The following is a 56,537-nucleotide window of genomic DNA, read 5'->3' on the forward strand; positions in this document are numbered from 1 at the left end:
GGGTTTACCCGCGAAGGGGCCGATACAGGTTTGCACCTTCAGAACTGCACATCCAGAATCACATTGTCGAGGTAACTCGCCGCCGGCGGCGTGGCCTGGTCGGTGTAGACCTTGGCGTTGTAGTTGAATATCTGGCTACCCGTCCCCGTCCCGTTGCCTGGGTTCACGTCAGCATCGCTACTCGAGCGCCGGGCGGTAGTCAGCGACCCCCAGCGCACAGTCCCTGCGCTCTTGAAGATGTCATAGGCCAGGTAGTTGCCCGCCGTGGACTTCATCCGTCGCCGCCCGCCCGATACGTTCTCCCCATCATTCAAGCCCACCGTATAGGCACTGCCTTTGGTGCAAGACAGGCTCACGCTCTGGCTTACCGTACCGAACCCGGCCACCACCGGCGCGCTGCCGAAGCTGATGTTGGGTGTGGTGATCTGGCAGTCGTTGCTCACGGTCAGGGTGACAGTCAGGTTCTGGGTCCCTGAACCGATGTCACGCCCGAGGCAGATGGCACCAACGCCGATGCCGGAGCAGTAGTTCCAGCTCCAGGCAACCGTGAGGTTTTCCTGGTACAGACCTGCCGCGACGTTGCTGCCCACCTGGGTGCGCAAGTAAAGCGGCACGGACTTGGGCGTGGTGCCGCCAAGCAGGCCGAGCAAGTCGATGATGCCGTTGCGGGCGAAGTCGAACTGCACGCCGCGGCTGATCGGGTAGTTGGTGCTGTTATCGGCGTACAGGGTGTAGCCGATGACGTCGCCGGTGGGGCCGACCAGGCCGCTGGTGCCCGAGGCCGAGGTGATGGTGGCGTTGAAGTGGTCGGTGGAGGTCAGCAGGCTCAGCAGGGACCCCGTGCACTGCAGCCCCGAGTTGGTCGACGAAGCGGTCTGCACAGTGGTGCGTACCAAGGTCGAGTTGATCGTTCCGAACGCCGCCGGCAACGTGGGCACGGACGAACACAATGCCCAGGCGGAACCCGCAGGCAGCATCAGCAGCGCACACCATAGCCGCTTCATCGGCACACCAGCGGGCCGATCAGCGGGACTGTACCTTGCGTATCGGGCAAATCGAATTCGACCACGCACTGCCCTCCTCCTTCCAGCATTACCTGCAGGCGGTTGTGCGGCGACAGGTTCTCCAGGTATACCAGCCCATCCCAACCGACCACGGCCTGGCTGCCGCTTTCCTGGTGGTTGACCTTGCTACCGAGCTTCAAGGGTTGCTGGTTACCGTCGACCAGCTCGATGCTCGCCGCCAGCACCCGCTTGAGCGGGAATTCCAGCAGGTAGCCGCTGCCACGGCGCACTGCCACCCGTTGCTCGACTTCGGCGGCCAGCACGTCGGGCGGCAGGTTCATCGGGTCGATCTCGTACTTGCCGCGATAGTAGCCGCTGCTGTACGGCACCAGCAGGTGACCGCTGCGGTCGGTGCGGCCGATTTCCTGGTTCTCGTAGCGCACCGGCACGTCGGCGTAGCCGCTGGTACTGACCACCACAAAGGCATCGTCGATACGGTTGGCCGCGTATACACCGGCATCCATCCACACCAGCGAACCACTGGCATCGGCCCAGCGGGTCATCTCGCCACTGCTGCCGTACACACCGGCCTGCAACTGCACCGACTGCATGCGCCAGGTGACGTCTGCCTGGCGATAGGCATCGCGGTCGCTACCGCTGGCATAGCCGAGGTTGTAGCCCACGCCACCGCCCACTGGCACCGCACGGCTGTAGTTGACCCGTTGCAGGCTCTCGCCGTCCTTGCTGCGCTCGGTGCTCACCGCCAGGGTGCTGCCGAAATCGAACGGGATCACCACCTGCGCCTGCACCGCCCAGTTACTGTCGCCGACCTCGCGGTTGGCCGACAGGTACAGGCTGCTGTTACCCCACAGCGGCTTGCTCCAGCTCAGGTTGATCAGCCGGGTGCGCGTGCCATCGCCGGCGCGAACATCGAAATAGCCGGCGCCCAGGCTGCCGTATTGGTTGAGGTTGACGCTCAGGGTCACCTGCTCGCTACGCTGGCTCAGCTGCATGTCGGGAATGTCGACCCGGGTCAGGTCGGCATACTCGCCGTGGCGTTGCACACGCTGATAGTTGAAGCCGAAGCGCTGGCTGTTGTACTGGTAGCCGAGGGCGACCTGGTGGCCCTTCTCACCCTCGAACTGGCTCTGCGCCAAGGCCGCATTGAGCACGCCGAACGTGCCCACGCGCATGTTGCCGCCCAGGCCACCCAGCAGCAGCGAATCGGCGGTCTCGGCATGGGTTTCCACGGTGAAATTGTCGCTGATGCCATGGCGCAGGCTGGCCGAGGCAACACCGGTACCGTAACCGAAGTCTTCCACGGCATAGTCGCGACGCAGGCTACCGGCGGCCACCGAGAAGTCCGACAGGCCTTTTTGCAGCAGGCTGCTGGTGACGTAGAACGGCAAGGTGGTGGACACCTGCCGGCCAAGGGCGTCAGTGGTCACTACCACTGCCTCACCGGCACCATTGATGAACGGCACGTTGGTCAGGGTGTACGGGCCTGGCTGCAATTCGGTGGTGCTGGACTTGTAGCCATTGATGAACAGGTCCAGCGAGGTCGGCACCGCCGCTTCACCGGCAAACGCCGGCAAGGGGTAGGTGACCAGGTCTGGGCGCGCGCCAAAGTCACGCGACAGTTGAATGCCGCCGACCCGTACCGAGCTGGTCCAGGGCAAGGCCCCGGTAACGAAGTCGCCAGCCTCATAGGTCAGCAGGCGTTGTTCGTCGGTGAAACGCCAGGTGGTGTCGTAGCGCAGGAAGCCTTGGCGGCTGTCATCTTGCGCGCCATTGAACGACTGGCGCCACTGGCCGGTGCTCGAGAACGTGCCCCAGCTGTCGAACAGGCGCAGCTCGTTCCAGGCGGCCAGGTAGGAGCCGCCGTCATCGGTGTCGTTGAGGTACACGTCGTAGTTGAACAAGGCGCCAAAACTGCTGCGCGCCTCGCTGGCCGGGTACAGGCCGCGGTCGCCGACCTGCTGGTCCGGCAGCCAGGCCGCAGGCACCTGCAGCAACAGGCGCTGGTTCTGGCTATCGTAATCGGCATGCAGGCCCGCCACATCGTCCAGCGCCACCTCACCCTGCGGGTCGCCCGGCAGCTTGACGCCCAGGCTGCGCAGCACGTCGTTGTCCAGGTACAGGCGCCCGGCACGTTGCTGCACTGGCACCAGCTCAGCCCTGGGCATCTGGTTCACCAGCAGGTCCAGGTACAGCGTGGCGTCGGCGATGGCCATGGACTCGCCGGGCGGCGGTGGCAGGTCGTCGGCCAGCGCAAGGCAGGGGCCGAACAAGGTCAGCCCCAGGCACCAGCGGCGCGAAGCCCGCGACAGCCATCTCACACACGGATTCCGACCATTGCCAGGTCCTCCATGGCCCTTGCCCTTCATACGGCGGAGGGCTCATTGCCCTTGCCGGATCGCTTCGGCTGTTTCCTGGCCGTTCACCCTCCCCTTGATCACGCTGCCAGCGTTCGGCGCCACCGGCGCCGGCCAGCGCATGCTGGCACCTGGCAAAACATAGCCGAGCAGGCCTTCGGCCAAAGGCTTGGCCTGGCCGCCCTGCTGCACCACCACATCGGTCAGGCGCGCATGCACCGGGCCGGTGTTGCGCATTTCCACATAGGGTTTGCCCTGCACCGTCACTGGGCGCCAGCTCAGCTGCGGCGTGCCGACCCCGGCGGCATTGCGCTTGCCCTCCGGGTCGGCCTTGCCCCACAGCCCCTCGCCGTAGACGAACAGCGGCACGGAATAACGCATCTGCAGGCGGATTGCTGCCGTGGTGCCCGAGCTGCCAGCATCGGCCGGCAAGGGCGAAGGGATTTCATCGATGATGATCCGGTAGGCCTGCTCCTGACCGGCCGGCGAGCTGCCGGTGCGGGTCAGGCGTATCAGTTGCTTCTGACCTGGGGGGATGTTGGCCACCGGCGGGCTACCGATGATTTCGCGCTGGGCCTGGTACTGCTCCTGATAGTCGCCCTGGCGCCAGGCGAACACTCGAACCTGCAGGCTGGCCGGGGCCGAGCCGCGATTCTCCAGCCACAGCGCACCAGCCTTCTGGTCGGCCTCCAGCACCGGGTCGATCGGCCAGATCAGCACTGAAGTGGCTGCCTTCACCGGCAGGCTCGCCAGTAGCAACAAACCGATTACACCCTGCGCCCACTTCGCGCCTACCCCCATGCCACTCTCCTTGGTTTCTTTTTCTTGGGTGCTGGTGTGTTCACCAGGTCACCGATACTTGCACCACATCGGTGTAGGTCCCGGCCGGCAAGGTGCCGGGCAACTGGGTACGGCCATACACCGGCAATTTGATAGCTGTGGCATCCGTGTAACTCACCGTCACGCTCTGGCCGATGCCCAAGGCCTGGCTGAAGGCCGCGTCCCGGTACAACTGGTAGGCCAGCACTTGTGTGCCGCCGGTGCGCTTGAGGTTGCGCGTGCCACTGGCGCTGTTCTGGCCGCCGTCCAGGCTCATGCTCAGGGCCACCCCTGGCGTGCACTGGAAGGTCACCGTGGTCCCTCCCAGCGAGGTACTCAGGGTACTGGTGGCCAGCGCCGACTGGGTGCCGAAATTGAGCACGCCATAGCTGGTCACACCGCCCACCACCAGGCAGCCGGCAACGATCTGCGCGCTCACCTGGAAGGTGCTGCTGGTAGCCGCATCCAGAGGCGCGGCCAACAACACGCCACCCCCCACCAGGCACCCGCCGAGCCATGTGCGCATGCAGGCGCACATGGCTCAGAACGACAGCTCGACGGCAACGGTGTCGGTATACGTACCTGCCGGCAGGCCCGCCTTGCCGCGCGCCTGGCCGTACAGGTTGACGGTCTGCGCCACGCCGGTACTGGTTGGCAGGGTGATAGTGCCGTCGACCGCCAGCAATTGGGTTCGCCCTGCATCGGTATAGAAGTCGTACGGCACAAAGTTGCCTGCACCATCAGCCAGGGCCCGGGTGCCACCGCTCGACTGGCCATCATGGGTACCGGCGCGCACCTTGATCACCGGCACCGTGCCGGCCGAGCACAGGATGCTCATGGCACCGCCGCCACCGCCCAGCACTTGGGCGTTGGCGGTGGTGAACAGGGCATCGGCGGTCCCGAAATTCAGGTTACCGAAGTTCAACCCTGTGGTGCCGCCGGCGCCGTTGACCTGGCAAGCCGAGGTCAGGGTCAGGGTCGAGGTGATGTTCCCGGTCACCGTGGCGGCCTGGGCGTGAACTGCCATGGCCAGGCCGAAGCCGGCGAGCATGCAGCGAGGGAAAGTCGTTCGCATCGGAGTCTCCTTGCGTCGTTTACCAGTCCAGGGTCACTCTCAAGGTGTCGCGGTACAGCCCGGCCGGCAGCGAGCGCGGTTGCGCCACCACTACGCCGTAGATGGGAATCGGGATCTGCTCGGTACTGCTGATGGTGAAAGCACGGGCCTGGCCGATGCCGTAGCGGCTGTTGCCACCGGGGTCGACCGCCAGCTGATAGGGGATCATTTCGCGGCCATTGCTGAGCCGACGCACACCATCGTCGCCATTCAGGCCACCATTGATGCGCACATTGAAAGCCCGCACCTCGGGCGTGCAACTGATCTGCAAGCTGCCTTCTCCGCCCGCCTCGTCAACCCGGCTGCGCAACGGCGCATCCCAGTTCGGGCCGCGCTGGCCAAAATCCATCAGGCCAGGGTTGCCCAAGGTGGCGGGCGGCTGGTCGCCGCTGTTGATCTGACAAGCGGCGCTGATCACCAGGCGCGCCTGGATGAACCCGGTGGTGGTGCCATGCACAGCGCCGCCGGGCAACAGCAGCGGGCCGAGGCTGAGCAACAGGAGCGAAGTGCGGTTCATGGCATGACGTCCTTGTGCATGGTGGCCTCGCTACCAGGTGACGGTGATTTTCAGCAGATCGGCGTACTGCCCGGCCCGAGGCACCCAGGCCAGCTTGTCGATACGGGCGTACAGCGGCAGTACAACCGAACCGCTGTCTGATACGCGTGCAGCATGGGGCTCACCGACGACCACCGGCTCACGCCAGGCAGCATCGCGGTACAGGCGATAGGGAATTGGTCTGGCCTTGGCATCTTCACTGGCGAGGAAACGCAGTTCGCCGACACCGCCGTGCTGGCCGCCGTCGACGCGCACCTGATAAGGCGTGTCAGGGTTGCATTCCAGGCGTGGCGGGCGCTTGTTGAGCAATACGCCACTCAATGGCGCATCCGGGCCATCCAGACGAGCGGTACTGCCCAGGTCAATAAGACCCAGGGCCTGGGCGCCCGCGTCACGCGGCTGGGTGACCAGCATGCAGCCACGCTGCACCAGCACCCGCACCTCTACCAGGAAGTCCGCCGCTACGGCACTGCCGCTCAACAACAGGCCAAACAGCGCGGCCACAAAGCGTTCCGTCACTGGATGTTCCTTGTTCTTCTACTGTGAATTTGAGCGTAGCAGCAGGTGGCAGAAGCGTGATGGCGCCATGCCATTCTTTTGAGCTAATGACAAAGCGCTAGCCAACCGGCAAGAAATTTGCCAACCCAGGCGAACCCCTGGCCATCTCATGCCTCCAATGGCCATAGGCCGGTAAAACGGCCAACAATCTGGTACCGTGCCTGACAGCCAACCGCCGTGATCCGATACATACGGCATGCATGGAACAAATTGACAGGAGCGTTTCCATTGACGACTGCAGACAACGCGCTCGCCGCAGCCGTGGAGCGCTGCGCCCAGGAGCCGATCCAGATACCCGGCAGCATTCAGCCGCATGGCTTTCTGCTGGTGCTGGATGAATGCGACCTGCGCGTCCTCCAGGCCAGTGAGAACGTCGAACGCTGGTTGGGCGTGCCAGCGCGGGAGCTGATCGGCTGCAACTTCGCCGACGTGGTCAGCGAAAGTTTTGACTTGCGCACTCAGCTCGAACGCCTGCCTGAAGACGAGGCATTCCCGTTTCATATCGGCGACGTACGCTTGCGCCAAGGCGCCCCCTTCGCCGACACCTTGCGCCTGCTGACTCACCGCCACGATCAGGTGCTGATCGCCGAATTCGAACCCTTGCGCCCGCCCGTCGACCTGGCCGACCAGGGTGACTACTACCCGTTGGTGCGCGGTTTCGTCAGCAGCCTGCACAACGCCGACAGCCTGGAAGAGCTGCTGCAGCAGTGCGTGGTGCAGGTCAAGCGCCTCACCGGTTTCGGTCGGGTCAAGGCCTACCGCTTCGACGCTGAGGGCAATGGTCAGGTGCTGGCCGAACTCGCCGACGCTGGTTACCCGCGCTACCTTGGCCTGTGCTTCCCAGCCTCGGACATCCCGCGCCAGGCCCGCGACCTGTACCGGGTCAACCGCATCCGTGTGATCGAGGATGCCAACTACCAGGCCTCGCCGCTGCTGCCTGCGAACAACCCGCGCACCGGCAAGCCCCTGGACATGAGCTTCGCCGCCCTGCGCAGCGTGTCGCCAGTGCACCTGCAGTACATGCGCAACATGGGCACCCTGGCGTCGATGTCGTTATCGATCGTGGTAGATGGCGAGCTGTGGGGCCTGATCTCCTGTCACCACGCCCAGCCGCGCGCGGTCGAGCTGCGCACCCGCACCGCCTGCGAATTGCTGGCCAGCGTGCTGTCTCTGCAGATCGAAAGCCGCGAATCGCACGCCAAGACCCGCCAGCTGCTCGACCTGCGCCAGCATATCGTGCGCATGATCTCGTCGATGGCCGACCACGATAGCGTCAGCGACGGCCTGCGTGACCTGCCCGAGGTGCTGCTGGCGTTCGCCAACGCCAGCGGCGCAGCAGTGATTTCTGCCGAGCGCTGCGACCTGATCGGCCAGACGCCACCGGCCGCACAAGTCACGGCACTGGTGCACTGGCTGACCCGGCGCGGCGATGAGACGGTGTTCCACAGCGACAACCTGCGCCGTGACATAGATGAGCTGCCAGAGCTCGCGGCCCATGCCGGCGGCGTGCTGGCGGTGGCCATCTCGCAAATCCATTCGCACTACCTGCTGTGGTTTCGCCCCGAACAGGTGCGCACGGTCAACTGGGCCGGGCGCCCCGAGAAGGAAGTCAGCCCCCAGGGCGCGCTCAACCCGCGGCACAGCTTCGAACATTGGCAGGAGCAGGTCAGTGGCTACTGTGAGCCATGGGGCCCGCTGGTGATCGAGGGCGTGCTCGAACTGCGCACGGCGGTGCTCGGCATCGTCCTGCGCAAGGCCGAGGAACTGGCGCAGCTTGCCAATGAGCTACGCCGCTCGAACAAGGAACTCGAGGCCTTTTCCTACAGTGTGTCCCACGACCTGCGTGCGCCCCTGCGGCACATCGCCGGCTATTCCGAGCTGCTGGGCGAAATCGAGGGCCACGGCCTGAGCGAGCGCGGCCGACGCTTCCTGCATCACATCGAAGAGGCCGCGAGTTTCGCGGGCAGCCTGGTCGACAACCTGCTCAATTTTTCGCAGATGGGCCGCTCGGCACTGCGCCTGTCGGATGTCGACCTGAACGCACTGGTCGAAGCCATCCGCCAGGAGCTGGCACCCGACTACCAAGGCCGCGAAATCGTCTGGGACATCGCGCCACTGCCCAAGGTGATCGCCGACCCGGCGTTCATCAACATGGCCTTGCACAACCTGATCGCCAATGCCATCAAGTACACCCGTGGCCGTGAACCTGCCCACATCACGATCCGCGCCCGCCAACACCAGGACGAGACCGAGGTGTACATTAGCGACAATGGTGTAGGCTTCGACATGGCCTACGCCAACAAGCTGTTCGGGGTGTTCCAGCGCCTGCACCGCATGGAAGATTTCGAAGGCACCGGTATCGGCCTGGCCAGCGTGCGGCGAATCATCGAGCGCCATGACGGGCGGGTCTGGGCCGAAGGCCAGGTCGATCAGGGCGCCAGCTTCCACTTCACTCTGCCGCGCCACCCGGCAACTACCTGAGGTACCCGTATTACCATGCTCAAGCCCATCCTGCTGGTCGAAGACAACCCCCGGGACCTGGAGCTGACGCTCCTGGCCCTGGAGCGCAGCCAGTTGGCCAACGAAGTCATCGTCTTGCGTGACGGCGCCGACGCACTCGACTACCTGCTGCGGCGCAACGCTTACGTCGATCGCGACGATGGCAACCCGGCGGTCCTGCTGCTGGACCTGAAACTGCCCAAGGTCGATGGCCTGGAAGTGCTCAAGGAAGTACGCGCCACCGCAGAGCTGCGAAGCATCCCGACGGTGATGCTGACCTCTTCGCGTGAAGAGCCTGACCTGTTGCGCGCCTATGAGCTGGGCGTCAATGCCTACGTGGTCAAGCCCGTGGAGTTCAAGGAGTTCGTCGCAGCGATTTCTGACCTGGGCGTGTTCTGGGCGGTGCTCAACGAGCCGCCACCCGGTTCACTGCGCCTGAACCGGCGCGGTAGCAACTGAGGCCTGCACCAAGATGTTGCCGACACCGCTGAAAATGTTGATGGTCGAAGACAGCTCGATGGACGCCGAGCTGACCTTGATGTGCCTGGAGCGCAGTGGGTTGCAGGTGCAATCGCAGCTGGTGTTCGACCACGTCGGGTTCGAGCACGCCCTGCTTCAGGCCGACTTCGACCTGATCCTGTGCGACTGCGTACTGCCCGGCTCTTCCGGCACCGATGTACTGGCCATCGCCCAGCGCCTGGCGCCCGACACGCCGTTCATCTTCCTCTCGGGCATCTATGGCGAAGAGCATGCGGTGGAAATGATCCGCCTGGGCGCCACTGACTATGTGCTCAAGAAAAACCTGCCGCTGCTCCCCAAAGCCGTGCGCCGGGCCCTCACCGAAGTGCAGGAGCGCCAGCGCCGTCGCCGCGCGGAGGAAGCCCTGGCCGATGTCGAAGCACGCGCGCGCATTGCCATCGATGCCGCCGGCATGGGCACCTGGGACTTCCGCCCGCAACAGGGCCAGCTCATCTGGGACCACCGCTGCAAGACCTTGTTCGGCCTGCCGGTCGATACCGAGATGGACCTGCAGGTGTTCTACGCCGGCATCTACCCCGACGACCAACCCAAGGTGCGCGATGCCGTTGAACAAGCCATGCGCCCGGACAGCGACGGCCTGTACCGGGTCGAGTTCCGCATCGCCCAACCCAACGGCCTGGAACCGCGCTGGTTGCTCAGCAGCGGCCAGTGCCAGTTCGTCGACGGCCAGTGCACGCGGTTTTCCGGTGTACTGCAGGACATCCATACCCAGCGCCAGGCAACCCAGGCGCTCAAGCAGCTCAACGAAATGCTCGGCGAACGGGTCGAGCGCCGCACCCGTGAACGCGACCGTGCCTGGGAACTGTCCCAGGACTTGCTCGCGGTGCTCAACAAAGACCTGACCCCAGTGGCCCTCAACCCGGCCTGGGAGGCCAGCCTGGGCTTTTCCCGCGAGCGCCTGAGCCAGACTTCGCTGCTGCACCTGCTGCCGGAGGCAGATCAGGAAGCCCTGCTCACCGAGCTGGCCGCCCTTGCCCACGGCCGCAGCAGCGCACGCTTCGTCGGCCGCATCCAGCATGCCAGCGGCCAGTTGCGCTGGCTGTCCTGGGTGGTGGTGCCGGAAGACACCTTGCTCTACGTGGTAGCGCGCGACATCACCAGCGAACGGGAAAACGCCCTCGGCCTTGCCGAAGCCAACACCCGCCTGCGCGAACAGATCACCGAGCGCGAACGCATCGAGGCGGCGCTGCAGCAGATGCAGCGGCTGGAGGCTGTCGGCCAGCTCACTGCGGGGGTCGCCCACGACTTCAACAACCTGCTCACGGTCATCCTCACCGGCGCCAGCTTTCTTGAACGCGACCTGGCCAAGGGTGAACTGGAAAAGGCCCGCAGCCGCCTGACGCACATCCGCGAAGCCGGTGAGCGCGGCGCCAAGCTGACCTCGCAGCTGCTCGCCTTTTCCCGCCGCCAGCGCCTGGAGCCGGTGCCGCTGAACCTGAACCGCACCCTTACCGGCCTGGAGGAACTGCTGAGCCGCACCCTCGGCGGAAACATCCTGGTGCGTCTGGACCTGGACCACAGCCTGTGGCAAGCGCTGACCGACCCGACCCAGACCGAGATGATCATCCTCAACCTGGCGATCAACGCCCGCGACGCCATGCCAGAAGGCGGCCAGCTGACCCTGTCGACCCGCAACACGCGGATCAAGGCGCGCCCGCAGCGCCCGGAAGACCCGGAGCCGGGTGAGTACGTGATGCTGAGCATTCGCGACACCGGCTGCGGCATGAGCGAAGAAGTGCTGGCCAAGGTGTTCGAGCCGTTCTTCACCACCAAGGACATCGGCAAAGGCTCCGGCCTGGGTCTGGCCCAGGTGTTCGGCTTCGCGAAGCAATCCGGCGGCGGTGTGCGCATCGATACCGAGCCTGGGCATGGCACCCAGGTGGCGGTGTACTTGCCGGCGGTGAAGCAGGAAGTCGCCGTCGACCCTGTCCTGCCCACTGCCACCCTTTCGATCGATGACAGTGGCCGAGACCGCACGGTACTGCTGGTGGATGACGATCATCTGGTGCGCGACATGCTCGGTGACGTGCTGCGCCAGTATGGCTACCAGGTACGTCAGGCGCACAGTGGGGAGCAGGCGCTGGTACTGCTGGACGACGATATCGACCTGCTGCTGACCGACTTTGCCATGCCCGAATTCAACGGCGGGCAACTGGCCCTGGCGGCACGCCAGCGACATCCGCAGCTGCCGGTGGTGTTTCTGACCGGGTATGCAGAGCTGGAAGGGCTGGAACTGCCGGGGAGCCTGGTGGTGCAGAAGCCGGTGCAGGCGGATGAACTGGCCAGGGTGTTGAATGAACTGCTGCGGGTGCCAGGTTAGACCTGCTTCGCCTGCACTGGCCCTTTCGCGGGTAAATCGGTTCGGCGCACCGGTTTACCCGCGAAGAGGCCATTGCAAGAAACGGAAACGACAAAACCCAGCGCCGATAGTCATCTGCACTGAATCATGAATAGGGATTTGAAGAGAAAAATGGCAGGGGCGGCTGGATTCGAACCAACGCATGGCAGGATCAAAACCTGCTGCCTTACCGCTTGGCGACGCCCCTGTATCGGATGCAGCTGATGCTGCTCTGACAATTCCAATTGGGTGACAACTGGGTTGTTGTCTTGGAATGCGCGGCACTTTAACAACAAAGTTTCGGTCTGTGAACCCCCTACGTGAAAAAAAATGCCTTAAAACAGCAAGTTAGTGTTCCCGGGCGGTTTTCACGGGCCTAGAAGGCAACCATCCGTCGTTTTTCCAGCGCTTCGCTTCAACACAATCGCATTCCTCCCTTCCAATCAGATACACGAACTGTGTTGACCAAGGAGGCCTCCATGCCCGTTTCTCACGACCTCTACCAGGACCTGCACTACCCGCGCGAAATCGTCCAGCAGCGGCGGCAACAGGACAAGGCCCTCGACCGCCTGCTCGACGAGTACATGGATATCGACAACCAGGTGCTGGCCGCCGAATCGATCTCGGCAGGCAATTTTGTCGACGAAGACCTGCGCCAGCTCAAGGAACGCCGGTTGACCGTGAAGTACATGATTGAGCGCCAGCTGGAGCGCAAGGCCTGAATTATCGTGCCAGACGATCAATGCCTGGCACTTTTTGTATTGGTCAAAACCGCCTTCCTCGGGCAAGCTGCGCTGCCCAGCCATCGCCCGAGGAGGCTTTGCCTTGTCCGCCTGGATCCCCGCTCCGCTGCGCCAGCTTGGCCAGCGCCTGCGCGCCGCAGCGCCCGAGCAGAGTGAACTGCTCAACTGGTTCGAAGCCAAGGCCGCCAGCCGCGGCTATCAGCTCAGCGATGGCCAGCGCCGGGTCATCCACAGCATGGCGGTGCAGCTCGCCCAACTGGAAAGTGGCCAACCTCGCAGCCTTTATCTGTATGGCTCGGTAGGCCGCGGCAAGAGCTGGCTGCTCGATGGCTTTTTCCAGGCCGCGCCGGTAGCGGCAAAGCGGCGCCTGCACTTCCATGACTTTTTCGCCCGCCTGCACCAAGGCATGCACCAGCACCGCCTGCTGGACGATGCACTGGGCGCGACCCTCGACGAACTGCTCGGCGACTGCCAGGTGCTGTGCTTCGACGAGTTCCATGTGCATGACATCGGCGATGCCATGCTATTGACCCGGCTGTTCAACGCCCTGTTCGCCCGCGGCATCTTCCTTTTGGTGACCTCCAACTACGCACCTGAAGGGCTCTTGCCCAACCCGCTGTACCACGAGCGTTTCCTGCCCGTGATCCGCCTGATCAACAGTTCGATGGAAGTGCTCGAAGTCGGCGGCGACACCGATTTTCGCAGCCTGCCGGCCAACCGTGAGCACCAGCGTTTCACCCAGGGGCACTATGTGTGGCCGGGTAATGCAGCGCAGCGCCAGGCGCTGAACGTGCCGGATGAACAGCCCGTGATGCTGGAAGTGAACAAGCGCCCGCTACGCGCCCTGGCCATTGATGGCCGGCGCGTGGTGCTGGCCTTTGACGACCTTTGCGAGAAGGCCACGGCGGTGATCGACTACCTGGTGTTGGCCGGGCTATACGACGAGTGGGTGATCGATGGGCTGGATGACCTGGCGGAGTGCTCGCTGGCGGCGCAGCAGCGCTTCGTCAACTTGGTGGATGTGCTGTATGACCAGGACCGGCAGGTGACCGTCATCGGGCGACGGCCACTTGAAGAAAGCCTCGGTGGGCCACTGGCCGACCTGATGCGCACCCGCAGTCGCCTGGGGCAACTGCATCAGATCGGATCTTCATGATTCAGGGGCTGCTGCGCGGCCCCGCTCAACCCGCCCTGGGCAGGTCCGCCAGCACCGCCTCGATCTCCCCCAGCACCGCTGGATCATCCAAGGTTGAGGGCGGCACATAAGCCTGCCCGTCAGCAATCTTGCGCAGCACCGCCCGCAGGATTTTCCCCGAACGGGTCTTGGGCAAGCGCTTCACCAGTCGCACCCGGTTGAAGCACGCCAGCGCACCGATCTCCTCACGCACACTGCCCACCAGGTCCACCAGCAACTGCGCCTCGGCAATACCCTCGCCATCCTTGAGCACCACCAGCGCCAGCGGCACCTGGCCCTTGATCTCGTCATGCACACCAATCACCGCACACTCGGCCACCGCCGGGTGACGTGCGACCAGGTCTTCCATCTCGCCCGTGGACAGGCGGTGCCCAGAGACGTTTATCACGTCATCGGTACGGCCCATGATGTAGACAAAGCCTTCATCGTCCAGATAACCGCCGTCACCGGTGTGGTAATAGCCCGGGTAGGTCTGCAGGTACGCCTGCAGGTAGCGCTCATGGTCGCCCCACAAGGTCTGGCTGCACCCGGGCGGCAGCGGCAGGGCGATGACGATGGCGCCTTGCTGATCAGGGCCCAACAGGTGCCCGTCATCATCCAGCACGCGCACGTGGTAGCCCGGCACCGCGCGGTTGCTCGAACCTGGCCGCGCCGCACTGCCCTCCAGCCCCACGCAAGGCGCGGTCACCGGCCAGCCGGTTTCGGTCTGCCACCAATGGTCGTGTACCGGCTTGCCAGTCACCCGCTCCAGCCACTGATGGGTACTGGAATCGAGCTTTTCCCCGGCCAGGAACAGCTGGCGCAGCGAGCTCAGGTCGTGTTTGCGGATCAGCTCGCCGTCCGGGTCTTCCTTTCGGATCGCACGCATGGCGGTGGGCGCGCAGAACAAGGCATTGACCTTGTACTGCTCGACTACCCGCCAGTACGCCGAGGCGTCCGGCGTGCGGATCGGCTTGCCCTCATAGAACACCGTGGTGCAGCCGCTCATCAGCGGCCCGTAGACGATCAGCGAATGGCCGACCACCCAGCCGACATCAGAAATACCCCACCACACATCGCCAGCCTGCATCCCGTAGATATGACGCATCGCATAGCAAAGCGCGACCGCGTTGCCGCCATTTTCGCGAACGATGCCCTTGGGTTTACCGGTGGTACCGGAGGTATACATGATGTACAGCGGGTCGCCGGCATCCAGCGCCACGGGTTCCACCGGCTCGGCATCGACCAAGGCCTGCTGCCAGTCCAGATCACGGCCTGGTTGCAGCTGCGCGCGGGCTTGGGGCCTTTGCAGTACCAGCACCTGGCGAGGCTGATGGCGAGCGGCCTGCAGGGCGCGGTCGACCAGCGGCTTGTATTCGATCACCCGGTCGAATTCCAGGCCGCAGGATGCCGTCAGCAGCAGCGTTGGCCGCGCATCATCGATACGCAGGGCCAGCTCATTGGCGGCAAAGCCACCGAATACCACCGAATGCACGGCGCCGATCCGCGCGCAGGCAAGCATGGCCATGGCCGCCTGGGGCACCATCGGCATGTAGATGATCACGCCATCCCCTTTGCCCACACCCAACTGGCGCAACAGCCCGGCCAGGCGCGCTACTTCGTCACGCAGCTGGTTATAGCTGAATGCTTGCTGCACGCCGGTCACGGGTGAGTCGTAGAGCAACGCCGTCTGCTCGCCACGGCCCAGCTCGATTTGCCTATCAAGGGCCAGGTAGCAACTGTTCAGGCGGCCATCGGCAAACCACTGGTGGGTGCCGTCGGCATTTTCCTGCAGGGTCAGGGAAGGTTTGCGGTACCAGGCCAGGTGATCGGCCTGTTCGGCCCAGAAGGCAGCAGGGTCGGCAATGGAGTGGGCGTAGCTGTGCTGATAGGTCATGTTGGTGGCAACCCGATACTTGTTGTTATTGAAGGGCGAATATTGAGTATGGCCCGCCTCACCGGGCCCGCCATGGGACTAAAGTCACAACGCATATGCACATTTGCAGGGAACGCTTATGCGCCCCATAACAGTGCAAAGGCCTTAGAATAGGCGCCCCTTAACGCCACAGAGCAGCTCATGGACATCGATCAGGCCCGAACCTTTCTGGAAGTCGTGCGTTGCGGCAGCCTGGTCGCCGCTGCCGAACGCCTGTTCGTGTCACAGACCGCCATCACCGCCCGCGTACAACGCCTGGAGCAGCAACTGGGCTGCCAGCTGTTCGTGCGCAGCCGCAACGGTGCCAGCCTGACCAGTGATGGCGAAGCCTTCGTCAGCTATGCCAATCAGCTGGTGCAAACCTGGGAAGCGGCACGTCGCGACCTGCCACTGCCCGAAGGTTGCCAGCAGGTGCTGCATGTAGGCGCGGAAGTGAGCCTGGGCAACCCGATGTTGCTGGACTGGGTCAGTGCCCTGCACCGCGAGCTGCCCAGCCATGCCATCCGCAGCGAGGTGAGCGATGGCGAATCGTTGCTGCGCAAGGTGGAGATGGGCCTGCTCGACGCCGCACTGGTGTACCAGCCGACCTACGGTCCAGGGCTGCAGGTGGAGCAGTTGATGGAAGAAAAGCTGATTCGTGTGCGCCGGGTCGATCGGCCCGAGCCGTACATCTACATCGACTGGGGTGAAGCCTTCCGCCGCCAGCACGATGCCGCCCTGCCCGACTGCGCGCGCCCCGCGCTGAGTTTCAACCTCGGGCCGTTGGCCCTGCAGTTCATCCTCGACCAAGGGGGAAGCGGGTATTTCCGTACTCGTGTCGTACAGGCCTACCTGGAAAGCGGCGTGTTCGAGCGAGTGCCACAAGCGCCGGAATTCACCTACCCGACCTACCTGGTGTACCCGCGCAAACGCGACAGCGAGGCCCTGCAACAGGCCATCGCGGTGCTGCGCCGGCTGGTGGCAGCCGGCGCCAGTGATTGGTCACAACGCTGGGATCCGGTTATCTGACGCACTGCCGGCGGCACTGAGCAACTGGCGCTTGAGGCCGGCGACCAGGTCGGTCTGGGTGACCACACCCACCAGCTGATCACCGTCGAGCACTGGCAGGCAGTGCATGCCTTGCTCGCAGAGCAGCGGCAGCAGGCGCTCCAGCGGATGCTGGCTGCTGACACTGACCACCCGCCGGCTCATCACCTGCTCCATGCGCACCACTTTGCGGCCGAGCAGGCCACGCCAACTGAACTGGCCCCGCTGCATGGCCGGGCCGACCAGATCGCTGAGGCTGACGATACCCACCAGCTTGCCCTGCTGCAGCACCGGCAAGGTTTTCAGGTGATGGCTGTCGAGCATTTTCCAGGCCTGCTCCAGGGTGGTCTGCGGCGAAGCGAACTGCACATCGCGCGACATCACCGCCCCCGCCGTGATGCCGCCGAGGCTGCGCTGCAGGGCGTGGTGCTCGGTGGCGAGGATGATGCGTTCCAGTTCGTCGCGGGTGACGTCGACAAATTCGCCCAGCTCTTCCAGCGCCTGATCCAGGTCGGCGCCACGGATGCCGACGCGCTCGCTGGGCAGCGGGTCGTGGGTGTGGTGCGGGTCCTTGCGCGGCAATGCGCCTTTCGGGTAGCGCACACCGGTCAGGCGGTTGTAGATCACCGCCACGCTTACCAGTATCAGCGCATTGAGCAACACCGGCTCCAGCAGGTGATCACCCATGGCCGTCAGCTCAGAATCGGCCAGTACCGCGCTCACCGCCACGCCACCGCCTGGCGGGTGCAGGCAGCGCAGCAGGCACATCACCAGTATCGAGATGCCCAGGGCAATGGCGGCCACCCACAACTCGGGGCCCAAGCCCTGGCGCATGGCCAGGCCGACCGCACCGGCCAGGGCATAACTGCCAAGCACAGGCCACGGCTGGGCCAACGGCCCGGAATGCACGGCAAACACCAGTACCGCCGAAGCGGCCAACGGGCCGAGCAGGTGCAGGGCAATGCCCGGGCCATAGGCCAGGCTGGTCAACCAACCGGCGAGGAACAGGCCGAGCAACGCGCCGATACCGGCGCGCAACCATTCTTTGGGAGGGATATTCAGGGGCGCTGGCAACAGCCGCTGCAGACGACGTTCGGAACGCATGGCAGACATTTGAGTAATCGGGATCTGTAATTTTTTTGATTAAAAAGAAAGCCCAGCCGAAGTGGCCTGGGCCTCGTATCGCGGATGCAATACCACAAGGGGCTCCGTCCGTGGAGAGATGGAAACCGCAGGGTTTCGTGAGGGGGATTGTGCCGGGCGGGGGACGATTGGGCTAATTCAAAAAAATGCGGCTGTACTGCAATTTTTTTGCAGTGCTGATCTGGCCGCTGGGGGCGCTACGCGGCCCAGCATTACCTCGACTTGCGCGGTAGCTCGATGCTCACCCGCAACCCGCCCAAGGTGCTCTCAAGCAACGCCAACCGCCCACCCCAGGCCTCGACGATATCGCGCACGATCCCTAACCCCAGCCCATGCCCATCGACCTGCTCATCGAGCCGCGAGCCACGCTCCAGCACCTGCAGCCGCTGACTTTCGGGAATACCGGGGCCGTCATCATCGACCCACAACCGATACCCCTCGGCTGTGGGCGCAATCCCCAGACGCACTTCGCTGTCGGCCCACTTGCAAGCGTTGTCCAGCAGGTTACCGAGCAGTTCCAGAACGTCTTCGCGATCCCACGGCAACAGCAGCCCCGGCGGCACATCGCGCTCAAGCAGCAAGCCTTCGCCATGGATCATGCCCAAGGTCGCAAGCAAGCCCGGCAGCTCGGCATCACAATCGAACTGGGCGCCAGGCAAGGCATCGCCTGCCAGGCGCGCCCGATTCAGCTCGCGGGCCAGGCGCTGCTGGATCTGCTCCAGCTGTTCACGCAGCTGCGCCTGCACCTCTGGCAAGTCTTTCAAGCGCTCGCTGGAGGCCAGGCTGAGCAGCACCGCCAGCGGAGTCTTCAACGCATGGCCGAGGTTGCCCAAGGCATTGCGCGAACGGCGCAGGCTGTCTTCGGTGTGGCTGAGCAAGTGGTTGATCTGGCCCACCAGCGGCGCCAGCTCGCTGGGCACCTGGGCATCGAGTTGCGAACGCTGGCCTTGCTGCAGCTGGGCGATCTGCTGACGTGCGCGCTCCAGCGGGCGCAGCGAGCGGGTCACGGTCACGCGCTGCAGCACCAGTACGATCAGCAATGCCACCAGGCCCATGCCCAGGCCGATCTGCTGCAGCCGACGAAAACCCTCGCGTACTGGCGAATAGTCTTGCGCCACGCTGATCGAGATGTTCTGGCCCAGGCGCCGGTAATCGGCGCGCAATGCCAGCAATTGCTGGCCTTCCGGGCCCAGCTCATGGCTATCGGACAGCCCCGGCGCGGCCGGCTTGGGCATGTCCAGGTCCCACAGCGAACGCGAGCGCCAGGTACCCTGGTCGAAGTCGATACGGAAGTAGTAGCCCGAGAAAGGCCGCTGGTAAGCCGCGGAAATGCGCCGTTCATCCAGCTGCAGGCCAGACGGCCCGCGCACCAGCGCCACCAGCAGGTTCTCGCTTTCCTTGCGCAGGCCGTTTTCCAGGTAGCGCTGCAAACCAGCCTCGAACAGCCACAGGGTCAGCTGCGCGAGCACCACGCCGACCACCACCAGCACGGCGACCAGGCCCAGGCTCAGGCGCGCCTGGATGGACTTCACCCGGTGCTCCCGGCATAGATGTAACCCTGCCCGCGACGCGTTTCGATGACGCTGCGCCCAAGCTTGCGCCGCAGGTGGTTGACGTGCACCTCCAGCACATTGGAATCACGCTCGGTCTCGCCGTCGTAAAGGTGCTCGGCCAGGTGGCTCTTGGACAGGATCTGCTGCGGATGCAGCATGAAGTAGCGCAACAGGCGAAATTCCGCGGCAGTGAGCTGGATGTCGACGCCATCGCGACTCACGCATTGGCGGCTTTCATCCAGGTGCAGGCCTGCAGCTTCCAGGGTTGGCTGGTTGGCCAAGCCGCGGGCCCGGCGCAGCAGTGCCTGAATACGCAGCTGCAGCTCCTCAGGGTGAAAAGGCTTGCTCAGGTAATCGTCGGCCCCGGCTTTCAGGCCTTCGATACGCTCTGCCCACGACCCGCGCGCCGTAAGGATCAGCACCGGCGTGACCAGCCCCCCGGCACGCCACTGCGCCAGCACCTCCAGGCCCGGCAAGCCTGGCAGGCCAAGATCGAGGATTATCAGATCGTAGGGTTCGCTCTGGCCCTGGTAAACCGCATCGCGGCCATCGGCCAACCAGTCAATGGCATACCCCTGGCGCTGCAGGCTGGTGGTCAGTTCGTCGGCCAGGGGCACGTTGTCTTCGACAAGCAGCAGGCGCATGTCAGTCGTCTTCCTCATCTTTGAGCAGGACACCACTGCTGGCATCAAGCTTGATCTCGCGCACCACACCTTCCTTGGTCAGCAGTTCGACTTCATATTCGTAGCGGCCGTCGTCTTCTTCCAGCTCAGCCTCCAGCAAACGCGCCCCGGGGTAACGCCCCAGGGCGGTTGCCAGCAATTGCTCGAGTGGCAGGATGATGCCCTTCTGGCGCAGTTTCAGGGCCTGGTCCTGGTCCAGGTCGCGGGCAACGGCCAGCGAGCACACGGCCAGCAACGACAGCGCCAGATACCGCGCCAGCCGGGGTAAGTGGATCATCAGCTGTCCCGCTCGTCCTTCAACACTTCACCGGTCTTGGCATCCAGGTCGACATCCCACTCGACGTTTTGCGTATCGCGCAGGTCGACCTTGTAGATGTAGCGACCGTATTCGTTTTCCAGCTCCGAATCGGTGACGGTGGCGCCTGGATGCTTGGCCACGGCGGCGGCCTTGAGCTCGTCCAGGGACTTGATGGTCTTGGCGTTGACCAGTTTGACCACTTCGTCAGGCTGGACGTCCTTGGCGAAGGCAGCATTGGCGCCCAGGGCAAGGGCGGCGGCGGTGAACAGGGCAGTCAAGGTTTTCATGGTGGCTCTCCTGAGCGACGTTCAAGTTGTCTACGGGGTTAAGACTAAACAGCGGTCCTTAATTCAACCTGAAAACAGCTGGCGCCATGATAGCGCAGCTGTAGTGGTATCAAGCCCCTATAATGACCGCCTGGTTACCTGCGAGATCCGTCATGAGCGCCATTCACATCAAATTCCCTGCACTCACCTTCAAGGCTGGCCAGCGCGCGCTGCAGCAAATTCGCGAACGTGGCCTGCAGGCGGCCGATGTGGGTGTATTGCCAGGTGCTGCGGGCGGGCCAAAGCCGCTGGGCATCCAGGGCCTGGACCTGGCCCTGTTCGGTGAATGGCTGCCAGCGGCACCGCGGCAACGCGCACTGATCGGCGCCTCGATCGGCTCCTGGCGCTTCGCCAGCGCCTGCCTCGACGACCCGGTGGCCGGCATCCGCCGCCTGGGCGAGTTGTACACCGAGCAGGACTTCGCCAAGGGCGTCACCCCCGCCGAAATCAGCCGCAGCTGCCAGCGGATGCTCGACGACCTGCTGCAGGGCCGCGACGGCCAGATCCTCGCCAACCCGCACTACCGCCTGAACATCCTGGTGGTGAAAAGCCACGGCCAGCTCGCCCACGACCATCGTGGCCGCCTGGGCATGGGCCTGGGTTCGGTGATCGCCAGCAACCTGCTGGGGCGCGCGCGCCTGGCCCGGCACTTCGAGCGCGTCATCCTGCACGATGCGCGCAGTGCACCGCCGCTTGACGCCCTCACCGACTTTCCCTCGCGCTGCCTGCCGCTGGACCTGGCCAACCTGCGCCACGCCCTGCTCGCCTCGGGCTCGATCCCGATGGTGATGGAAGGTGTGCGCGACATTCCCGGCGCGGGCGCCGGCACGTACCGCGACGGCGGCCTGCTCGACTACCACCTCGACCTGCCCTACCGCGGTGACGACCTGGTGCTGTACCCACACTTCACCGACAAGGTGGTGCCCGGCTGGTTCGACAAGGCACTGCCCTGGCGCAAGGGTGACGCCACGCGCCTGCAGAACGTGCTGCTGATGACCCCGTCGCCGCAGTACCTGGCCGCCCTGCCCTACGGCAAACTGCCCGACCGCAACGATTTCAAGCGTTTCATGGGCGATGCGCCGAGCCGCAAGCGCTACTGGTACCAGGCGATCGCCGAAAGCCAGCGGCTGGGCGACGAACTACTGGAACTGATAGCCACCGGGCGGCTGCACGAACGCCTGCAAGCCTTGTAGTGGCCATGCTGGTAGACTGCGCACATTATTGATTCACACAGAGTTATGACAGCGTGGAAATCTTCAAGGAATTCACTTTCGAATCGGCCCACCGCCTCCCTCACGTTCCGGAAGGCCACAAGTGCGGCCGCCTGCATGGCCACTCGTTCAAGGTCGGCCTGCACCTGACCGGCCCGCTGGACCCGCACACCGGCTGGATTCGTGACTTCGCCGAGGTCAAGGCGATCTTCAAGCCGATCTACGAGCAGTTGGACCACAACTACCTGAACGACATCCCAGGCCTGGAAAACCCCACCAGCGAAGTGATCGCCAAGTGGATCTGGGACCAGGTCAAGCCGTTGATGCCTGAGCTGTCCAAGGTGCGCATCCACGAAACCTGCACCAGCGGCTGCGAGTACACCGGCGACTGATTCGCCGATGCGGGCAGGGTCTCAGCCCTGCCCGTCGCCCACCGCATCGCGCAGGAAGCTGGGGGCGATGTAGCGCTGGTAGTGCGCTTCGGACAACAGGAAGAACTCGCGATCGATGGCATCGCGCAGTTGCGGCAGTTCCCAGTCGCGAAACTCCGGCAGCAGCGCCATGCCGTAAGCCTCCAGATCGCGGATCATCCGCGCCCCGCGCGCGATCAGCTGATAGGCCCAGCAATATTCCGACTGCTGTTCGACGAAGCGGATCGAGCGCTGCTGCAACTGCTGGCGCAGCACGTTTTTGTCGAACACTTCCAGCTTGGCCATCATCACCTGTGCCAAAAGCTGCTCCAGGCGCAGCCACACGGCGCGCTTCTGCGCCTCGTCGTAGCCGTTCCAGTGGATCACTTCATGGTGGAAACGCTTGCAGCCACGGCACACCGTGTCTCCATACACCGTGGAGCAAAGGCCGACGCAAGGGGTCTTGATGGACTGGTTGGACATGGAAAAACAACGGCTTGGCGGTGGAACACGGGCCCATGTTAGCCCTTTGTCTAACCACGGTCACTCGTTAAAGTCATGATCGCCGCCTTACCTTCCGCGACAATTTGCCGTAGAATCATCCCGCCTTTTCAAGGCAACAATGTCCGTTGGAAGCTGTTTTCAAAGCGTCACGAGCACAGTTCATCCGGTAGAACGGCGTTGGCCCGGGCCATGCACCCTCGCATGCCCGCGCCAGCCCTCATCAGCTCCCGTTCTGCAGGCGTAAAACTTTGAAAGCAGCTTCTGTAAGGATTCTTTGCGACTCTGGCTGGGCGGCCCACAAAGCCGTGGCAGCGCATGGGTGCACTGAATGCTGGATGAGCGTCCCGGACTCCCTTTAGGGACCACTGATGAGGGTAATAACTGTGCTTGAAGCCTACCGCAAACACATCGAAGAGCGTGCCGCCCTGGGTATCGTGCCCCAGCCGCTGAACGCCGAACAAACTGCAGGCCTGGTCGAGCTGCTGAAAAACCCGCCGGCCGGCGAAGAAGCCTTCCTCGTAGACCTGATCACCAACCGCGTTCCACCAGGGGTCGACGAAGCTGCCTACGTCAAGGCCGCTTTCCTCTCCGCCGTGGCCAAGGGCGAAGCCAAGTCGCCACTGATCGACCGCAAGCACGCCGCTGAACTGCTGGGCACCATGCAGGGCGGCTACAACATCGAGACGCTGGTCGCGCTGCTCGACGACGCCGAACTGGGCGCCGTCGCGGCCGAACAGCTCAAGCACACCCTGCTGATGTTCGATGCCTTCCACGACGTGGCCGAAAAAGCCAAGGCCGGCAACGTTCACGCCAAGGCCGTGCTGGAGTCCTGGGCTGCCGGCGAGTGGTTCACCTCGCGTCCGGCCATCGCCGACAAGTACACCCTGACCGTGTTCAAGGTGCCTGGCGAAACCAACACCGACGACCTGTCCCCTGCTCCGGACGCCTGGTCGCGCCCTGACATCCCGCTGCACGCCCTGGCCATGCTGAAAATGGCCCGTGACGGCATCGAGCCTTCTCAGCCTGGTTCGGTCGGCCCGCTGGCGCAGATCGAAGCGGTCAAGGCCAAGGGCTTCCCGGTTGCCTACGTCGGTGACGTGGTCGGTACCGGTTCCTCGCGTAAATCCGCCACCAACTCGGTGCTGTGGTTCTTCGGCGACGACATCCCGTACGTGCCGAACAAGCGCGCCGGTGGCTTCTGCTTCGGCACCAAGATCGCCCCGATCTTCTACAACACCATGGAAGACGCCGGCGCCCTGCCGATCGAATTCGACTGCACCAACCTGGCCATGGGCGACGTCATCGACGTTTACCCGTTCAAAGGTGAAGTGCGCCGCCACGGCAGCGACGAGCTGGTCACCGAGTTCGCACTGAAAACCGAAGTGCTGCTCGACGAAGTCCGCGCCGGCGGCCGTATCCCGCTGATCGTCGGCCGTGGCCTGACCGAAAAAGCCCGCGCCGAGCTGGGCCAGGGCCCATCCGACCTGTTCAAGAAGCCAGAGCAGCCAGCCGACACCGGCAAGGGCTTCACCCTGGCGCAGAAGATGGTCGGCCGTGCCTGCGGCATGCCGGAAGGCCAGGGCGTACGCCCAGGTGCCTACTGCGAGCCGAAGATGACCACCGTCGGTTCCCAGGACACCACTGGCCCGATGACCCGTGACGAGCTGAAAGACCTGGCGTGCCTGGGCTTCTCCGCTGACCTGGTGATGCAGTCGTTCTGCCACACCGCGGCTTATCCGAAGCCGATCGACGTCACCACCCACCACACCCTGCCAGACTTCATCCGCACCCGTGGCGGCGTGTCGCTGCGCCCAGGCGACGGCATCATCCACAGCTGGCTGAACCGCATGCTGATGCCTGACACCGTGGGTACCGGTGGCGACTCGCACACCCGCTTCCCGATCGGCATCTCGTTCCCGGCCGGTTCCGGCCTGGTGGCCTTCGCCGCCGCCACCGGCGTCATGCCGCTGGACATGCCAGAATCGATCCTGGTGCGCTTCAAGGGCAAAATGCAGCCAGGCATCACCTTGCGTGACCTGGTCCATGCCATCCCTTACTACGCCATCCAGAAGGGCCTGCTGACCGTCGAGAAGAAGGGCAAGAAAAACGCCTTCTCCGGCCGCATCCTGGAAATCGAAGGCCTGGACGAACTGACCGTCGAGCAAGCCTTCGAGCTGTCCGACGCCTCGGCTGAGCGTTCCGCTGCTGGCTGCACCATCAAGCTGCCGGAAAAGGCCATCGCCGAATACCTGCAGTCCAACATCACCCTGCTGCGCTGGATGATCGGCGAAGGCTACGGCGATGCCCGCACCCTGGAGCGTCGCGCCCAGGCCATGGAAGCCTGGCTGGCCAAGCCTGAGCTGCTGTCGGCCGACGCCGATGCCGAATACGCCGAAATCATCGAAATCGACCTGGCCGACGTCAAGGAGCCTGTGCTCTGCGCGCCGAACGACCCGGACGATGCCCGCCTGCTGTCCTCGGTACAGGGCGAGAAGATCGACGAAGTGTTCATCGGTTCGTGCATGACCAACATCGGTCACTTCCGCGCTGCCGGCAAGCTGCTGGACAAGGTCAAGGGCGGTATTCCGACCCGTCTGTGGCTGGCCCCGCCAACCAAGATGGACGCCCACCAGCTGACCGAAGAAGGCTACTACGGCATCTACGGCAAAGCCGGTGCGCGCATGGAAATGCCAGGCTGCTCGCTGTGCATGGGTAACCAGGCACGTGTGCAGACCGGTTCGACCGTGGTCTCCACCTCGACCCGTAACTTCCCGAACCGTCTGGGCGACGCCACCAACGTGTACCTGGCCTCGGCCGAGCTGGCTGCCGTCGCTTCGATCATCGGCAAGCTGCCGACCGTCGAAGAGTACATGCAGTACGCGAAAGACATCGACAGCATGGCTGCCGACGTTTACCGCTACCTGAGCTTCGACCAGATCGCCGAGTTCCGTGAAGCGGCTGCCAACGCCAAGATCCCGGTGGTTCAGGCGTAAGCTGAGCTACATGCAGTAAAAGAAAGCCCCGGCAGCGATGCCGGGGCTTTCTTGTTTCAGCCTATGCCGGCCTCTTCGCGGGTAAACCCGCTCCTACAGGATCACCACAGCAGTCAAATCCTGTGGCGAACCTGTAGGAGCGGGTTTACCCGCGAAGAGGCCGGCATGAGAAACCTCAAATCACGAACAGGTCGACAAACCTGTGCACTGCCATCTGTTCCAGCCTTTGCTGGTCCTTGCACAGTTCAAAAATCGCTTCGCAGCGCTGGCGCACAAAGCGCGTCGCCAGGTTGCCCTTGAACTTGGCCTCCAGCAGCGGTATCCCCTCCTCGCGCCGCCGCCGATGCCCGATCGGGTACTCCACCAGCACCTGCTCTGTACTGCTGCCATCCTTGAAGAACACCTGCACGGCGTTGGCAATCGAGCGCTTGTCCGGCTCCAGATACTCACGGCTGAAGCGCGGGTCTTCGACCACCTCCATCTTCTCGCGCAAGCGATCGATGCTGGGGTGATTGGCATGGAAGGCATCTTCATAATGCTCGGCCACCAGGTGGCCGAAGATCAGCGGCACCGCCACCATGTACTGCAGGCAGTGATCACGGTCGGCAGCATTGGCCAGCGGGCCTCGCTTGGAAATGATGCGGATCGCCGACTCTTGGGTGGTGATGACGATGCGGTCGATTTCATGCAGGCGGTTACGCACCAGCGGGTGCAGGGTCACCGCCGCTTCGCAGGCCGTCTGGGCGTGGAACTCGGCTGGGAAGCTGACCTTGAACAGCACATTCTCCATCACGTAACTGGCCAAGGGTTGCGGCAGGCGCAGCTCATACTGGCCGGCAGGTTTTACCGCCAGGTCCTTGTTGGTGTGGCTGAACGAGACGTCGTGGAAACCCCACTGCGCCGCAGTCAGCACCCCTGGCACGCCCATTTCGCCACGCAGCGCGATATCAGCCAGGCGCACGCCCCGGCTGGAGGCGTCACCCGCCGCCCAGGACTTGCGAGAGCCGGCATTGGGCGCATGGCGGTAAGTGCGCAATGCCTGGCCATCGACGAATGCATGGGAAAGCGCCGAGAGCATCTGTTCGCGATTGGCACCCATCAGCCGGGCGCATACGGCGGCCGAGGCCACCTTGACCAGTATCACGTGATCGAGGCCGACGCGATTGAACGAGTTCTCCAGTGCCAGTACGCCCTGGATCTCATGGGCCATGACCATGGCTTCGAGCACGTCACGCATCAGCAGCGGTGCCTCGCCGCTGGCCACACGTTTCTGCGACAGGTGATCGGCAACCGCCAGGATGCCGCCAAGGTTGTCAGAAGGGTGCGCCCACTCTGCAGCCAGCCAAGTGTCGTTGTAGTCCAGCCAACGCACGGTGCAGCCGATGTCCCAGGCTGCCTTGACCGGGTCGAGGCGGTAAGCGGTACCGGGAACGCGCGCACCATTGGGCACTACGGTGCCTTCCACCAGCGGACCGAGGAGCTTGGTGCATTCGGGGAAGCGCAGCGCCAGCAGGCCACAGCCGAGGGTGTCCATCAGGCAGTTGCGCGCGGTATCCAAGGCTTCAGGGGATTCGACCCGGTAGCCGAGGGCGTAGTCGGCCAGGGTTTGCAGCACCCGGTCGTAGTCCGGGCGGTCGTTCAGGTCCACGTTGGCGCTCATAGCCAGCTCCCTTCGGAATTGCCGGGGCCGCTTCGCGACCCTTTCGCAACCCAAGGCCGCTCCTGCAAGAGACCGTGTACTCCTGTAGGAGCGGCCGTGGGTCGCGAAAGGGCTGCAAAGCAGCCCCAGCTAACGAAAGCCGAGCGCCAGTGGTGCGTTAGAAGCTATCGCCAGGCACGCGAACCCAGCCCTCCATCAGCACGCGAGCACTGCGGCTCATGATTGCCTTGGTCACCGTCCACTCGCCATCCACCTGACGCGCCTCGGCCCCGACCCGCAAGGTGCCGGACGGGTGGCCAAACCGCACGGCACTGCGTTCACCCCCACCCGCAGCGAGGTTGACCAGCGTGCCTGGAATGGCTGCAGCGGTACCAATGGCCACGGCAGCGGTCCCCATCATCGCGTGGTGCAGCTTGCCCATGGACAACGCACGCACCAACAAGTCGATGTCAGCGGCCGCAACTGCCTTGCCACTGGACGCAGTGTAGGTGCTCGGCGGCGCAACGAAAGCCACCTTCGGTGTGTGCTGACGCCCGGCAGCCTGGTCGACATGCTCGATCAGGCCCATGCGCACGGCGCCGTAGGCGCGGATGGTCTCGAAACGCAGCAGCGCCTCGGGGTCGCCGTTGATCGCATCCTGCAATTCAGTGCCGGTGTAACCGATGTCGGCGGCATTGACGAACACAGTCGGGATACCGGCGTTGATCAAGGTGGCCTTGAAGGTACCGATACCCGGCACTTCCAGGTCGTCTACCAGGTTGCCGGTGGGGAACATCGCACCGCCATCGCCATCCTCGTCGGCGGCCGGGTCGAGGAACTCAAGCTGCACTTCGGCGGCGGGGAAGGTCACCCCGTCCAGTTCGAAGTCGCCGGTTTCCTGCACCTCACCTTCGGTGATCGGCACATGGGCAATGATGGTCTTGCCGATGTTGGCTTGCCAGATGCGCACCGTGGCCATGCCGTTGCGCGGAATGCGCGCCGGGTCGACCAGGCCGTTGCTGATGGCGAACGAGCCGACCGCAGCAGAGAGGTTGCCGCAGTTGCCGCTCCAGTCGACGAAGGCCTTGTCGATGGCGACCTGGCCGAACAGGTAGTCGACATCGTGCCCGGGCTTGATGCTCTTCGACAGGATGACCGTCTTGCTGGTGCTCGAGGTGGCGCCGCCCATGCCGTCGATCTGCTTGGCATATGGGTCGGGGCTGCCGATTACCCGCAACAGCAGCGCGTCACGCGCCGGGCCTGGGACCTGAGCCGGTTCCGGCAGGTCCTGCAGGCGGAAGAACACGCCTTTGCTGGTGCCGCCACGGATGTACGTGGCGGGAATTTTCACTTGCGCTACATGTGCCATGTTCAAGTCCTGTTCAAGCGGTCGCTTCGAGGAAGTCCTGGGCAAAGCGCTGCAGCACCCCGCCCGCTTCGTAGATCGACACTTCCTCGGCAGTGTCCAGGCGGCAGGTCACTGGCACCTCCACACGCTCGCCATTGCGCCGTGTCACCACCAGGGTCAGGGTCGCCCGCGGCTTGCGCTCGCCGAGCACGTCATAGGTCTCGCTGCCATCCAGGCCCAGGGTCTTGCGGTCAGTGCCCGGCTTGAACTCCAGCGGCAACACCCCCATGCCCACCAGGTTGGTGCGGTGAATGCGCTCGAAGCCTTCGGCGACGATCGCTTCGACACCGGCCAGGCGCACCCCTTTGGCCGCCCAGTCGCGGGACGAACCCTGGCCATAGTCGCCACCGGCGACGATGATCAGCGGCTGCTTGCGCTCCATGTAGGTCTCGATGGCCTCCCACATGCGCGTCACCTTGCCTTCGGGCTCGATGCGCGCCAGCGAACCCTGCTTCACGCTGCCGTCATCCTTGCGCACCATTTCGTTGAACAGCTTGGGGTTGGCGAAGGTGGCGCGCTGGGCGGTCAGGTGGTCGCCACGGTGTGTGGCATAGGAGTTGAAGTCCTCTTCGGGCAGGCCCATCTTCGCCAGGTACTCACCCGCGGCGCTGTCGAGCAGGATGGCGTTGGACGGCGACAGGTGGTCGGTGGTGATGTTGTCCGGTAGCACCGCCAGCGGGCGCATGCCACGCAGGGTCCGCTCGCCGGCCAGGGCACCTTCCCAGTAAGGCGGGCGGCGGATATAGGTGCTCATCGGGCGCCAGTCGTACAGCGGCGCGACTTTCGGACCGCGGTCTTCCTCGATGGCGAACATCGGGATATAGACCTTGCGGAACTGCTCCGGCTTGACCGCCGCACGCACCACGGCGTCAATTTCCTCGTCGCTGGGCCAGATGTCCTTGAGGCGGATTTCCTTGCCGTCGACCACGCCCAGCACATCTTTCTCGATGTCGAAGCGGATGGTGCCGGCAATCGCGTAGGCCACCACCAGTGGCGGCGACGCGAGGAACGCCTGCTTGGCGTAAGGGTGGATGCGCCCGTCGAAGTTGCGGTTACCCGACAGCACGGCGGTGGCGTACAGGTCGCGGTCGATGATTTCCTGCTGGATCACGGGGTCCAGTGCACCCGACATGCCGTTGCAGGTGGTGCAGGCGAAGGCGACGATACCAAAGCCCAGTTGTTCCAGTTCCTTTTCCAACCCCGCCTCTTCCAGGTACAACTGCACAGCCTTGGAGCCCGGCGCCAGCGACGACTTGACCCACGGCTTGCGGCTGAGGCCCAGCTTGTTGGCGTTGCGCGCCAGCAGGCCTGCGGCAATCACGTTGCGCGGGTTGCTGGTGTTGGTGCAACTGGTGATGGCGGCAATGATCACTGCGCCGTCGGGCATCTGCCCCGGCACTTCTTCCCAGGCGCCGGCGATGCCCTTGGCCGCCAGGTCGCTGGTAGCGACACGGGCATGCGGGTTGGACGGGCCGGCCATGTTGCGCACCACGCTCGACAGGTCAAAGCTCAGGGTACGCTCGTATTCGGCCTTGGCCAGGCTGTCAGCCCACAGGCCGGCGACCTTGGCGTAGGTCTCCACCAGCTGCACTTGCTGGTCGTCGCGACCGGTCAGCTTGAGGTAGTCGATGGTCTGCTGGTCGATGGCGAACATCGCCGCCGTGGCGCCGTATTCCGGCGCCATGTTGGAAATGGTGGCACGGTCGCCCAGGGTCAGGGCGCGCGCCCCTTCGCCATGGAACTCGAGGTAGGCACCGACGACTTTCTGCTTGCGCAGGAATTCGGTGAGGGCCAGTACCAGGTCGGTGGCGGTGATGTTAGGCGCCAGCTTGCCGGTCAGCTCGACGCCGACGATCTCCGGCAGGCGCATCCACGAGGCACGGCCGAGCATGACGTTTTCGGCTTCCAGGCCGCCGACACCAATGGCGATCACGCCCAGCGCGTCGACATGCGGGGTGTGGCTGTCGGTGCCGACGCAGGTATCCGGGTAGGCCACGCCGCGGTCGCTGTGAATGACCGGCGACATTTTCTCCAGGTTGATCTGGTGCATGATGCCGTTGCCGGGCTGGATCACGTCGACGTTCTTGAACGCCTTCTTGGTCCAGTTGATGAAGTGGAAGCGGTCTTCGTTACGGCGGTCTTCGATGGCGCGGTTCTTCTCGAACGCCTGCGGGTCGAAACCACCGCACTCCACGGCCAGGGAGTGGTCGACGATCAGCTGCACCGGCACCACCGGGTTGACTGCGGCCGGGTCACCGCCTTTGTCGGCGATGGCATCACGCAGGCCGGCGAGATCGACCAAGGCGGTCTGGCCAAGGATGTCATGGCACACCACGCGGGCCGGGAACCATGGGAAGTCGAGGTCGCGCTTGCGCTCGATCAGCTGGCCCAGGGAGGCGTCGAGGGTCGCCGGATCGCAGCGGCGCACCAGGTTCTCGGCGAGCACGCGGGAGGTGTACGGCAGGCTGTCGTAGGCACCGGGCTTGATTGCCTCGACCGCAGCGCGTGCGTCGAAATAGTCCAGGGCGGTGCCTGGCAGGTTCTTGCGGTATGCAGTGTTCATATCGTTATCAGGCTCGGTCACGGTATTCGGTAAGCAGGTCAGGCCTGGGGGCGCTGCGCGCCCCTTTCGCGACACAAGGCCGCCCTCACAAGTACAACACCGTCCCTGTAGGAGCGGCCTTGTGTCGCGAAAGGGCTGCGCAGCAGCCCCAACGGTCTTTGACTCAGCGCTGCTCGATTGGCACGAACTGGCGCTGCTCGACGCCGACATACTCGGCGCTCGGGCGGATGATGCGGTTGTTGGCGCGCTGCTCGAACACATGCGCAGCCCAGCCGGTCAGGCGCGAGCAGACGAAGATGGGGGTGAACAGCTTGGTCGGAATGCCCATGAAGTGGTACGCCGAGGCATGGTAGAAGTCAGCGTTGGGGAACAGGCGCTTCTGCTCCCACATCGTCTTGTCGATGGCTTCGGAAACCGGGTACAGGACCGTGTCACCGACCTGGTCGGCAAGCTGCTTCGACCAGCCCTTGATCACCTCGTTACGCGGGTCGGACTCTTTGTAGATCGCATGGCCGAAGCCCATGATCTTGTCCTTGCGCTCGAGCATGCGCAGCAGTTCGGCGGTGGCTTCCTGCGGGCTCTGGAAGCGCTCGATCAGCTCCATCGCCGCTTCGTTGGCACCACCGTGCAGCGGGCCACGCAGCGAGCCGATGGCGGCAGTGACGCAGGAATACAGGTCGGACAGGGTCGATGCGCAGACCCGCGCGGTGAAGGTCGAGGCGTTGAACTCGTGCTCGGCATAGAGGATCAGCGACACGTTCATCACCTTGACATGCAGCTCGCTCGGCTTCTTGCCGTGCAGCAGGTGCAGGAAGTGGCCGCCGAGGGTGTCTTCGTCGCTGGTGCAGTCGATGCGTACGCCGTGGTGAGTGAAGCGGTACCAGTAGCACATCACCGCCGGGAACAGCGCCAGCAGGCGGTCGGTTTTCTCGCGCTGGGCGTCGAAAGTCAGCTCCGGCTCCAGGGTACCCAGCACCGAGCAACCGGTACGCATCACATCCATCGGGTGGGCATCGCGGGGGATGCGCTCGAGCACTTCCTTCAGCGCCTGCGGCAGGTCACGCAGGCCCTTGAGCTTGCGCTTGTAATCGGCAAGTTCCGCCTTGCTCGGCAGCTCGCCGTACAGCAGCAGGTAAGCGACTTCTTCGAATTCGGCACCGGCGGCCAGGTCACGGACGTCGTAACCACGGTAGGTCAGCCCGGCACCGGCCTGGCCCACGGTCGACAGTGCAGTCTGGCCGGCCACCTGGCCACGCAGGCCAGCGCCACTGAGTACTTTTGCTTCGGCCATGGTGTTTCTCCTTTCTTGAACTTGTTATAGGAAGCGATCTGGCTAATTCGGGTGATTGCCTGGGCCGGCCTCTTCGCGGGTAAACCCGCCCCTACAAGTTACCTGAGGGAGCGGCATCACCCGCGAAGAAGCCAGCACACATTCAACCTTTCTTCTGGGCAAACAACGCGTCGAGGCTCTGCTCGAAGGCGTGGTAACCAATGGCATCGTAGAGCTCCATGCGGGTCTGCATGGTGTCGATCACGTTCTTCTGCGTACCGTCGCGGCGCAGTGCGGTATAGACATTCTCCGCCGCCTTGTTCATGGCGCGGAACGCCGACAGCGGGTACAGCACCAGCGACACATCGACCGAGGCCAGTTCTTCGGTGGTGTAAAGCGGGGTGGCGCCGAATTCGGTGATATTGGCCAGGATAGGTGCCTGCACCCGGTCGGCGAAGGTCTTGTACATCGAAAGTTCGGTGATGGCTTCCGGGAAGATCATGTCGGCGCCAGCCTCGATGCACGCGGCAGCCCGGTCCAGGGCAGCGTTCAGGCCTTCCACCGCCAAGGCGTCGGTGCGCGCCATGATGACGAAGCTGTCATCGGTGCGGGCATCCACCGCGGCCTTGATACGGTCGACCATCTCCTGCTGTGTGACGATTTCCTTGTTCGGGCGGTGGCCACAGCGCTTGGCACCGACCTGGTCTTCGATGTGGATGGCCGCAGCGCCGAACTTGCACATCGAGCGCACGGTGCGGGCGACGTTGAAGGCCGACGCGCCGAAACCGGTGTCGACATCCACCAGCAAAGGTACATCGCAGACGTCGGTGATGCGGCGCACATCGGTCAGCACGTCATCCAGGCCACTGATGCCCAGGTCAGGCAGGCCCAGGGAGCCCGCGGCAACACCGCCACCGGACAGGTAGATGGCCTTGAAACCGGCACGCTTGGCCAGCAGTGCATGGTTGGCGTTGATCGCGCCGACCACTTGCAGCGGGTGTTCGGCGGCAACGGCGTCGCGGAAACGCTGACCGGGGGTGCTCTTCACAGTCATTTCTCACCTCGTGGGCTGTTGTTGTTGGCGTCCAGGTAGTGACGCTCGATGTTGCGCTTGGACGCGCCGATGTGGCGGCGCATCAGGAGTTCGGCCAGCTCGCCGTCACGGTCGGCGATGGCATCGAGAATGCGGTGGTGTTCGGCAAAGGCCTGGCGCGGCCGGTTGGGTGTGGCGGAAAACTGGATACGGTACATACGCACCAGCTGGTACAGCTCGCCGCAGAGCATCTTGACCAGGGTCTGGTTGCCGCTGCCCTGGATGATCCGGTAATGAAAGTCGTAGTCGCCTTCCTGCTGGTAATAGCCCAGCCCGGCCTGGAACGCGGCATCGCGCTCGTGGGTGTCGAGCACCCGGCGCAGCTCGTCGATGTCGGCCTGGCTCATGCGCTCGGCCGCAAGGCGGCAGGCCATGCCTTCCAGCGATTCGCGGATCTCGTACAGCTCGATCAGCTCGGCATGGTTGAGCGACACCACCCGCGCCCCGACATGTGGCACCCGCACCAGCAGGCGCTGGCCCTCCAGCCGATGAATGGCCTCGCGCAGCGGGCCGCGGCTGATGCCATAGGTGCGCGCCAGCTCCGGCTCGGAGATCTTGCTGCCCGGGGCGATGTCGCCCTTGACGATTGCCGCCTGGATGCGCCGGAAGACATTCTCGGACAAGGTTTCCGTTTCGTCTGCCTCGGCCGGGCTTGGTGTGGTGAGGTCCAGCATATTGTCGACACCTTACTAATCGCTTGAGCAGAAACTAGCGAATCAGAGGCTCTCAGTCAAAGACAAAATGAATATTGTCGACAATCGTCTAAGAACGAACTTACCGAGTGATGGCGTTGTCAGATCGCGGCACGCTGGCGTCAATACGACGGCGTGATAGAATGCCGCGCCTCCAACGGAGTATGGATGGTGTGTTTGTCATCAATTCATGTTGTTGACAGATGAACGAGGAAGCTTGCGCAGTCGTTGCCAGTCACCTTTGCCCCGAACCCTGCACAGCTCAGCACCGCGCCAGGATTATGAGACTTACACCCGTATTATTGCTGTTATGCCTTACCCTGCTGCCGGCCCTTGGCCAGGCGGCGGGCAAGACCGTGTACGGTCTGAACGAGTACGCCCGGCTCGGCGACCTTGACCTGGAAGTGGCCGCCAAGCTCGACACTGGCGCCAAGACTGCGTCGCTCAGTGCCCGCGACATCAAGCGCTTCAAGCGCAACGGCGAAAGCTGGGTGCGCTTTTATCTGGCCATCGACGCCGCCCATTCGCACCCCATCGAACGCCCCCTGGCGCGCGTGAGCAAGATCAAGCGCCGCGCCGGCGACTATGATGCTGAATCCGGCAAGGCCTACACCGCCCGCCCGGTCATCGAACTCGAAATCTGCATGGGCCAGGCCCGGCGCACCATCGAAGTCAACCTCACCGATCGCAGCGCCTTCCAGTTCCCGCTGCTGATCGGCTCCGAGGCGCTCAAGCACTTCGACGCGCTGGTCGACCCAAGCCTTAAATACGCGGCCGGCAAACCTGCCTGTGCCACCGACGCTCCCAAAGCAGAGTAATCCCGATGCGCTCTCTTACCCTCCATCTGAAAGTCCTGATCACCGTGCTGGTGTTGCTCGGCGTGGCGGTCACGGCCTATCAGATCTTCGTGCTCGGCATCCCGGTGACCGAAGACGAAACCGACGACCTGTGGAACATCGACGCCAAGGTCGAGTTCGTCGCCAGCTCCAAAGACCCGGTCAAGATCCAGATGTTCGTGCCACCGCTGAACCGTGACTACGTCAGCCTCAACGAGAGCTTCATCTCCAACAACTATGGGGTGAGCGTCAACCGTGCCGACGGCAACCGCAAGGTGACCTGGTCGGCGCGCCGTGTCAGCGGTAACCAGACCCTGTACTACCGCCTGGTGCTGACCAAGCGCTACAGCAACGAAAAGTCCGCCATCAAGGGCCCTACCTTCCGTGACAGCCTGGCCATCGACGGCCCGGAGAAGATCGCCGCCGAAGCCCTGATGGCACCGATTCGCCAGCACTCGGCCGACGTCGAGACCTTTGTCAGCGAAACCATCAAGCGGGTCAACAACCTCAACGACGACAACGTCAAGCTGCTGCTGGCCGGCGACACCTCGCCGATGAAGAAGGCCCAGGTCATCGACCTGCTGCTGTCGATCGCCCATGTGCCGATGGAAAAGGTCCACACCATCCGGCTCGTTGCCGATACACCGCAGACCCCGGAGCTGTGGCTGCGCAGCTTCAACGGCAACGACTGGCTGTACTTCAACCCGGACACCGGCGAGCAAGGCCTGCCGGCCGACCGCCTGCTGTGGTGGACCGGTGACGACAACCTGATCACCGTCGATGGCGGCAAGAAGGCCAACGTCACCTTCAGCATGAACAACAGCGAGATGAACGCCATCCGCCTGGCCAAGCTGACCGACGAGAACACCGACGCCGACTTCCTCGAATACTCGCTGTACGGCTTGCCACTGCAGACCCAGCAGACCTTCATGATCATGGTAATGATCCCGATCGGCGTGCTGGTGATCCTGATCCTGCGCAACCTGATCGGCATTCAGACCCTTGGTACCTTCACCCCGGTACTGATTGCCCTGGCCTTCCGCGAGACCCAGCTGGGCTTTGGCATCGTGCTGTTCACGGTGATCACCGCGCTGGGCCTGTCGCTACGCTCGTACCTGGAACACCTGAAGCTTCAGATGCTGCCGCGCCTGTCTGTGGTGCTGACCTTCGTCGTGGTATTGATTGCCGCCATCAGCCTGTTCAGCCACAAGCTGGGCCTGGAACGCGGCCTGTCGGTGGCGCTGTTCCCGATGGTGATCCTGACCATGACCATCGAACGCCTGTCGATCACCTGGGAAGAGCGCGGCGGTGGCCATGCCATGAAAGTGGCGATCGGCACCCTGTTCGCCGCCTCCCTGGCGCACCTGCTGATGATGGTGCCGGAGCTGGTGTACTTCGTCTTCACCTTCCCGGCCGTGCTGCTGATCCTGGTAGGCTTCATGCTGGCTATGGGCCGCTACCGCGGCTACCGCCTGACCGAGCTGGTGCGCTTCAAGGCATTCCTGAAGAAGGCTGACGCCTGATGTTTGGCCTGATCAAGACGTGGAAAGCCCTGGAGGCCCGGGGCATCATGGGGATCAACCGCCGTAACGCGGACTATGTGCTGAAGTACAACAAGCGCAGCCTGTACCCGATCGTCGACGACAAGATCATCACCAAGGAGCGCGCCCTGGCCGCCGGCATCCATGTGCCGGAGATGTACGGCATCATCGAGACCGAGAAGCAGATCGAAAAGCTTCACGAGATCATCGGCGGGCGCAACGACTTCGTCATCAAGCCGGCGCAGGGCGCCGGCGGTGACGGCATCCTGGTGATCGCCGACCGTTTCGAGGACCGCTACCGCACCGTGTCGGGCAAGATAATGAGCCATGAGGAAATCGAGCACCAGGTATCGAGCATCCTCACTGGCCTTTACTCCCTCGGCGGCCACCGCGACCGCGCACTGATCGAGTACCGGGTAACCCCGGACCAGATCTTCAAGAGCATCAGCTACGAAGGTGTGCCGGACATCCGCATCATCGTGCTGATGGGCTACCCGGTAATGGCCATGCTGCGCCTGCCGACCCGTCAGTCCGGCGGCAAGGCCAACCTGCACCAGGGCGCCATCGGCGTCGGTGTGGACCTGGCCACCGGCGTGACCCTGCGCGGCACCTGGCTGAACAACATCATCAGCAAGCACCCGGACACCACCAACGCGGTGGACGGCGTGCAGCTGCCGAACTGGGACGGCTTCATGAAGCTGGCCGCCGGCTGCTACGAGCTGTGCGGGCTGGGCTACATCGGCGTGGACATGGTGCTGGACCAGGATAAAGGGCCGCTGATTCTCGAACTCAACGCCCGGCCTGGCCTGAACATCCAGATCGCCAATGACACCGGGCTGACCCAGCGCACCCATGCCATCGAAGCGCATATCGAGGCACTGGCCAAGGAAGGGATCACCGAGGATGCCGAACAGCGGGTGCGGGTGACCCAGAACCTGTTCGGGCACGTGCATCCGCGCTAAGCCCCTTGGGGCTGCTGCGCAGCCCTTTCCGACCGGTCCGGCGCCCCGGCAAGGCCGCTCCTACAGGTTTTCGCATCTCCCTGTAGGAGCGGCCTTGCCGGGGCGCCGGACCGGTCGGAAAGGGCCGCAAAGCGGCCCCAGACAATGTTTAATGTCGCGCCGAGTGCTAGGCGCATTTCCTGCACAGGTCTACAATCGCCCTCCTCGCTTTTACATCGCCGTCCACACTGATGCCGACCTGTACGCTCTACCCCCTGCCCTACCAGCCCGCCCCCGCTGCCTATTTCGCCCGCCTGCGCCAGGCCCCCGGCGCAATCCTGCTCGACAGTGCCCGCCCCGGCGCAGAGCGTGGCCGCTTCGACCTGCTCAGCGCCTGGCCCGTGCAACACCTGCAGGCCCAGCCCGGCGAAGACGGCCGCGCTTTCCTTGCACGGCTGCGCACCAGCCTGGCTCAACTGGGTGAAGCGCAGCTGCCCACCGGCATCGAGCTACCCTTTGCCGGCGGCCTGATCGGTTACCTGAGCTACGACTTCGGCCGCCGCCTGGAACAGCTGCCGAGCCTGGCTACCGACGACCTGGGCTTGCCCGACGCGCAACTGGGCCTGTATGCCTGGGCAATGGTCAGCGATCACCAGCTTGGTACCAGTCAGCTGGTGTTCCACCCCAGCCTGGCCAGTGCTGAACGCGAGCGCCTTATCAGCCTGTTCGAAGCTGTCGACAATTCGAGCTGCGGCGACTTCCACTTGCTCGCCCCCATGCAAGGCGACTTGCAACCGGCGCAGTACAGAGCCGCTTTCGACCAGGTACAACGCTACATCCAGGCCGGCGACTGCTACCAGATCAACCTCACCCAGCGCTTCCGCGCGCCTTGCCAGGGCGACCCGTGGCACGCCTACCAAGCCCTGCGCCAAGCCTGCCCGACGCCGTTCTCCGGCTACCAGCAACTGGCTGACGGCAGCGCACTGCTGAGCTTCTCCCCGGAGCGCTTCATCCGCGTCAGCCAGGGCCAGGTGGAAACCCGCCCGATCAAGGGTACCCGCCCGCGCTCGGCCAACCCGGCCGAAGACGCACGCAATGCCGAAGAGCTGCGCCAAAGCCCCAAGGACCGCTCGGAAAACCTGATGATCGTCGACTTGCTACGCAACGACCTGGGGCGTACCTGCGAGATCGGTTCGGTGAAGGTGCCAGAGCTGTTCAGCCTGGAAAGCTACCCCAACGTCCATCACCTGGTCAGCAGCATCACTGGCCAGCTGGCCCGCGACAAGGACGCCCTGCACCTGATCGGCGACAGTTTCCCCGGCGGCTCGATCACCGGTGCACCGAAGATTCGCGCCATGCAGATCATCGACGAGCTGGAACCTGCCCGCCGCGCGCTGTACTGCGGCTCTTTGCTGTATGTGGACGTGCGCGGCGAAATGGACAGCTCCATCGCCATTCGCAGCCTGCTGGTCAAGGATGGCCAGGTCAGTTGCTGGGGCGGTGGCGCGGTGGTGGCCGACTCGAACTGGCAGGCTGAATACGAAGAGTCGATTGCCAAGGTGCGAGTGCTGATGGAAACCTTGCAAGGCTTGTGATCGGTGTCGGCTCTTCGCGGGCAAGCCGGGTCGCGAAGCCGCCGACACTGACATCAGCCCGTCTACCCCGCCATTTTTTGTTACCATCACCCCATTACGAGCGCACAGCGCCACAGCCAAGATGGAAACCGCCTGATGAGCCAACCCTTCGACGTCGCCGCCCTGGCCGCGACCTATGCCAACAAGTCCCCGCAAGACATCCTCAAGCTCGCCTTCGAACACTTCGGCGATGACCTGTGGATCTCCTTCAGCGGCGCCGAGGATGTGGTGCTGGTCGACATGGCCTGGAAGCTGAACAAGCAGGTCAAGGTGTTCAGCCTTGATACTGGCCGCCTGCACCCGGAGACCTACCGCTTCATCGACCAGGTGCGCGAGCATTACAACCTGCCGATCGAAATCCTCAGCCCGGACCGCGCCAAGCTCGACCCGTTCGTCAAGGATAAAGGGCTGTTCAGCTTCTACAAGGACGGCCACGGCGAATGCTGCAGCATCCGCAAGATCGAACCGCTGCGGCGCAAGCTCGCCACCGTCAGCGCCTGGGCTACCGGTCAACGTCGCGACCAGAGCCCGGGCACCCGCAGCCAGGTGGCAGCGCTGGAAATCGACGGCGCCTTCTCCACGCCCGAGCGCCCCCTGTACAAGTTCAACCCGCTGGCGCAGATGACCAGTGAAGAAGTCTGGGGTTACATCCGCATGCTCGAGCTGCCGTACAACAGCCTGCACGAACGTGGCTTCATCAGCATCGGCTGCGAGCCTTGCACGCGCCCGGTACTGCCGAACCAGCACGAGCGTGAAGGCCGCTGGTGGTGGGAAGAGTCGACCCAGAAGGAGTGCGGGCTGCACGCCGGCAACCTGATCAGCAAGGCCTGAACCGCAGGTAAAGAAAAACCGGCCCTAGGGCCGGTTTTTCTTTACCTGTACATCAGGGCTGCTGCACTCAATCAATGCACCGGCAGCTCGACGCCTTCAAACAGCTCTTCGAGCTCTTGCTTGTTGTGGCACTGGATGGCCTTGGCCATCACTTCACGGGTCAGGTGTGGTGCGAACTTTTCGATGAAATCGCACATGAAACCACGCAGGAAGGTGCCACGGCGGAAGCCGATCTTGGTGATGCTGGCTTCGAACAATTCACTGGCATCCAAGGCCACCAGGTCGCTGTCGAGCTTGGAGTCGACCGCCATCTTGGCCACGATGCCCACGCCCAGCCCCAGACGTACATAAGTCTTGATCACGTCGGCGTCAGCAGCGGTGAACACCACTTTCGGCGTCAAGCCACGGTGGTTGAAGGCCTCGTCCAGCTTCGAGCGGCCGGTGAAACCGAACACGTAGGTAACGATCGGGTATTCAGCAACCGCTTCCAGGGTCAGCTTCGGCAGCTTGGTCAGCGGGTGGCCTTGCGGCACCACCACGCAACGGTTCCACTTGTAGCACGGCATCATGATCAGGTCGCCGAACAGCTCCAGCGCCTCGGTGGCGATGGCGAAATCGACGGTGCCGTCTGCGGCCATTTCCGCGATCTGCATCGGCGAGCCCTGATGCATGTGCAGGGCCACTTCCGGGTACTGCTTGATAAAGCTGCTGATCACCGGTGGCAGCGCATAGCGAGCCTGGGTATGGGTGGTGGCGATAGACAGCGTGCCCTTCTTCTCGTTGGAGAACTCCTGGGCAATCTGCTTGATGCTCTCGACCTTGCGCAGGATCTCGCCAGCGGTATTGATGATCCGCTCGCCAGCCGGGGTCACGCGGGTCAGGTGCTTGCCGCTTCGGGCAAAGACTTCAACACCCAATTCGTCCTCGAGCAGGCGAATCTGCTTGCTGATCCCCGGCTGAGAGGTGTACAGACTCTGCGCCGTCGCGGAGACGTTGAGGTCATGGTGCGCTACTTCCCAGATGTAGCGCAGTTGTTGAAGCTTCATAGGTTTCCCTCGAATCGGCGGTAAGTCAGCGGCAGCAGGCAGCGACGAGATATAACTATATTAGTGGTTCTCGAAATAAAACTAGAACTATTTTGTTACACGCGCCTCCGAGAAAGCCTACTGCCAGCTTCACGTTTTCCTACGCCCGAGGTGCTGCGAGAGCGGCACCATGTACACCGGCACCGGCGACAGTTGCAGCAGGCGCACCGCCGTTCTCCCGATCGGCACGTCCACCCCGGCACCGGCAGTGTGGCTGCCGAAAATCAGCAGGTCGACGCTCAACCGCTGCGCCTGTTCCAGGATGACCTGCGCCGGATCACCTTGGCGCACCCGCACCGCCTTGATCAGTGCCAGATCTGCGTCCTCGCCCAATTCGTCACGGAAGTTTTCCAGCACCCGCTGTTCAATATTGGCCATCACCGTATTGACGCCTTCACTGTGCAATTCATCCAGCGTCTGCTCATCGAGGTAACTCTGCAGCAGGGACTCGGCGAACTGCCCCATGGGCTCGACCGCGTGAATCACATAGAGCTCAGCGCCGAAAGCACGAGCAAGGGTCACGGCGTGCTGCATGACAAAAGGTGCGTAGACACCGAGGTCGGTGGCGTACAGCATGGAGCGGATCATTCGACCTCCTTGACTGCCGTTGCGGCAGAGCAAGCTTCAGCTTAGCAGCGCACCGGACACGCGCTTTGCCGTCTGGCGCACTGCTGCCGCGGCCTGTAGAGGACTTAGCCGGCTCCGTTGGCGCGGTCGATGAAGGCCAGCGCCTGGTGCAACATCTGCATCCGCGGCAAGCTGCAACCGGCCGCCTGCGCACGGGCAAGTGGCTCGGCATAGATCGCCTGCAGCTCCAGCGGGCGTTGCTGGACATGGTCGTGGTACATGCTCGGCCAGTAATCGGGCATCTGCTCGGTCATGCGGAACAGGTGCTCGGCGTAACCCGCCGGCAGTTCATGCCCGCACGCAGCGGCGCCCTGCACCACTTCAGCCATCAGTGCCCGGATCAGTTCACGACTGTCGGCATCGGCCATCAGCGGCGCGGTACTGGCCCCCAACAACACCGAAAGGCCGTTGTACGGCACGTTCCACACCAGCTTCTGCCAGCGGGCCTCACCAAGATTGGCCATGGCCTGAGAGTCGATGCCAGCAGCGCGGAACAGCTCGGCGCCGGCTTCGACGATCTGCGCACCGCCCGCCTCGGCCGGCCCGCTGTGATAGCCGAGGTTGACCGCCCCCAGCGCCTGGTGGCGAATCACCCCGGGGGCCTGGCGATTGACGCAGATGAAACACAGGCCGCCAAGCAGGTGCAGATTGGCCGGCAAGGCGGCCCTTAACTGCTCCTCCACGCCGAGGCCATTCTGCAGCAGCACCACCTTGGCATCGGCAGCGGCGGCCTGGACAATCAGCGGTGCGAGTTCGGCATTGCTGGTGGACTTGGCCCCCACCAGCAACCAGTCACAGGGCGGCATGTCGGCAGCACTGGCGTAGGCATTGACCGGCATCTGCAGCGCGCCATGCACGGCATGCTCAAGCTTCAGCCCCTGCTTGCGCACCACGTCATATTCGCTGCGCAGCAGGAAATGCACATCGAAACCAGCGCGCGCCAGCATCAGTCCATAGAAGCCACCGATAGCGCCGCTACCGATGATGCCAATACGTGGGTTGCGAGCAGCCATGCAAATCTCCTGGTCAGGTTGAACCGCTTTTTTACACCTTCACGGCCAGCCAGGCATACACAAGTGTGCCAGCACGCGCCAAATCCCATTGTCGCGCCCCCTGTAACGCGCTAAGGTTCGGCTCCCCGCTGCGAACATTATTGCTGCTGGGCCGCACGGGGATTGCTGGCGGCCGGCACCCGTGACCTGACGAGTAACACGATGGCTGATTTACCGATCGACGACCTTAACGTTGCCTCCAACGAGACCTTGATCACCCCCGATCAGCTCAAGAAGGAAATCCCCCTCAGCGCCAAGGCCCTGCAGACCGTTACTGCCGGCCGCGAAGTGGTGCGCAATATCCTCGACGGCAAGGACCATCGCCTGTTCGTGGTGGTCGGCCCCTGCTCCATCCATGACATCAAGGCTGCCCACGAATACGCCGAGCGCCTCAAGGTGCTGGCCGAAGAAGTGTCCGATACGCTGTACCTGGTCATGCGTGTGTACTTTGAAAAGCCACGCACCACCGTTGGCTGGAAAGGCCTGATCAACGACCCGTACCTGGATGACTCGTTCAAGATCCAGGATGGCCTGCACATCGGTCGCCAATTGCTGCTGGACCTGGCCGAAATGGGCCTGCCGACCGCCACCGAAGCGCTCGACCCGATCTCCCCGCAGTACCTGCAGGACCTGATCAGCTGGTCGGCCATCGGCGCCCGCACCACCGAATCGCAGACTCACCGCGAAATGGCCTCGGGCCTGTCTTCGGCAGTCGGCTTCAAGAACGGCACCGATGGCGGCCTGACCGTGGCCATCAACGCCCTGCAGTCGGTGTCCAAGCCGCACCGCTTCCTCGGTATCAACCAGGAAGGCGGCGTCTCGATCGTCACCACCAAAGGCAACCCGTATGGCCACGTGGTACTGCGCGGCGGCAACGGCAAGCCGAACTACGATTCGGTCAGTGTCGCCCTGTGCGAACAGGACCTGGCCAAGGCCAAGATCAAGGCCAACATCATGGTCGACTGCAGCCACGCCAACTCCAACAAGGACCCGGCCTTGCAGCCGCTGGTGATGGAGAACGTCGCCAACCAGATCCTGGAAGGCAACCAGTCGATCATCGGCCTGATGGTCGAAAGCCACCTGAACTGGGGCTGCCAGTCGATCCCGAAAAACCTCGAAGAACTGCAGTACGGCGTATCGATCACCGATGCCTGCATCGACTGGTCGGCCACCGAGAATACCCTGCGCAGCATGCACGCCAAGCTCAAGGATGTACTGCCACAGCGCAAGCGCGGCTGATACAAAAAAAGCGGGGCCGTTTAGCACCCCTTCGCAGTACTGTCTGCGAAGGGGCGCGAAACGGCCCCGCTTTTTACAAGTTCAAGCCTTGCTCGAGTGGCGCTGCTGGCGCTCCATGTAGCGCTCCACGTACGAGCAGGAAGGGATCACCGTATAACCCATCTGGTCGGCGTACTCGAGGGCCTTCTCGGTCAGCGCTGCTGCGATCCCGCGGCCACGCAGGGCGTTGGGCACGAAAGTGCGATAGATATCCAGCGTCTGCTTGCCCAGGTCCATGTACGTCAGGTAGGCACGATGACCGTCCACATTGGTTTCGAACTGATGACCGGCCTGGTCATGGTGGATGGTCAGCGTTTCACTCATCACTACTCCTCGCAGGCCTTTCTGGCAGACCTTTACCTTAACCGATGTGGTTTATCCGGCGGAGGAACCTCTACGCCACCTCTTGCCCCTTGGACCGTAAGCCAACGGCAATCGTTCGACCGGGACGGGCACTCCCAAATAGTAGGCGCCGAGGGCAGGATTGCTCAAGGTGGCTAGCGTTAAAAAGTAGCAGGAACCCGCACCGGAACCTGCCGCTGGCATGGCCCGCAACAGCAACCGGATGTTGTTGTGCTTAAGACGTTGAAGGACAGTTAAAGTCACCGTTAGTTCAACAAAAAAGTTCCTGTACTACAATCGCTTGCGCCCGCTACACGGTTTTTTCACAATCCCCCCGCAAATCTTGTCGGCATCACCCCTGGCAACATTTTTTTTGCAGTTCTTGCGCTCTGTCAGTTTACTTACTACAAGTAATGGGTACTATGTACGCCGGCCAGTTTCTCTTTTCCGAGAGATGGCTATTTAATAGAAAGTCCTTGAAGGGGAACACGATGAACAACGTTCTGAAATTCTCTGCTCTGGCTCTGGCCGCAGTTCTGGCTACCGGTTGCAGCAGCGTATCCAAAGAAACCGAAGCTCGTCTGACTGCGACTGAAGACGCAGCAGCTCGCGCTCAAGCCCGTGCAGACGAAGCCTACCGTAAGGCTGACGACGCTCTGGCAGCCGCTCAGAAGGCTCAGCAGACCGCTGACGAAGCCAACGAGCGCGCTCTGCGTATGCTGGACAAAGCCAGCCGCAAGTAATAATCCTCACGGATTGTTATGAAGCCGACCCACCTGTGGGTCGGCTTTTTTATTGCCTGGACGAAAGCCCTCCCCCGGAAACGAAGAAGCCCGCAGCAGGCTGTTAACCTGAGCGGGCCCCGGGGTGTTGCTAAAGCGTTACTGCAATTCGGCCGGAATGCTCGAAACCATTGGCGCGGCACCCTGGTTATTGACGGGCACGGCAATCTCCACAGGCATACCGTCTTCCGCAGCTACCACATCACGCACCATGTCCCAGTTCATGCGCAGGTTGTTGGCCAGGTCTTCACGCTTGAGCAAGGCATTGATGACCGCCGTGTGCTTGTCGACCACAGAAGGGTTGCCGTGATCATCCAGCGGGGTGTGCGCTTCGAGATAAACCTTGCCACCACTGATGCCGAACTTGTAAGGCTCGTTGATGATGCGCACTGGCGTCCCAACCGGAACCATCTTCGACAGTTCCAGTACGTTGTTGTTGAGCATGCGGAAACAGCCATGGCTGGTGCGCATGCCAATACCGAACTTCTTGTTCGAACCGTGAATCAGGTAGCCCGGTACACCCAGGGTGAACTTGAACGGCCCAAGCGGGTTGTCCGGGCCGGCAGGTACGACGGTCGGCAGGATGTCACCGTCTGCGGCGTGCTCGGCACGAATGGATGCAGGAGGCGTCCAGGTCGGATTCGGCGTCTTCGCGGTGATCTTTGTCATCGCGACAGGCGAACCCCAGCCCTCACGGCCGATACCCAGCGGGAAGGTGTGCACCACGTTCTGCCCTTTCGGGAAGTAGTACATGCGGTACTCGGCCAGGTTGATGACAATGCCTTCACGCGGCCCCGGCGGCAGGATGTAGCGGGTCGGCAGGATGATCTCGGTGCCGGCCCCCGGCAGCCACGGGTCGACGCCCGGGTTGGCGGCGATCATTTCCAGGTAGCCGAGATCGTTGGCGGTGCCGATGTCGGCGAAGGTGTCTTCGTACTTGGCCTTGATCGTCTGGACTTGGCCAACGACGTCTTCACCGGGTGGTGGCAATGGCAGTTCCAGCGCAACAGCAGGACCCGCTACCAGCAGGGCGGCCAGGGACAGGCAACGGGTGACGGCGGGAAAGCGCGGCAACATCCGGTAAATCCTTCGAAAGGTGGTCAAGAAGCACGATTGTACACCCGCCTCGCTGCAAGCGGGAGGCATTGGCGCCTTACAAGCGTTTCAGATGATGAAAGGTGCGCGCAATTGCGCGCCGCAAAGCCACCTCAAAGCTCGGGCCAGACCGGCCGCATGCCGCGGCGCTGAGCGTCCAGAATCGCCCGGCACAGGTCGCACAGGCGCCCGTCACGGTAGATGCTGCGGGGCACACCGGACCAACGCGGTTGCGCAGGCAGCAGGCCGCCGCACAAGGTACGGTCGACCGGCACGCCGAGTTCGAGCTGACGGGCCACAAGGTGGACGCGGATTTCCTGGCAAGCGAACAGGTCGAGCTGCTCATCGGGCTCGATCAGTTGATAGGCAAACAAGGACCAGGCAGGGCGCGGCATCGGGGGCTCTCGAAACGGGGGGCGCAACATTAGCCGAAAGCCGCCCCCGTTTAAAGCGTCACAGCAAGGGTTTTATCACCGGCCAGGCATTTTCCAGCAAACGCTGCTGGGCCCCTTGTGCCGGATGGATGCCATCGGCCTGCATCATCTCCGGCACGCCGCCAACCCCCTCGAGGAAAAACGGCACCAGCGCCACCTGCTTTTCCGTTGCCAGCTGTTGGTAGACGTTGGCGAAGGCAGTGTTGTAACGCACGCCATAGTTCGGCGGCAGGCGCATGCCCAGCAACACTACCTTGGCGCCTGCCTGGCGGGCACTCTCGATCATCGAGGCAAGATTTTGTTGCAATTGCTGTGGCGGCTGCCCGCGCAGCCCGTCGTTGCCCCCAAGCTCCAGCACCACCAGGTTCGGCTTGTGCGCTGCAAGCAGCGCCGGCAGCCGTGCCTGGCCACCTGCACTGGTGTCACCACTGATCGATGCATTGACCACCTGCTCGTCGAAACCTTCCTCCTTGAGCCGGGTCTGCAACAGTGAGACCCAACCCTGGCGGATATCCAGGCCAGCACCAGCGCTGATACTATCGCCGACAACCAGCAGTGTTCCCGCCGCCGCGCTCTGGGCCAGGCAATACAGGGCCAGACCGGCACTCAACCACCACACTCGCATTGGATTCTCCATGGGCCCCAGCATTCTCGTTGCTCAGAACCTTAGCAAAGTGGTCCCTAGTGCGGAAGGTGACCTGACCATCCTGCATGCCCTCTCCCTCGACCTTGCCCAGGGCGACAGCCTGGCCATCGTTGGCGCCTCGGGCTCGGGCAAGTCGACCCTCCTCGGCCTGCTCGCCGGCCTCGACCGCCCCAGCGCCGGCCAGGTCATCCTCGCCGGACACGACCTTGGCCCACTGGACGAGGACCAGCGCGCCAGGGTGCGTGCCGAGCATGTCGGTTTCGTCTTCCAGTCGTTCCAGCTGCTCGACAGCCTCAACGCCCTGGAGAACGTGATGCTGCCACTGGAACTGGACGGGCGCCGCGACGCCCGCGAGCACGCCCGTACCCTGCTTGAGCGGGTCGGCCTGGGCAAGCGCCTGACCCACACTCCGCGGCAGCTTTCCGGTGGCGAGCAGCAACGAGTCGCCATCGCCCGCGCCTTCGCCGCACAACCGGCAGTGCTGTTCGCCGACGAACCCACCGGCAACCTCGACAGCCACACCGGCGAGCGCATCAGCGACCTGCTGTTCGAACTGAACAAGGAACGCGGCACCACCCTGGTGCTGGTCACCCATGATGAGCGCCTGGCCCGCCGCTGCCGGCGCCAGATCCGTCTGGAAGCAGGCCGCCTGGCGGCACCGGTGGAGGCCTGATGAAGCACATGCCGCTGTCCCGCCTGTGTGGCCTGGCTTTGCGCCAGCTGCTGCGCGACCTGCGCGCCAGCGAAGTGCGCGTGCTGTTCTTTGCCCTGCTGGTAGCGGTCGCCGCAAGTACCGCCATCGGCTATTTCGGCGCTCGCCTGAATGGCGCGATGCAACTGCGTGCCAGTGAATTCCTCGGTGCCGACCTGGTGCTGCAAGGCAGCGCACCGGCCCGTGACGAGCAGCTCAGCAGTGGCCAGGCCCTGGGGCTGCAGCATGCCCAGGTCGTGGAGTTCACCAGCGTGGTGGGTGGCGATGCCGGCATCCAGCTATCGAGCATCAAGGCGGTCGACGGTGCCTACCCGTTGCGCGGCCAGGTGCGCAGCGCCGCCGCACCTTATACCGAAGAAACCCCAGGCGGCGGCCCGGCACCTGGGGAGGCCTGGGTCGAACCGCGCCTGCTCGCGGCCCTGGGGCTGAAGGTCGGCGACAGCATCGACGTCGGCATGAAAACCTTGCGCATGAGCCGCGTGCTGACCTACGAGCCGGACCGTGCCAACAACTTCTACAGCCTGACACCCCGCGTGATGATGAGCCTGGCTGACCTGCAGGCCACTGGGGTCATCCAGCCCGGCAGCCGGGTTTCCTACCGTGACCTGTGGCGCGGCGATGCCGAAGCCCTCGGGCAGTATCGCAAGGCCGTGGAAAACAACCTTGCCGCCAGCCAGCGCCTGCTCGACACCCGCGATGGCAACCGGCAGATCGGCGGCGCCTTGGGCAAAGCCGAGCGCTACCTGAACATGGCCAGCCTGGTCGCCGTGCTGCTGGCAGGCGTGGCCGTGGCGCTGTCGGCCAGCCGCTACGCTGCGCGCCGCCTGGACGCGAGCGCCCTGCTGCGCTGCCTGGGGCTGTCGCGGCACCAGGCGCTGGGCTTGTACTGCCTGCAACTGGCGCTGCTCGGCCTGGTCGCCGCCCTGGCCGGCGCCCTGCTCGGCTGGCTGGCGCAACTGGGGCTGTTCCGCCTGCTGCACGGCCTGCTACCCAGCGTGGTGCCGGCCGGGGGCATTTTCCCGGCAGTGGCCGGCGTCGCCACCGGCCTGGTGGCACTGGCCGGTTTTGCCTTGCCACCGCTCGCGGCTCTGGGCCAGGTGCCACCGCTGCGCGTACTGCGCCGCGATCTGCTGCCCGTGCCCCCGAGCAGTTGGCTGGTGTATGGCGCAGCCCTGCTTGCCCTGGGCCTGATCATGTGGCGCCTGAGCCTTGACCTGCTATTGACTTTCGCCCTGCTGGGCGGCGGCTTGATCGCTGCACTGCTGTTGGGCGGGCTGCTGTTGCTCGGCCTGCAAAGCCTGCGAAAGGCGCTCGCCGGCGCACCGCTGACCTGGCGCCTGGGCCTTGGCCAGCTGCTGCGCCACCCGATGGCAGCGGCCGGGCAAGCCCTCGCCTTCGGCCTGATCCTGCTGGCCATGGCCCTGGTTGCACTGCTACGGGCAGAGTTGCTCGACACCTGGCAGGCACAGTTGCCAAAGGACGCGCCCAACCACTTTGCCCTGAATATCCTGCCCGCTGACCGCGAACCGTTCGCCCAGCGCCTGCACGAGGTGAACGCCAGCTCGGCACCGCTCTACCCGGTGACCCCCGGCCGGCTGATTCAGATCAACGATCAACCGGTGCAGCAGATCGTCAGCAAGGATTCCGCCGGCGAGCGAGCGGTGCAACGCGACCTCAGCCTGACCTGGGCCGCCGACCTGCCTGAGGGCAACGCGCTGAGCGCGGGTAACTGGTGGCAAGCGCTGCCTGCCAGCGATGAAATCCCGGGCGTGTCGGTCGAGGCCGAGCTGGCCGCCAGCCTCAAGCTGCAGTTGGGCGACGTGCTGACCTTCGACATCGGCGGCGAGCAGCGCCAGGCACGGGTCAGCAGCCTGCGCAGCGTGCACTGGGACAGCTTTCAGCCGAACTTCTACATGATCTTCCAGCCGGGCACCCTGCAAGGACTGCCAGTCACCTACCTGACCAGCTTCTACCTGGCTCCAGGCCATGACCTGGACGTGGTTGCCCTGTCGCGGGCGTTCCCGGCCGTGACCATCCTGCAGGTCGATGCCCTGCTAGAACAGCTACGCAGCATCCTCGCCCAGGTCACCCTGGCGGTCGAATATGTATTGCTGTTCGTGCTGGCAGCGGGGCTTGCGGTGTTGTTCGCCGGGTTGCAAGCGACACTGGACGAGCGGATTCGCCAAGGCGCCTTGCTGCGCGCATTGGGGGCTGCGCGGCCTTTGCTGGTCAGGGCCCGGCGCATCGAATTCGGCTTGCTGGGGGCGGCCAGTGGCGCCCTGGCGGCGCTGGGCTGCGAGCTGATCACACTGGTGCTGTATCGCTTTGCATTCGACCTGCAGTGGAGCCCGCACCCGTGGTTGCTGGTGTTGCCCCTGGTAGGGGCGCTTCTGGTGGGCGGGGCTGGCGTGGCGGGAACGCGACGCGCGCTGAATGCCAGCCCTTTGGCGGTGCTGCGGGAAAGTTGATACCGACCGCTGCACTGGCCTCATTGCCGGCAATGAGGCCAGTACGGGCAATATCCAGTCATTGCCCGTAGTGGATGCTGTTCACATACCAGGTCGCTTGACCGGTTGGTGTATTCACCACCACCTCATCACCCTCCTGCTTCTTGAGCAGGGCCCGGGCCATCGGCGAGTCGATCGAGATGTAGTCGTTACGGCCATAGATCTCGTCATACCCGACAATGCGAAATTTCAGGGTCTCGCCGTCATCGTTCTCGATCTCGACCCAGGCGCCGAAGAACACCTTGCCTTCCTGCTGCGGTGAATAGGCGACCACCTTCACATCTTCAAGGCGCTTGCGCAGATAGCGGACCCGGCGGTCGATCTCGCGCAGCAGCTTCTTGTTGTATTGGTAGTCGGCATTTTCGCTGCGGTCGCCAAGCGAAGCGGCCCAGGTCACCTTCTGGGTAATTTCCGGGCGATACACCCGCCACAGATGGTCCAGTTCCTTCTTCAGGGCCTCGTGACCTTCCGTGGTGATGATGTTGGTGCTCAACAGCGCGCTCCTCAGCGTCGGGTAATCAGGCCTTGGCGCGCGATACGGGTAAGCTGGCCAATGACTTCGGCCGCGTCTTCGCCGACTGGCGCCTGGATCACTGCCAGGTCGAAGCGGTCAGTGCCGAACTGCTCCAGGCGGCACGCATCTTCGGCGAACTGGATGAGAAAGGCGCGGGCCTGCCCCTTGCGGCGCGACAAGCCTTCAAGATGACGCAAAAGAGTGGGCTGATGCTGGCCACCGAGCAGAATGCGCGGTGTGCGGGAAGCCTGGCTGGCAGGCAGTGGGCTCAAACAGACACTGGTACGTGGGCAACTCATGGAGTTTCTCTCCGCCTCGCGAATCCCGCTGGGCAGCGGTGGGAGGCGTCACCGAACCAGCGCTTTAGCGGTATTTCGGACGACCCGCAAAGGGGCCAGTCCCGCGCCCCGCAAGTAGCTGTTTAAATCGGCGCAGGCGGTATGCTAGAGCGACAAGCCGCAAGCTGCAAGCCCCAAGCTGAAATGCGTTTCGGCTTGGGGCTTGCAGCTTGCGGCTTGCGACCTGTCAGCGGGCGATCAGGCGGTCGAGGGACCAGCGGCCCGCACCTTCGATCAGTACCGCCACGGTGCCGGCCAGCAGCGCCAGGGCGAACTCATAGCCGTTGTTGGACATGAACAGGCCGTTGTTGATGTGTACCGAGAAGATCGCCACGACCAGGGTCACCGTCAGTGCCAGTGCGGCCGGGCGAGCCAGCAGGCCGACCACCAGGGCCAGGCCGCCAAAGAACTCGGCGCTACCGGACAACAGCGCCATCAGGTAGCCCGGTGCCAGGCCGATGCTTTCCATCCATTGGCCGGTGCCTTCCAGACCGTAGCCGCCGAACAGACCGAACAATTTCTGCGCACCATGCGCCATGAAGATCACACCGACCAGGATGCGAATCACGCTCAGGCCCAGGCCAGCGTGGGTGTGGAACAGTTTGTTGATGGCGTTGTTCATGTCGAAGCGTCCTTGAAACCGGAATGTTGTGTTGGGATGAGCGCCATCATAATCCAATAAATAGATATGAAAATCGCAAAAAACCCAACATAACAATCGACAAATTTGATTTGTCAGCGAGTGACCACGCGCTCCAGTGCCGTGCGCTCGCGGTTGAACGCAAGGAAGTACTTGTTGACGCTGTTAACGAAGTTGACCGGCCCCATGCCGACCTGCTCCATGGCGATGCGCTCGGTCTGGAAGAACCATTGATTACCATTGAGGCCGCGCTTGCGGGCCTCGGCGCGCATGGCCTGTACCCGCTCCGGGCCAAGGTTGTAGGCTGCCAGCACAAACGCCATTCGCTCGCGCTCGTTGATTTTCGGGCTGGCAAAGAACTTGCGACGGATCAGCGCCAGGTAGCGGGCACTGGCCTGGACATTGCCATCGACCGAGCCGGTATCGCTGACCCCCACCCGCTGCGCAGCCGATGGGGTGATCTGCATCAGCCCGTGTGCCCCGCCGCTACCACGCGCCGCAGGGTTCAGGGTCGATTCCTTGAAGGCCAGGGCCGCCAGGTTGAGCCAGTCGATCTGCTGCGCCTCGCCATGTTTCTGCAACACCGGGCGCAGTGCATTCAGGCGTTGTCGGTCCTTGCGCGCCAAAGGGTTGTGCACGCGGTATTGGCGCCGGTAGATGCGCTCGAAGGCTGCATCCTGGTTTTCTGGTGCTCGATACCCCTGGAGAAAGCGGTCCACCGTGGCCAGCAACAGGGTCGCATCACGCCGCACATACCAGCGCATGGCCTGCGCCTGCCCCAGTTGCACCCGGTTGTCCAGGCGCAGGTTTGGCATGACCCTGGCCCAGCGCTGGGCGATCGGGCGCTCTACCATGGTCAATGGATAGATGCCGGCCTGGACCATTTCCAGCACATCTTCCACCGCCAGGGTCGAATCGACCCATTCGATCTTGATCGGAGGCCGCTTACGCAACGCCAGTTGCTGGTTGAGCTGCTGGATCACTGCCCCTGCCGCGCTCGCGCTGGTCAATGCCACCGTACGCCCGGACAGTTGCTCGGCACGGGTATAGCTGCGCTCGCCCTTGCGCCCGACCAGCAGCAACGGCACGTGGTCGAGTACCGGCGCACTGCTGTTGACCCCACCCGTCACCGCCGGGTCGAGCAATTCGCCCGGCGCGGCCAGGTCACCCTCACCGCGCTGCAAGGCGCCCAGCAATTGCTCCTTGGCCCGCGGAATGATCTTCAAGCGGATCTGCTGACCGTCACCGGCCCGGGCATTAAGGTAGTGCTCGAGCCCGCGCAGCCGGTAATACTCGATTCCCACCGGCTCGCCCTTGATCTCGCCCGAACTGTTGCGGCTCTGGTTGACCAGTACGCGCAACACCTTGCTGCTGCGGATCTGCTGCAAGTCACGGTCCTTGCTCGCTGGCACATTCTGCTGTGGCCCCGGCAGGCGTGCGTAGGCCGGGCCGACCGTGGTCAGCCCAAGCATCAGCAACAGGGTCAGCAGGTATCGGAGCATGCGAAATCGTGTCCGTGGTCGGTGGGCGGCAGCCATGGTGTCACGCGCGATCTTGAGAAGTGACGGTAAAAGACCAGGGCAAGCGCCTGAAGTTCTTGGTTTTTTCCGAATATCACGCTTTTTGCTATGCTGGCCGCCCCGCGGCACGAGGTAGCACCATGCAACTGATCGATATCGGCGTCAACCTGACCAACAGCAGTTTCCACGGCCAGCAGGCCGCCATCGTCGAGCGCGCCATCGAGGCCGGTGTGCAACAGATGGTCCTGACCGGCACCAGCCTGGAGGTCAGCGAACAGGCATTGGAACGGTGCCATCAGCTCGATGGCAATGGCCAGCACCTGTTCGCCACGGCCGGCGTGCACCCGCACGATGCCAAGTCATGGGATGGCAACAGCGAGCGGCAACTGCGCCAGTTGTTGGGTGAGGCACGGGTACGTGCCGTGGGCGAATGCGGGCTGGACTTCAACCGCGACTTTTCCCCCCGCCCACTGCAGGAAAAAGCCCTGGAAGCCCAGCTGGCCCTGGCGGCCGAACTGCGCCTGCCGGTGTTTCTGCATGAGCGTGATGCCAGCGAGCGCCTGCTGGCCATCCTCAAGGATTACCGCGACCACCTGCCAGCCGCCGTGGTGCATTGCTTCACTGGTGAACGGGAAGCCTTGTTCGCCTACCTGGACATGGACCTGCACATCGGCATCACCGGCTGGATCTGCGACGAGCGTCGTGGCACCCACTTGCACCCACTGGTAAGCAACATTGCCGAGGGCCGGCTGATGCTGGAGAGCGACGCGCCGTACCTGCTGCCACGCAGCCTGCGACCGAAGCCGAAAAACGGCCGCAACGAGCCGGCATTCTTGACCGAGGTGCTGCGCGAAGTGGCGCTGCATCGCAACGAAAGCCTCGAGCACTGCGCCCTGCACACCAGCGCTACGGCCAAAGCCTTCTTCCAACTTCCTTGACCCATGTCATGAGCGCTTCTCGTGTGAGTGGGCACAATGATGGCACCTTGCCAATAATGTTTCCGCTCAACTCAGAGAAGACCTACCCATGGGTGCCTGGCTTAGCAATATTTCCCTGAAGTACAAATTCTGGGCCGTCAACGCGGTGGCCTTTGTCACGACGTTGCTGCTGGTGCTTTATGCGGTGCACCTGGAGCAACGTGCCCGCGCCGATGGCGCGCAGGCCCAGGCCCAAGCCCAGGCCGAACTGCTGGCGGCCTGGCCCGCCGGGCAGCCCCTGCCCCACCAGGCCAACCTGATTGCCTGGCAACCTGGCCAGACCCCGACTTACGCGGGCGAAAACCTCGAAGCCCTGGCCAACGGGCAAGGCTGGGTTGCCTTGCCAGCCGCCTGGATCCTCGGCGACAACCCGGTGCGCGGCGCCCAGGTGCTTCGCCATGGCGACCAGCAACTGGCCGTGCTGGCAGCCGCGCCTAGCCTGCGCCAGGTGTTCCTCGACCGCTTCAGCAACTACGCCTTCTGCGTGCTGATCCTGATGCTGGCGATGCTCGGTGCCTCGCAGCTGCTGATCCGCTTCCTGCTCAGCCAGCTCAATACCCTCAAGGACGTGATGCTGCACGTGGAAAAAACCGGCGACCTGTCGGCCCGCGTCCCCTTGGCCTGCGGCGACGAAGTCGGCCAGATGGCCGGTGCCTTCAATGCCATGCAGGCTACCTACCACCGCGTGGTCGGCACCGTAGCCCACACCGCTGCGCAACTGGACTCCGGTGCCGCGCGCCTGGCCGCGAGCATGAACGAAGTGCGCCACGGCATGCTCGGCCAACAGAGCGAGACCGACCAGGCCGCCACAGCGATCAACGAAATGTCCGCCACCGTGCACCATATTGCCCAGCATGCCGGCGCCACTCGCGACTTGTCGCAGACCGCCGACACCCTCGCCGGCAGCGGCAAGGACGTGGTCAGCCGGGTACAGGATTCCATCTCTGGGCTCTCCACCGGCGTACAGCAAACCGCCGAAATGATTCGTCAGCTCGCCGACGACAGCCAGAAGATCAACAGCGTGGTCGGAGTCATCCACAGCATTGCCGAGCAGACCAACCTGCTGGCACTCAATGCTGCCATCGAAGCTGCCCGCGCGGGCGATCTGGGCCGTGGTTTTGCCGTGGTCGCCGACGAGGTGCGCAACCTGGCCAAGCGCGTGCAAACGTCCACCGACGAAATCACCCGCATGGTCGCCGACCTCCAGGCCGGCACCCGCGATGCCGTGGAGTTCATGCAGGAAAGTTCGTACAAGGCCGACGACTGTGTGCGGCAGGCGCAGGAGGCCGGCGCGGCGCTGGCCGAGATTACCGGCGCGGTCGCACAGATGCGCGAGAGCAACACGCAGATTGCCGTCGCTGCCGAGCAACAAAGCCAGGTAGCCGAAGAGATGAACCGCGCGGTGGTGAGCATCCGCGATGTCACCGAACAGACCGTGCAGCAGACCGTCGGCTCGGCCACCACCAGCACCGAACTGGCAAACCTTGCCGGCGCGCTGAGCAAAGCCATTGGCCAGCTCAAGCTATAGTCGCCATAGCCAGCCTCGATTGGCCCCGCCCCCGGGGTCGCACTAAGCTTTGGGCATGACCGCGAGGAAATGCCCATGAGCAAGCGACTACCCAATCTGCACGCCTGGCAATGGCGTGGCTACCACCACAATCACCGGCACCCGACCAACCTGGTGTTGCACCTGATTGCCGTGCCGCTGTTCATCCTCGGTGCGTTGCTGGTGCTGTC

At 63.7% G+C, this 56,537-nt stretch carries 52 protein-coding genes and 1 tRNA gene (1 of these 53 running past the window's edge); 21 read left to right on the forward strand and 32 right to left on the reverse strand.

Features of this window, described 5'->3' with window-relative positions:
• Positions 1–38: 38 nt before the first annotated feature.
• The 7 genes from APH27_RS02420 to APH27_RS02450 form a co-directional block, all read right to left on the reverse strand.
• Complete coding sequence (locus tag APH27_RS02420) at positions 39–1,004, reverse strand: spore coat U domain-containing protein (RefSeq protein ID WP_060483883.1); 966 nt, start codon at positions 1,002–1,004, stop codon at positions 39–41.
• Complete coding sequence (locus tag APH27_RS02425) at positions 1,001–3,238, reverse strand: fimbria/pilus outer membrane usher protein (protein WP_371262687.1); 2,238 nt, start codon at positions 3,236–3,238, stop codon at positions 1,001–1,003. The genes APH27_RS02420 and APH27_RS02425 overlap by 4 nt, the downstream gene beginning before the upstream one ends.
• Positions 3,239–3,403: 165 nt before the next feature.
• Complete coding sequence (locus tag APH27_RS02430; protein WP_027919673.1) at positions 3,404–4,180, reverse strand: molecular chaperone; 777 nt, start codon at positions 4,178–4,180, stop codon at positions 3,404–3,406.
• Between the two features lie 40 nt (positions 4,181–4,220).
• Positions 4,221–4,724 carry a spore coat U domain-containing protein gene (locus APH27_RS02435; protein ID WP_027919672.1) on the reverse strand — a complete coding sequence of 168 codons (504 nt, stop codon included), beginning with the start codon at positions 4,722–4,724 and terminating at the stop codon, positions 4,221–4,223.
• A 15-nt stretch (positions 4,725–4,739) separates the two neighbouring features.
• Entirely contained in the window at positions 4,740–5,273 is a 534-nt protein-coding gene (locus APH27_RS02440; RefSeq protein WP_060483885.1) for a spore coat U domain-containing protein, read from the reverse strand.
• Between the two features lie 19 nt (positions 5,274–5,292).
• Positions 5,293–5,829, reverse strand: coding sequence for a spore coat U domain-containing protein (locus APH27_RS02445; protein ID WP_027919670.1), 537 nt, complete (start codon positions 5,827–5,829; stop codon positions 5,293–5,295).
• Between the two features lie 30 nt (positions 5,830–5,859).
• Complete coding sequence (locus APH27_RS02450; RefSeq protein ID WP_027919669.1) at positions 5,860–6,387, reverse strand: spore coat U domain-containing protein; 528 nt, start codon at positions 6,385–6,387, stop codon at positions 5,860–5,862.
• Positions 6,388–6,636: 249 nt separating this feature from the next.
• On the opposite strand from APH27_RS02450, the gene APH27_RS02455 reads away from it, so the two are divergent.
• The 3 genes from APH27_RS02455 to APH27_RS02465 are packed head-to-tail and all read left to right on the forward strand — an operon-like array spanning position 6,637 to position 11,785.
• Positions 6,637–8,907: an ATP-binding protein gene (locus tag APH27_RS02455; RefSeq protein WP_027919668.1), complete on the forward strand. Its 2,271-nt coding sequence runs from the start codon at positions 6,637–6,639 to the stop codon at positions 8,905–8,907.
• Between the two features lie 15 nt (positions 8,908–8,922).
• Entirely contained in the window at positions 8,923–9,384 is a 462-nt protein-coding gene (locus tag APH27_RS02460) for a response regulator (RefSeq protein WP_027919667.1), read from the forward strand.
• Between the two features lie 13 nt (positions 9,385–9,397).
• Positions 9,398–11,785 (forward strand): hybrid sensor histidine kinase/response regulator, encoded by a 2,388-nt coding sequence (locus APH27_RS02465; protein ID WP_060483886.1) that lies wholly within the window; start codon positions 9,398–9,400, stop codon positions 11,783–11,785.
• A 151-nt stretch (positions 11,786–11,936) separates the two neighbouring features.
• Here APH27_RS02465 and APH27_RS02470 read toward each other — a convergent pair.
• Positions 11,937–12,011: transfer RNA gene (locus tag APH27_RS02470), tRNA-Gln, on the reverse strand.
• Between the two features lie 271 nt (positions 12,012–12,282).
• Here APH27_RS02470 and APH27_RS02475 point away from each other — a divergent pair.
• Together APH27_RS02475 and zapE are read left to right on the forward strand one after the other, a co-directional pair.
• A complete protein-coding gene (locus APH27_RS02475) occupies positions 12,283–12,525 on the forward strand; it encodes a DUF465 domain-containing protein (RefSeq protein WP_027919665.1) in 243 nt (80 codons plus the stop codon).
• A gap of 103 nt (positions 12,526–12,628) precedes the next feature.
• A complete protein-coding gene (gene zapE / locus APH27_RS02480; protein WP_060483887.1) occupies positions 12,629–13,702 on the forward strand; it encodes a cell division protein ZapE in 1,074 nt (357 codons plus the stop codon).
• Between the two features lie 25 nt (positions 13,703–13,727).
• Here zapE and APH27_RS02485 read toward each other — a convergent pair whose 3' ends face one another.
• Positions 13,728–15,617: a propionyl-CoA synthetase gene (locus tag APH27_RS02485; RefSeq protein WP_027919663.1), complete on the reverse strand. Its 1,890-nt coding sequence runs from the start codon at positions 15,615–15,617 to the stop codon at positions 13,728–13,730.
• 180 nt (positions 15,618–15,797) lie between these two features.
• Between APH27_RS02485 and APH27_RS02490 the strand changes: the two genes are divergently transcribed.
• Positions 15,798–16,664: a LysR family transcriptional regulator gene (locus tag APH27_RS02490; protein ID WP_027919662.1), complete on the forward strand. Its 867-nt coding sequence runs from the start codon at positions 15,798–15,800 to the stop codon at positions 16,662–16,664.
• Here the strand turns inward: APH27_RS02490 and APH27_RS02495 are convergent.
• The 5 genes from APH27_RS02495 to APH27_RS02515 all read right to left on the reverse strand — a co-directional run bounded on the left by APH27_RS02495 (position 16,638) and on the right by APH27_RS02515 (position 20,646).
• Positions 16,638–17,795, reverse strand: coding sequence for an HPP family protein (locus APH27_RS02495; protein ID WP_060483888.1), 1,158 nt, complete (start codon positions 17,793–17,795; stop codon positions 16,638–16,640). The genes APH27_RS02490 and APH27_RS02495 overlap by 27 nt on opposite strands.
• 242 nt (positions 17,796–18,037) lie before the next feature.
• Complete coding sequence (locus tag APH27_RS02500) at positions 18,038–19,357, reverse strand: sensor histidine kinase (protein WP_027919660.1); 1,320 nt, start codon at positions 19,355–19,357, stop codon at positions 18,038–18,040.
• Positions 19,354–20,022, reverse strand: a complete 669-nt coding sequence (locus APH27_RS02505; RefSeq protein ID WP_027919659.1) for a response regulator transcription factor — start codon at positions 20,020–20,022, stop codon at positions 19,354–19,356. The genes APH27_RS02500 and APH27_RS02505 overlap by 4 nt, the downstream gene beginning before the upstream one ends.
• Position 20,023: 1 nt before the next feature.
• Positions 20,024–20,338, reverse strand: a complete 315-nt coding sequence (locus APH27_RS02510) for a PepSY domain-containing protein (RefSeq protein WP_060483889.1) — start codon at positions 20,336–20,338, stop codon at positions 20,024–20,026.
• A complete protein-coding gene (locus tag APH27_RS02515) occupies positions 20,338–20,646 on the reverse strand; it encodes a PepSY domain-containing protein (RefSeq protein ID WP_027919657.1) in 309 nt (102 codons plus the stop codon). Before APH27_RS02515 ends, APH27_RS02510 begins: the two co-directional genes overlap by 1 nt.
• A gap of 152 nt (positions 20,647–20,798) precedes the next feature.
• Here APH27_RS02515 and APH27_RS02520 point away from each other — a divergent pair, with 152 nt between their 5' ends.
• Together APH27_RS02520 and queD are read left to right on the forward strand one after the other, a co-directional pair.
• Positions 20,799–21,878 (forward strand): patatin-like phospholipase family protein, encoded by a 1,080-nt coding sequence (locus APH27_RS02520; protein ID WP_027919656.1) that lies wholly within the window; start codon positions 20,799–20,801, stop codon positions 21,876–21,878.
• Between the two features lie 53 nt (positions 21,879–21,931).
• On the forward strand, positions 21,932–22,288 hold the full coding sequence (gene queD, locus APH27_RS02525) for a 6-carboxytetrahydropterin synthase QueD (protein ID WP_012271598.1): 357 nt from the start codon (positions 21,932–21,934) through the stop codon (positions 22,286–22,288).
• 21 nt (positions 22,289–22,309) lie between these two features.
• Here queD and APH27_RS02530 read toward each other — a convergent pair whose 3' ends face one another.
• Positions 22,310–22,789 carry a DUF1289 domain-containing protein gene (locus APH27_RS02530; RefSeq protein WP_027919655.1) on the reverse strand — a complete coding sequence of 160 codons (480 nt, stop codon included), beginning with the start codon at positions 22,787–22,789 and terminating at the stop codon, positions 22,310–22,312.
• A gap of 404 nt (positions 22,790–23,193) precedes the next feature.
• On the opposite strand from APH27_RS02530, the gene acnB reads away from it, so the two are divergent.
• Entirely contained in the window at positions 23,194–25,803 is a 2,610-nt protein-coding gene (gene acnB / locus APH27_RS02535) for a bifunctional aconitate hydratase 2/2-methylisocitrate dehydratase (RefSeq protein ID WP_027919654.1), read from the forward strand.
• 175 nt (positions 25,804–25,978) lie between these two features.
• Here acnB and prpD read toward each other — a convergent pair whose 3' ends face one another.
• From prpD to APH27_RS02565, 6 genes are all read right to left on the reverse strand, one after another.
• Positions 25,979–27,463 carry a 2-methylcitrate dehydratase gene (gene prpD, locus APH27_RS02540; RefSeq protein WP_060483890.1) on the reverse strand — a complete coding sequence of 495 codons (1,485 nt, stop codon included), beginning with the start codon at positions 27,461–27,463 and terminating at the stop codon, positions 25,979–25,981.
• Positions 27,464–27,620: 157 nt separating this feature from the next.
• Positions 27,621–28,811: a 2-methylaconitate cis-trans isomerase PrpF gene (prpF, locus tag APH27_RS02545; protein ID WP_060483891.1), complete on the reverse strand. Its 1,191-nt coding sequence runs from the start codon at positions 28,809–28,811 to the stop codon at positions 27,621–27,623.
• Between the two features lie 13 nt (positions 28,812–28,824).
• The gene (acnD, locus tag APH27_RS02550) at positions 28,825–31,413 is read right to left on the reverse strand and encodes a Fe/S-dependent 2-methylisocitrate dehydratase AcnD (RefSeq protein ID WP_027919651.1); all 2,589 of its coding nucleotides are present in this window, start codon (positions 31,411–31,413) and stop codon (positions 28,825–28,827) included.
• A gap of 163 nt (positions 31,414–31,576) precedes the next feature.
• Positions 31,577–32,704, reverse strand: a complete 1,128-nt coding sequence (gene prpC / locus APH27_RS02555; RefSeq protein ID WP_060483892.1) for a 2-methylcitrate synthase — start codon at positions 32,702–32,704, stop codon at positions 31,577–31,579.
• A 142-nt stretch (positions 32,705–32,846) separates the two neighbouring features.
• Positions 32,847–33,737 carry a methylisocitrate lyase gene (gene prpB, locus APH27_RS02560; RefSeq protein ID WP_027919649.1) on the reverse strand — a complete coding sequence of 297 codons (891 nt, stop codon included), beginning with the start codon at positions 33,735–33,737 and terminating at the stop codon, positions 32,847–32,849.
• A complete protein-coding gene (locus APH27_RS02565; RefSeq protein WP_060483893.1) occupies positions 33,734–34,450 on the reverse strand; it encodes a GntR family transcriptional regulator in 717 nt (238 codons plus the stop codon). The genes prpB and APH27_RS02565 overlap by 4 nt, the downstream gene beginning before the upstream one ends.
• 299 nt (positions 34,451–34,749) lie before the next feature.
• On the opposite strand from APH27_RS02565, the gene APH27_RS02570 reads away from it, so the two are divergent.
• The 5 genes from APH27_RS02570 to APH27_RS02590 all read left to right on the forward strand — a co-directional run bounded on the left by APH27_RS02570 (position 34,750) and on the right by APH27_RS02590 (position 40,251).
• Complete coding sequence (locus tag APH27_RS02570) at positions 34,750–35,286, forward strand: ATP-dependent zinc protease (protein ID WP_027919647.1); 537 nt, start codon at positions 34,750–34,752, stop codon at positions 35,284–35,286.
• Between the two features lie 5 nt (positions 35,287–35,291).
• A complete protein-coding gene (locus tag APH27_RS02575; RefSeq protein WP_027919646.1) occupies positions 35,292–36,827 on the forward strand; it encodes an inactive transglutaminase family protein in 1,536 nt (511 codons plus the stop codon).
• Positions 36,827–37,807, forward strand: a complete 981-nt coding sequence (locus APH27_RS02580; RefSeq protein WP_027919645.1) for an alpha-L-glutamate ligase-like protein — start codon at positions 36,827–36,829, stop codon at positions 37,805–37,807. The genes APH27_RS02575 and APH27_RS02580 overlap by 1 nt, the downstream gene beginning before the upstream one ends.
• Positions 37,808–38,037: 230 nt before the next feature.
• A complete protein-coding gene (gene pabB, locus APH27_RS02585) occupies positions 38,038–39,381 on the forward strand; it encodes an aminodeoxychorismate synthase component I (RefSeq protein ID WP_060483894.1) in 1,344 nt (447 codons plus the stop codon).
• Positions 39,382–39,516: 135 nt separating this feature from the next.
• Positions 39,517–40,251 carry a phosphoadenylyl-sulfate reductase gene (locus APH27_RS02590; RefSeq protein ID WP_060483895.1) on the forward strand — a complete coding sequence of 245 codons (735 nt, stop codon included), beginning with the start codon at positions 39,517–39,519 and terminating at the stop codon, positions 40,249–40,251.
• Between the two features lie 71 nt (positions 40,252–40,322).
• On the opposite strand, the gene cysB is transcribed toward APH27_RS02590, so the two are convergent.
• The 3 genes from cysB to APH27_RS02605 all read right to left on the reverse strand — a co-directional run bounded on the left by cysB (position 40,323) and on the right by APH27_RS02605 (position 42,976).
• Positions 40,323–41,297 carry an HTH-type transcriptional regulator CysB gene (gene cysB, locus APH27_RS02595; protein WP_027919642.1) on the reverse strand — a complete coding sequence of 325 codons (975 nt, stop codon included), beginning with the start codon at positions 41,295–41,297 and terminating at the stop codon, positions 40,323–40,325.
• A 129-nt stretch (positions 41,298–41,426) separates the two neighbouring features.
• Positions 41,427–41,924, reverse strand: a complete 498-nt coding sequence (locus APH27_RS02600) for a universal stress protein (RefSeq protein WP_060483896.1) — start codon at positions 41,922–41,924, stop codon at positions 41,427–41,429.
• 104 nt (positions 41,925–42,028) lie between these two features.
• The gene (locus APH27_RS02605; RefSeq protein WP_060483897.1) at positions 42,029–42,976 is read right to left on the reverse strand and encodes a putative 2-dehydropantoate 2-reductase; all 948 of its coding nucleotides are present in this window, start codon (positions 42,974–42,976) and stop codon (positions 42,029–42,031) included.
• A 201-nt stretch (positions 42,977–43,177) separates the two neighbouring features.
• Between APH27_RS02605 and APH27_RS02610 the strand changes: the two genes are divergently transcribed.
• Positions 43,178–44,254 carry a 3-deoxy-7-phosphoheptulonate synthase gene (locus tag APH27_RS02610; RefSeq protein ID WP_027919639.1) on the forward strand — a complete coding sequence of 359 codons (1,077 nt, stop codon included), beginning with the start codon at positions 43,178–43,180 and terminating at the stop codon, positions 44,252–44,254.
• A gap of 81 nt (positions 44,255–44,335) precedes the next feature.
• Here APH27_RS02610 and APH27_RS02615 read toward each other — a convergent pair whose 3' ends face one another.
• Positions 44,336–44,617, reverse strand: a complete 282-nt coding sequence (locus APH27_RS02615) for a GNAT family N-acetyltransferase (RefSeq protein WP_027919638.1) — start codon at positions 44,615–44,617, stop codon at positions 44,336–44,338.
• A gap of 509 nt (positions 44,618–45,126) precedes the next feature.
• Here APH27_RS02615 and oprI point away from each other — a divergent pair.
• Positions 45,127–45,378, forward strand: coding sequence for an outer membrane lipoprotei OprI (oprI, locus tag APH27_RS02620; protein WP_003259780.1), 252 nt, complete (start codon positions 45,127–45,129; stop codon positions 45,376–45,378).
• Positions 45,379–45,516: 138 nt separating this feature from the next.
• Here the strand turns inward: oprI and APH27_RS02625 are convergent, their stop codons facing one another.
• From APH27_RS02625 to APH27_RS02635, 3 genes are all read right to left on the reverse strand, one after another.
• Positions 45,517–46,494, reverse strand: a complete 978-nt coding sequence (locus APH27_RS02625; protein WP_060483898.1) for a L,D-transpeptidase family protein — start codon at positions 46,492–46,494, stop codon at positions 45,517–45,519.
• A gap of 131 nt (positions 46,495–46,625) precedes the next feature.
• Positions 46,626–46,907 carry a hypothetical protein gene (locus APH27_RS02630; protein WP_027919636.1) on the reverse strand — a complete coding sequence of 94 codons (282 nt, stop codon included), beginning with the start codon at positions 46,905–46,907 and terminating at the stop codon, positions 46,626–46,628.
• Between the two features lie 58 nt (positions 46,908–46,965).
• Positions 46,966–47,571, reverse strand: coding sequence for an arylesterase (locus APH27_RS02635; RefSeq protein ID WP_027919635.1), 606 nt, complete (start codon positions 47,569–47,571; stop codon positions 46,966–46,968).
• A 10-nt stretch (positions 47,572–47,581) separates the two neighbouring features.
• Here APH27_RS02635 and APH27_RS02640 point away from each other — a divergent pair, with 10 nt between their 5' ends.
• Both APH27_RS02640 and APH27_RS02645 read left to right on the forward strand, forming a co-directional pair.
• Positions 47,582–48,265: an ABC transporter ATP-binding protein gene (locus APH27_RS02640; RefSeq protein WP_027919634.1), complete on the forward strand. Its 684-nt coding sequence runs from the start codon at positions 47,582–47,584 to the stop codon at positions 48,263–48,265.
• Positions 48,265–50,772, forward strand: a complete 2,508-nt coding sequence (locus tag APH27_RS02645; protein WP_060483899.1) for an ABC transporter permease — start codon at positions 48,265–48,267, stop codon at positions 50,770–50,772. The genes APH27_RS02640 and APH27_RS02645 overlap by 1 nt, the downstream gene beginning before the upstream one ends.
• A gap of 58 nt (positions 50,773–50,830) precedes the next feature.
• On the opposite strand, the gene greB is transcribed toward APH27_RS02645, so the two are convergent.
• The 4 genes from greB to APH27_RS02665 form a co-directional block, all read right to left on the reverse strand.
• A complete protein-coding gene (gene greB / locus APH27_RS02650; protein WP_027919632.1) occupies positions 50,831–51,304 on the reverse strand; it encodes a transcription elongation factor GreB in 474 nt (157 codons plus the stop codon).
• Between the two features lie 11 nt (positions 51,305–51,315).
• Entirely contained in the window at positions 51,316–51,624 is a 309-nt protein-coding gene (locus APH27_RS02655) for a hypothetical protein (protein WP_027919631.1), read from the reverse strand.
• 226 nt (positions 51,625–51,850) lie between these two features.
• Positions 51,851–52,285, reverse strand: coding sequence for a DoxX family protein (locus APH27_RS02660; RefSeq protein ID WP_060483900.1), 435 nt, complete (start codon positions 52,283–52,285; stop codon positions 51,851–51,853).
• A gap of 113 nt (positions 52,286–52,398) precedes the next feature.
• Positions 52,399–53,805 carry a transglycosylase SLT domain-containing protein gene (locus tag APH27_RS02665; protein WP_060483901.1) on the reverse strand — a complete coding sequence of 469 codons (1,407 nt, stop codon included), beginning with the start codon at positions 53,803–53,805 and terminating at the stop codon, positions 52,399–52,401.
• 158 nt (positions 53,806–53,963) lie between these two features.
• Between APH27_RS02665 and APH27_RS02670 the strand changes: the two genes are divergently transcribed.
• The 3 genes from APH27_RS02670 to APH27_RS02680 all read left to right on the forward strand — a co-directional run.
• A complete protein-coding gene (locus tag APH27_RS02670) occupies positions 53,964–54,761 on the forward strand; it encodes a TatD family hydrolase (protein ID WP_027919628.1) in 798 nt (265 codons plus the stop codon).
• An 88-nt stretch (positions 54,762–54,849) separates the two neighbouring features.
• Positions 54,850–56,328, forward strand: coding sequence for a methyl-accepting chemotaxis protein (locus APH27_RS02675; protein WP_060483902.1), 1,479 nt, complete (start codon positions 54,850–54,852; stop codon positions 56,326–56,328).
• A 75-nt stretch (positions 56,329–56,403) separates the two neighbouring features.
• Positions 56,404–56,537 carry the beginning of an Mpo1-like protein gene (locus APH27_RS02680; protein ID WP_027919626.1) on the forward strand. It continues 235 nt past the right edge of the window, so 134 of the gene's 369 nt are visible here — the first part of the coding sequence; the start codon lies at positions 56,404–56,406; the stop codon falls past the right edge of the window.

This window comes from Pseudomonas sp. NBRC 111123 (assembly GCF_001320205.1).
Lineage (GTDB): Bacteria > Pseudomonadota > Gammaproteobacteria > Pseudomonadales > Pseudomonadaceae > Aquipseudomonas > Aquipseudomonas putida_J.

Bases quoted from the DNA above. Each gene is read 5' to 3' on its own strand.
- APH27_RS02565 (WP_060483893.1), bottom strand. From the start codon at position 34,450: ATGCTGGACCTCACCACACCAAGCCCGGCCGAGGCAGACGAAACGGAA.
- APH27_RS02510 (WP_060483889.1), bottom strand. From the start codon at position 20,338: ATGATCCACTTACCCCGGCTGGCGCGGTATCTGGCGCTGTCGTTGCTG.
- APH27_RS02505 (WP_027919659.1), bottom strand. From the start codon at position 20,022: ATGCGCCTGCTGCTTGTCGAAGACAACGTGCCCCTGGCCGACGAACTG.
- APH27_RS02600 (WP_060483896.1), bottom strand. From the start codon at position 41,924: ATGATCCGCTCCATGCTGTACGCCACCGACCTCGGTGTCTACGCACCT.
- APH27_RS02610 (WP_027919639.1), top strand. From the start codon at position 43,178: ATGGCTGATTTACCGATCGACGACCTTAACGTTGCCTCCAACGAGACC.
- prpC (WP_060483892.1), bottom strand. From the start codon at position 32,704: ATGGCCGAAGCAAAAGTACTCAGTGGCGCTGGCCTGCGTGGCCAGGTG.
- APH27_RS02495 (WP_060483888.1), bottom strand. From the start codon at position 17,795: ATGTCTGCCATGCGTTCCGAACGTCGTCTGCAGCGGCTGTTGCCAGCG.
- APH27_RS02430 (WP_027919673.1), bottom strand. From the start codon at position 4,180: ATGGGGGTAGGCGCGAAGTGGGCGCAGGGTGTAATCGGTTTGTTGCTA.
- prpD (WP_060483890.1), bottom strand. From the start codon at position 27,463: ATGAGCGCCAACGTGGACCTGAACGACCGCCCGGACTACGACCGGGTG.
- APH27_RS02575 (WP_027919646.1), top strand. From the start codon at position 35,292: ATGCGCTCTCTTACCCTCCATCTGAAAGTCCTGATCACCGTGCTGGTG.
- APH27_RS02605 (WP_060483897.1), bottom strand. From the start codon at position 42,976: ATGGCTGCTCGCAACCCACGTATTGGCATCATCGGTAGCGGCGCTATC.
- pabB (WP_060483894.1), top strand. From the start codon at position 38,038: ATGCCGACCTGTACGCTCTACCCCCTGCCCTACCAGCCCGCCCCCGCT.
- APH27_RS02655 (WP_027919631.1), bottom strand. From the start codon at position 51,624: ATGAGTTGCCCACGTACCAGTGTCTGTTTGAGCCCACTGCCTGCCAGC.
- APH27_RS02615 (WP_027919638.1), bottom strand. From the start codon at position 44,617: ATGAGTGAAACGCTGACCATCCACCATGACCAGGCCGGTCATCAGTTC.
- APH27_RS02635 (WP_027919635.1), bottom strand. From the start codon at position 47,571: ATGCGAGTGTGGTGGTTGAGTGCCGGTCTGGCCCTGTATTGCCTGGCC.
- acnD (WP_027919651.1), bottom strand. From the start codon at position 31,413: ATGAACACTGCATACCGCAAGAACCTGCCAGGCACCGCCCTGGACTAT.
- APH27_RS02530 (WP_027919655.1), bottom strand. From the start codon at position 22,789: ATGTCCAACCAGTCCATCAAGACCCCTTGCGTCGGCCTTTGCTCCACG.
- APH27_RS02485 (WP_027919663.1), bottom strand. From the start codon at position 15,617: ATGACCTATCAGCACAGCTACGCCCACTCCATTGCCGACCCTGCTGCC.
- APH27_RS02515 (WP_027919657.1), bottom strand. From the start codon at position 20,646: ATGAAAACCTTGACTGCCCTGTTCACCGCCGCCGCCCTTGCCCTGGGC.
- APH27_RS02460 (WP_027919667.1), top strand. From the start codon at position 8,923: ATGCTCAAGCCCATCCTGCTGGTCGAAGACAACCCCCGGGACCTGGAG.
- cysB (WP_027919642.1), bottom strand. From the start codon at position 41,297: ATGAAGCTTCAACAACTGCGCTACATCTGGGAAGTAGCGCACCATGAC.
- APH27_RS02665 (WP_060483901.1), bottom strand. From the start codon at position 53,805: ATGCTCCGATACCTGCTGACCCTGTTGCTGATGCTTGGGCTGACCACG.
- APH27_RS02640 (WP_027919634.1), top strand. From the start codon at position 47,582: ATGGGCCCCAGCATTCTCGTTGCTCAGAACCTTAGCAAAGTGGTCCCT.
- APH27_RS02645 (WP_060483899.1), top strand. From the start codon at position 48,265: ATGAAGCACATGCCGCTGTCCCGCCTGTGTGGCCTGGCTTTGCGCCAG.
- APH27_RS02660 (WP_060483900.1), bottom strand. From the start codon at position 52,285: ATGAACAACGCCATCAACAAACTGTTCCACACCCACGCTGGCCTGGGC.
- APH27_RS02630 (WP_027919636.1), bottom strand. From the start codon at position 46,907: ATGCCGCGCCCTGCCTGGTCCTTGTTTGCCTATCAACTGATCGAGCCC.
- APH27_RS02580 (WP_027919645.1), top strand. From the start codon at position 36,827: ATGTTTGGCCTGATCAAGACGTGGAAAGCCCTGGAGGCCCGGGGCATC.
- oprI (WP_003259780.1), top strand. From the start codon at position 45,127: ATGAACAACGTTCTGAAATTCTCTGCTCTGGCTCTGGCCGCAGTTCTG.
- prpB (WP_027919649.1), bottom strand. From the start codon at position 33,737: ATGACTGTGAAGAGCACCCCCGGTCAGCGTTTCCGCGACGCCGTTGCC.
- APH27_RS02675 (WP_060483902.1), top strand. From the start codon at position 54,850: ATGGGTGCCTGGCTTAGCAATATTTCCCTGAAGTACAAATTCTGGGCC.
- APH27_RS02465 (WP_060483886.1), top strand. From the start codon at position 9,398: ATGTTGCCGACACCGCTGAAAATGTTGATGGTCGAAGACAGCTCGATG.
- APH27_RS02445 (WP_027919670.1), bottom strand. From the start codon at position 5,829: ATGAACCGCACTTCGCTCCTGTTGCTCAGCCTCGGCCCGCTGCTGTTG.
- prpF (WP_060483891.1), bottom strand. From the start codon at position 28,811: ATGGCACATGTAGCGCAAGTGAAAATTCCCGCCACGTACATCCGTGGC.
- APH27_RS02625 (WP_060483898.1), bottom strand. From the start codon at position 46,494: ATGTTGCCGCGCTTTCCCGCCGTCACCCGTTGCCTGTCCCTGGCCGCC.
- APH27_RS02520 (WP_027919656.1), top strand. From the start codon at position 20,799: ATGAGCGCCATTCACATCAAATTCCCTGCACTCACCTTCAAGGCTGGC.
- APH27_RS02420 (WP_060483883.1), bottom strand. From the start codon at position 1,004: ATGAAGCGGCTATGGTGTGCGCTGCTGATGCTGCCTGCGGGTTCCGCC.
- APH27_RS02440 (WP_060483885.1), bottom strand. From the start codon at position 5,273: ATGCGAACGACTTTCCCTCGCTGCATGCTCGCCGGCTTCGGCCTGGCC.
- APH27_RS02475 (WP_027919665.1), top strand. From the start codon at position 12,283: ATGCCCGTTTCTCACGACCTCTACCAGGACCTGCACTACCCGCGCGAA.
- APH27_RS02490 (WP_027919662.1), top strand. From the start codon at position 15,798: ATGGACATCGATCAGGCCCGAACCTTTCTGGAAGTCGTGCGTTGCGGC.
- APH27_RS02435 (WP_027919672.1), bottom strand. From the start codon at position 4,724: ATGCGCACATGGCTCGGCGGGTGCCTGGTGGGGGGTGGCGTGTTGTTG.
- APH27_RS02570 (WP_027919647.1), top strand. From the start codon at position 34,750: ATGAGACTTACACCCGTATTATTGCTGTTATGCCTTACCCTGCTGCCG.
- APH27_RS02590 (WP_060483895.1), top strand. From the start codon at position 39,517: ATGAGCCAACCCTTCGACGTCGCCGCCCTGGCCGCGACCTATGCCAAC.
- APH27_RS02670 (WP_027919628.1), top strand. From the start codon at position 53,964: ATGCAACTGATCGATATCGGCGTCAACCTGACCAACAGCAGTTTCCAC.
- APH27_RS02425 (WP_371262687.1), bottom strand. From the start codon at position 3,238: ATGGCCATCGCCGACGCCACGCTGTACCTGGACCTGCTGGTGAACCAG.